Here is a 57,164-nt window from a genome sequence, read left to right on the forward strand (position 1 = left end):
TGGCCTGCCGGCAAGCACCCCACCTGGATGGCGGGCCAGCGGATCGACGCTGACATCGACGATACCGCCATTATCACTGAGCTCTTGTATCGATTCCATCGGCGCTCGTTGGCGCAAGCCAGGCAAACGCTGGCGCAGATGCAGGCTTATCAGGTACAGCGCGTCGAACGGCGGCTGAAGACGACGCCCTATCCCTGGGCCGAGTGTTACGCCTTTCACACCTGGATGAAAGACGACGGTGATATCACGCAGTTGGACTGCTGCGTGAATACCAACGCGCTGATTTTAATCCATGCGTTGACCGCCGCTCACGGCAGCCCGCCGCCGGCCTATCCGCGCATTATCCAAATGCTGAATCAGGCGGTGAGCTGGAGCGACGACGATTACAACCGTCTCAACGCGTTAACGCCCTATTATGCCCACCCGCATGAGTGGCTGAGTACGCTGGAATACGCCAGGCGGCAAGGGGTGCCGCATCTTTCACCGGCGATCGATGCGCTGGCCGCCTGGCGCTTGCCGGCGACCAATGACGAAAGCCCGCTCTATCGCCGTCACGACGGTCATTTTCTTTGGACTTCCGCCTGCCTGAACCAGTTCAGACATCTGGCACGCCTTTCTTCCCTGGAGGATCGCTATGAACATCTTTCTCAATGATCTGGTGACGCTGAACAAGGTCATTTTGGACAACGCGCGCGAACAGTTTCCCGACGCCGAAGCCCCCCGTCTGCGCTACCGCGCCGCGCCCGCGCCGGTGGCCGACGAACTGCAGGCCGATGTTTGTACCGAAGTCGTCTCGGGAGAGACGCGCTATCGCATCGCTACCACCAGTGACGGTACGCGCTGGCATATGACGGTGGATTTCGCGCTCAGCCGCGCCGTTCAGCAGGTGCCCTACGTGGTGCTGACCTTCAGCACTTTCGGCAAGGTCGAAGAAATGATCTTCGAACAGGTTTTGCTGGACGCCCCGCCGACCCGCTACCGCGCCCAGCTCGACCTGGACCGCCTGGAACAGCGTGACGCGCTGCTGCGAGCGCTGTCGGATTATGACTCGCAAACCACGCTGGTGGTCGCCATCGTCACCGATAACGGGCTCCTCAACACTATCACCTCGCCGAAAGTCTTCTACTTCGCCGAGAACTACTATCCCTATATCTATCAGGGCATCCTGCCGCCGCCGCCGCGCCTGCAGCTGATCCTCACGCCGCTGGCCTTCGGGCATCTGTGGTACAACTACTATCAGGACTATGTACGAAAAAACTATCTTTATTACCTGCCGGATACTTTCCTGCTGGCGACCAACGCCGCCGAGGACGACAAACCGATGCTGTCTATCTCGTTTTCTGCAGCGCCGCACGCGACCTCGCTCAACGATGTCGAAGTGACGTTCGACTATTTCCTGTCGCCCAAGGTCAATCAGGCGCGCATCGGCGACGCCACCGCACAGTTCACGCAGATGCAACCGGACGGCAAGCTGGCACCGTTCGCCAACGCGGACACCCTGACGCTGCAGCTGGGGCTGCCGGACGGAAAAACGGAGGAAAAAAACGCGCTGATCAATCTGCAGAGCGGCATCGTGGATTCATTCACGCTGCCCGCCAGCCAATTTGGATTGATTTGGGATGCCTTCTTCGATCGGTCGCCGCAAAACCTGCTGCTCAAGGGATATCTGGCGGTGCAGTTCACCGGCTTCAACCCGGATAATCTGCCCGTGGCGCTGGCGCTGGACGCCAAATACCAGAACAGGCTGCCGGATTTCATCAAGCAATCCGCCCCGGCGGACATCAATAAGACCGTGGAATTCCGCAGCGACGCAGGCGCCTACGATCCTGCCGGACCGCGACCAATCAAGCGCATGTTGGTCAGCATCGACAACCAAACCATTGAGCTGGACAAGGAACACCCCGTTCAATCGGTTAACGTGAAGATTTCCGTGCTGGAACTGATCCTGCATCCGGACAAGAAGCTGGTGTATCACTACGATTTGCAGATTATCTATGTCGACGGCGGCAAAAAGTCCTCCTACGACAATACGTCCAGCTTCGAGATTATTTACGTCCCCTGAACGGGGAAAGAATGGCGGCGCGGCCGGGCGGCATCCAGCCCGGTGCGCCGGAACAGAGGATCAGCGTTTTTTCTTTTTGTTGAAATCCAGCTCGAAGGCGAACACGGCGCTCTGAATTTTGCGCTCCATCGCCAGCCCGAGCTTAAGAAAGCGGCATGACAGGCGCGAGAAGTGCACCACCTGATCGTTATCGTCGGTTTCCTGATCGTCGTTGACCACCACCAGCTCCATGTTGACCTTGAAGCTGCCGTAGCTGCCCAGATCCAGCTCCGCTTTCTTGAACTGCAAGCCTGGCTGGAAGAAATCCGGCAGCGGGCCGTCGAAGCGTAAACCGACGCCGCCGGCGGAGAGATCGTGGATCCGCAGCTCGTACGGCGTGCCGTCCGGGTATTCGCCGGTACAAAAGAATTGGCGCCAGTGCGGCGTAGTGATGCGGAATTGACGACGGCGCTGGATATAGACCAGCTCCTGCGGCAGCCGGGTCGAACAGGCCTGTACGCCCTGATGTTCGGTCAGCTCCGCCTGGGGGACGGAAAACTCGATTTTGGCGTCGTTGCTTTCAATCACGATGGTGCAAGCGCCGTCGATGGCGCTCGAGGCTTCCTCACCGCTGAACACGATATTGTCCGGCCCGACGCTCAATAACAGACTTTGAAACCGGTGCTGCTGATTTTCTACGCGCAGCGGCGTGCGTTGTTTGCAAATTTCTCGCAGAATCGCCAGAACTTCAAAACGCTCCCGTTTGATAAACAGTCCGTTATCGCTGTGCTCCACACGTGTCTCCTGACTTTTTTTCTAATGACGTCTTACGTATTCCTTACGGTTATCATCTCTGGGAATATTCCTAAAGTCAAATTTGCCAGCGTTGCCAGGCCTGCGGCAGCAGGCGCGCGAAACGTTTCGCCCATGCCTGTTGCCCGCGTTCGTCAGCGACCAAATCCTGGCGAATTTCGATGCCGACGTAAGGCAAACCGCGGCGCTCCGCGTGCACCGGCAACGTGTAATCGGTGGCGTCCGTCATCGCATAAGGTTCGTTAATACCCACCTGCAGATCCCCCTCTTCACGCAGCAGTTCAGCCAACAGCAGCGCAAATTCCGGGTAGCGGTTAAACAACAGCCCCACCTGCCAGGGGCGCGGTTGCCCCTTGAACACCGGCGTGAAGCTGTGCATGGCGATCACCGCCGTCGGCAGTTCGCGCAGTTGGCGTTGCCCCAGATGCTCGTCGATGGCGTGGTGATACGGCAAAAATACCTCGCGCTCACGCGCCAGCGCGTGTTCGGCGTCGATGCCGATATTGCCGGGGATGGGCGTCAGTTCAGACAAATGCGGGATCGAGCTGGCGATGCCGGGCGCCCGGTTGCAGTCGATCACCAACCGTGAGTAACGCTGATGAATCAGCGTGGCGTCCAGTTGGCGGCTCAGATGGCGCGATACGCCCAGCGCGCCGATATCCCAGCCGATGTGGCGCTCGATCTCCCCCGGCGGTAAGCCGAGATCCCCGAGGGATTGCGGTATCGCCTTGCCGGCGTGATCGCACAGCAGCAAAAATGGCGCTTTGCCGCGCTGGTTTTCAACGGCGGCGGCGGGCGGTTCATCGGCGGACAATAACGGCGGGATAAACGAATGAGGCATGAAAGGCTCCGGCGGTGGAAAGCAAAACGTTTATCGTAGCGCTATCCCGTCGCCGGCCCCAAGGTCGTGCTTAGATCAAAAAGGCATGAGTCAGACGCCGATCATGCCGTCTCGGCTTCCTGCGGCTGATGCACCGCAATATAACGTTGATAACGCGACGGCTTGAGCCGCGAGGTATCCACCAGCACCAGGCCGTCGATACAGTTGTTGAAGGCCGGATCGGTGCCAAAGTCGATAAACTGCACCCCGCCCGGTTCGCACAGCTCGGTGTACTGTTTGTACAGCGTCGGGATCGAGCAGCCGATGTTGCTGAGCAGGCTCTTCAGCCGCACCAGATCTTCCTGGTAGTTATCCCCGGCAAACTGCGCCAGCACCTGCGGCAACGACGCCGGATAAGGACGACGCGACTGCGCGAAGGCATGGTCCGGCGAGAAATAGAGCCGATAGAAGGCGATCAACAGATCCCGCGCCGCCAGCGGCATGCCGCCGGAAATGGATACCGGGCCGAACAGATAGCGGTACTGCGGGTATTTCGACAGATAGGCGCCGATGCCCAGCCACAAATAGTCCAGCCCGCGCTTGCCCCAATAGGCCGGCTGAATGAAGCTGCGCCCCAGTTCGATGCCCTGCGCCAGGATCGGTTCCATATCGCGGTCATAGTGGAACAGGCTGTTGCTGTAGATGCTCTCCAGGCCCTTACGCGCGATTTGTTCGGCGGTGGGGATAAAACGATAGGCGCCGACGATCTCCAGCTCCTCTTCATCCCACAGCACCAGGTGATAATAATCGTCGTCGTAGCTGTCCAGATCGCGGCGGCGGCCGGATCCTTCCCCCACCGCGCGGAAAGCGATCTCGCGCAGGCGCCCCAGCTCGCGCAGGATCGGCGTGCGCGCTTCATCGTGACGGCGATAGAGGTAGATGGTTTTGCCGTCCGGCGTCACCCCCAGTCGTTCGCAGTTCGCCAGCGCCTTTTTCAGCTCCAGACGCTCTTCCGGCAACGCGATCGGCGATTCGCTGGCGAACAGCCCCGGTTTGCCCTGGCCCAGGCGATACACGTGGCGGCGAAAGCGCTCCGCCAGATCCTTGGCGCTGGTGTGGCCATCGTGCCAGTTGGCGAACGGCACGCGGCCGCCGATGCGGATCCTGATGCGCCCGCCCCGCTGCTGGAACATTTCACGCACCAGCAGCAGCGTCGACAGCGGACGGTAGACCAGCGACGTAAAGTAGAACAGGTTGCTGTTGCGCGCGCTGATATGAATCGGCACGATCGGCGCGCGCGCCTTGGCGGCCAGACGCAGAAAACCGGTATGCCAGTGGCCGTCGCGGATGCCTTTCGGGCTCATGCGCGACACTTCGCCGGCCGGGAACAGGATCAGCGCGCCCTGATTGTCCAGCTGCTGCTGCATGCCTTCTATCTGTTTGCGGCTGGTTTTATAAGCGACGTTATCCACCGGCACGAACAGGTTGCGCAGCGGTTCGATGTAAGTCAGCAGTTGGCTGGCCACCACTTTCACATCCGGACGCACCGCCGCGACGGCGCGCAACAGCACCAGTCCGTCGAGCGAGCCGATCGGGTGATTGGCCACGAGCACCACCGGCCCCTGGCTGGGGATGTTTTCCAGATCGCCGTCCACCAGCTCGCAGCTGAGGTTAAAGTAGTCCACCACCTGCTCGATCAGATCGAGCCCTTTCAGGTGGGGATAGTCGGCGGCGAACTGTTTGAATTCTTTTTCGAAGAGAAGGGTTCTTAGCAGGCTGCGCTGCCAGGCAGGGGTATTGCGGTGTGGAAATGCATCTTGCAACAGAGAATCCAGGCTGAACATCGCGTTATCTCCTGACGTAGTCGCTGCAAACTTAAGCCAGAGCCATGACTCTGACATGTCAGTCACATGACAATAAAATGAATCCATCGACTATCAGGTATAGCAAAGTAATGGCGATTTGGGAGCGAAAGACGCATTTTCGCCCCCACTTCCCCTCACATCGGCGCCAGCAACGCTTCAATGCGGCGGTTCACCGCCTCACGCAGGCGCTATCGGCTGCAGATCCTCGCCGGGATGGGCCACGAACGGATCGCCGGAGGGAAACGCATGGCCGCTGTCGTTCACCCTCACCCGCTGCAATGCGGCGCTATTACACGCGCCGGCATAAAAAAACAGTGAAAGCCCGGCGGCTGCCGAATTATCGCTGCGGCTTTCGGCCTCGACGGACTGAATAATTAAATGCCGGGAATTGTCGACTGAAAAATAACGAATTTGCCGTTTTCACTTTGCGTTGACGCTGCTTTCGGTTGGCGCTCAAACGAAAGCAAAAACAAATATAAGCAACTGATAGATATGGATATTTTAAAATTAATCGATTGCATTTCAGTGTTTCGTTTGCTGTAATTCGCCACGAACAACTGAAAGCGCTCCGGTCGGTATTGCTGCGGCTTATTAAGCCGCGGCCGGGCACGGCTACAGGTAAATCAGGAGTCTGCGTTAATGATCACTACCGCAAAACGCCGGGAATTAATTATCGACCCGCTGTGCCGCGAAGGCGCGTCGCGCGTGGAACCGCTCAGCCAGCTGCTTTCGGTCTCCAGCGTCACCATCCGCATCAATCGCGACGTCAAACACACCCTCGCCGACGCCAGCAAATTCGGCCGCACAAGTTTTTGCACGATCGCGACATCGGCCAGATCCACCGCCTGGTCACCGACAGCCGCATTCCGGAACACTGTCTGCAGGCGCTGCACCATTTAGGGATCGACGTGATTATCGCCGACCGTTAACCGAGGCTTTTTAAGGAGCTGTCATCATGAACGCGTATTTCTCTTATGAGGCGAATTGGCTGAAGCAGCACAACGCCTGGCACACCGCCGCAGAAATTTGGCAACAGCCGGATCTGTGGGCGGCGCTGCACCGGCAGCTGCAGGATCAACAGGCGCAATGGCAGCCGTTTCTGGCGCCGCTGCTGGCCAATCCGCGCCTGCAGATCGTGCTGTGCGGCGCCGGCAGCTCGGCGTTCGCCGGCCGCGCCCTGGCCCCCTGGCTGCGCGAACGCACCGGCCGCAACGTGGTGGCCTACGGCACTACCGATATCGTCGCCAACCCGCTGCAGTATCTCGACCCTGAGCGGCCGACGCTGCTGGTCTCCTTCGCCCGCTCGGGCAACAGCCCGGAGAGCGTGGCGACGGTGGAGCTGGCCGACCAACTGCTGCCGGAAAGCTACCACCTGATGCTGGTGTGCAACCCGGACAGCAAGCTGGCGCAGTATGCACATCAGCGCGACAACGTCTGTTCGCTGGTGATGCCGCAAGGTTCCAACGATCAGAGCTTCGCCATGACCTCCAGCTTCAGCTGCATGATGCTGAGCGCCGCGCTGCTGCTCGGCCCCCTGTCGCTCGAGGCCGCCCAGGCGCCGCTGCACGCCATGGTGCAGCGCTGCCGCGCACTGCGAGAAACGCTGCAGCCGCAGGTGAAGGCGCTGGCCGCCGGCGGCTTCCGCCGCTACATCACCCTTGGCGGCAGCTGCTTTACCGGCCTTGCCGAAGAGGCCTCGCTCAAGATGCTGGAGCTGACCGCCGGGCGCATCGTTACGCGCTACGACTCGCCGCTCGGCCTGCGTCATGGTCCGAAATTCATGGTCGACGGCCAGACGCTGGTGGTGTTGATGTTCTCGCGCGACGACTACGCCCGCCAGTATGACCGCGATCTGTGGAACGAGCTGCAGCGCGATGGGCAGGCGATGCAGCTGGTCGGATTGACCGGCGAGCGCCAACCCCTCGCCGATACCCTGCTGCATATGCACGATGCGGCAGACAATATCTGGCTGCTGTTCCCGTATCTGCTGTTCACCCAGATGCTGGCCTTCGAGAGTTCGCTGGCGCTGGGGCTGACCCCGGATAACCCCTGCCCGACCGGCGAGGTTAACCGGGTGGTGAAAGGCGTGACGATTTACCGTTTTCCTTCCCCCGTGCAGTAAGGAGATCCCATGTATCTGATAGCCAACCGAGACATGCTGCTCAAGGCGCAGCGCCAGGGTTACGCCGTTCCGGCGTTTAACGTTCACAATCTGGAAACCGTGCAGGTGGTGGCGGAGACCGCCGCCGAACTGCGCTCGCCGGTGATCATGGCCGGCACGCCCGGCACCTTCAGCTATGCCGGCACCGACTACCTGATCGGTATCTGTCAGGTGGCCGCGCACCGCTACGATCTGCCGCTGGCGCTGCATCTGGATCATCACGAAGAGCTCGATGACATCGAGCACAAGGTGAAAAGCGGCATCCGCTCGGTCATGATCGACGGCTCCCATTTGCCGTTCGAGCAGAATATCGCCAAGGTGGCCGCCGCAGTGGCCCTGTGCCATCGCTACGGCGCCAGCGTGGAAGCGGAGCTGGGCCGCCTGGGCGGGCAAGAGGACGATCTGATCGTCGATACGGCAGACAGCTTCTATACCGACCCGGTGGCGGCACGCGAGTTTGTCGCCGCCACCGGCATCGATTCGCTGGCGGTGGCGATCGGTTCCGCCCACGGCCTGTATCACGGCGAACCGAAGCTGGACTTCGAACGCCTGGCGCTGATCCGCGAACAGGTGGACGTGCCGTTGGTGCTGCACGGCGCCTCCGGCATTCCGGAAGCGATGGTCAAGCGCGCGATCTCGCTCGGCGTTTGCAAGGTCAACGTCGCCACCGAATTGAAAATCGCCTTCGCCGATGCGGTAAAAAGCTACTTTTCACAGCACCCGGATGCCAACGATCCGCGCAAATACATCGTCCCCGGCAAGCTGGCGATGAAAGAAGTGGTGGCGGAAAAGATCCGCATCTGCGGCAGCAGCGGCATGCTGTAACCCCACGCCCGCCCCCGGTTTCAGTGGCTGCACCACGGGGGCGAAAACATCCCGCCATTTTCCGCTTTCCTGAGAGAACGATCACAGCCTGTTATCCCGCCCGCGCCTGAAACCATTAACCGGTCTTCACTATGATCCAAATCATGGTTTTACTCATCCTACCTCTCTATTATCAAATTCATTGAATGCAGGCAGTAGGATTTTTGCCCATTCGTTTTTATTTCGCCAAGCGAAATAGCTTATTTTATGAAAACAAGCGCGCTTGTTTTTTAATTGGCAGTGTTTTTACTCTGAAAGGAACAGCGTATGAACCATTACTTAGCCGTATTAAGCGCATTGGTCATTCTGCCCTTCGCTCTGCAAGCAAAACCGCTTTCCGGCAGCCAGGTCGCCTCTGGCGTCGTCCGCTTCACCGGCGCCATCACCACGCCTGCATGCACCGTCAAACATCAGGATGAAAAGCTTATCTCCAGCTGCTTCGGTAAAGTGACGGAATATCAAAACGGGTATATATCCTCTTCGTTAAAAGCGATGCCAAAAGAATTAGTTTCTGCCGTCAGCAGTGAGATGGTGAATAACGACCCCCATTTAAAACGCGTGACCATCAGCTATAAGTAACCACAAAGCGTTACTGCCTGCGGAAATAATAAACAAGACACAACTTGTCTTGATGACTTATAAATTTATTTTATAAATTTATCGCACAATAACTCCCCGCCTTACCGTAAGCCGGCTATTCGGGCGACCCTGCGGTCGCCCATCAGCATGTCCGAAATCCGCCATCGCTCCCTTGCGTTTCATGCGATAATCGCCCTACCAAACCGAGGAGTGATCCAGATGCAGACTTTTTTGATTGATCGTACCGCCACGCCGGTGGGAGAACTGGTGCTGATTGCCGATGAACAGGGGCGCCTGCGGGCGATTGACTGGACCGATCATGAAGCGCGCCTGATGAAGCTGCTGAATACCCACTACCGCGCCGATCGGTTCACCCTGCGCGAACAGCGCGATCCCAGCGGGCTGACCGACGCCATGCAGCGCTATTTCGCCGGTGAACTGAGCATTATCGATCGGTTGCCGGTGATGACCGCCGGCACCGAGTTCCAACGCACCGTCTGGCAACAGCTGCGCCAAATCCCCTGCGGCGAGATCCTGACCTACGGCCAGCTCGCGCAACGCATCGGCCGTCCGACCGCCTCGCGCGCAGTCGGCATGGCCAACGGTTCAAATCCGATCAGCATCGTCGTGCCCTGCCACCGAGTGATCGGTTCGCAAGGCGCACTGACCGGCTATGCCGGCGGCGTACAGCGCAAACAATGGCTGCTGCAGCACGAAGGCTACCTGCCTAAAAGCCTGCTGTAGCCGCGCCAGGCGATTATCCGGCGCCATTGTTTGGCGACGCTTAATAAAGCCCATTGCTCAACGCCACGCTCGCAGGCCGCTGGGACCTATGAATAACTGGTGTGAATAAAACGCATAAGTCACAAATAATACTCATAACTTCAGTCCCCTACAGAATAATCGGCGGCATGTGTGCGTAAAATTCGCACACAATGCCCCTATTCAGACTAATGCTACCCTTATCAGCTGCGGCAAAAGATGTTAAAATTGACTCATATCAATTATTGAATGAGCGTAATCTATGATCCCGGAAAAACGCGTGATTCGTCGTATCCAGTCTGGTGGTTGTGCGATCCATTGCCAGGACTGCAGCATCAGCCAGCTGTGCATTCCTTTCACCCTCAATGCTCACGAGCTGGATCAGCTCGACAACATTATCGAGAGGAAAAAGCCTATTCAGAAAGGCCAGACCCTGTTCAAGGCCGGCGACGAGTTGAAATCGCTGTACGCGATCCGTTCCGGGACCATCAAGAGCTACACCATCACCGAGCAAGGCGACGAGCAGATCACCGGCTTCCACCTGGCGGGTGACCTGGTGGGCTTTGACGCCATCGGTGGCCTGAAGCACCCAAGCTTCGCCCAGGCGCTGGAAACCTCGATGGTGTGCGAAATTCCGTTCGAGACCCTCGACGATCTGTCCGGCAAAATGCCGAACCTGCGTCAGCAGATCATGCGGTTGATGAGCGGCGAGATCAAAGGCGACCAGGACATGATCCTGCTGTTGTCGAAGAAAAACGCCGAAGAGCGCCTGGCGGCGTTCGTTTACAACCTGTCGCGCCGCTTTGCGGAGCGCGGTTTCTCTCCGCGCGAGTTCCGTTTGACCATGACCCGTGGCGATATCGGCAACTATCTCGGCCTGACGGTGGAAACCATCAGCCGGCTGCTGGGTCGCTTCCAGAAAAGCGAAATCCTCAGCGTGAAAGGCAAATACATCACCATCGAAAACGCCGACGCCCTGTCGGTGCTGGCCGGTACGCCGCGTATCAACGTGACCGTCAACGCCTGATTCTCCTGCCGGATCACCATTTCCCCGAAATTGTTGATCCGGCACGCTTCTGTTGTTGTTCTGTTTTTCAATGTTGGGTTACTCTGTAAATTAACAGACTGTTGATTTCAGCTGTAAGGAGGCCCTATGGCGAAGTATCAGAATCTTCTGGTGGCTATTGACCCCAATCAGGACGATCAGCCGGCATTGCGCCGCGCCGTGTACCTGGTAAAACGGAACGGCGGGCGCATCAAGGCCTTCCTGCCCATCTATGACTTCTCTTACGAAATGACGACCCTGCTCTCCCCGGATGAAAGAACGGCGATGCGGCAAGGTGTGATCAGCCAACGCGCCGCCTGGATCAACGAGCAGTGCCGCTTCTATCTCAACGACGGCGTGCCGATCGAAATCAAAGTGGTCTGGCATAACCGCCCCTTCGAAGCCATCATTCAGGAAGTGCTTTCCGGCCAACATGACCTGCTGCTGAAAATGGCGCACCAACACGACCGGTTGGAGTCGGTGATCTTTACCCCCACCGACTGGCACCTGCTGCGCAAATGCCCTTGCCCGGTGTGGATGGTGAAAGACCAGCCCTGGCCGGAAGGCGGCAAGGCGCTGGTGGCGGTCAATCTGGCCAGCGAAGAACCCTATCACGACCCGCTCAATATCAAACTGGTGCAAGAAACCGTCGAACTGGCGCAAAACGTCAACCAGACCGAGGTTCACCTGGTCGGCGCCTATCCCGTTACCCCGATCAACATCGCCATCGAATTGCCCGACTTCGACCCAAGCGTCTACAACGACGCCATTCGCGGCCAGCATCTGATCGCCATGAAGGCGCTACGGCAAAAATTCTGCATTAAGGAAGAGTTCACCCACGTGGAAAAAGGCCTGCCGGAAGAGGTGATCCCCGCTCTGGCCGAACACCTGCAGGCCGGCGTGGTGGTGCTGGGCACCCTGGGCCGCACCGGCATTTCAGCCGCCTTTATCGGCAACACGGCGGAACATGTGATCGATCATCTGAAATGCGACCTGCTGGTGATTAAACCGGAAAACTTCAACTGCCCGATCGAGGCGGATGAAGACGATGAACACGACGACGAAGATTAAGCTTCGCGCATAAAGAAACGGGCCGCTGAAAAGCGGCCCGTTTTTCTTTGGTTGCCCAATTTTACTTCTGCAACGCCCGCAAAATCGCTTCCACGCTGTCTTTGGCGTCGCCAAACAGCATTTGGGTGTTCTCCTTGAAGAACAGCGGGTTCTGCACGCCGGCGTAGCCGGTGTTCATCGACCGTTTGAACGCGATCACGTTCTGCGCTTTCCACACTTCCAATACCGGCATGCCGGCGATCGGGCTGCGCGGATCTTCCAGCGCCGCCGGGTTCACCGTATCGTTGGCGCCGATCACCAGCACGGTGTCGGTATCCGGGAAATCGTCGTTGATTTCATCCATCTCCAGCACCACGTCGTACGGCACCTTCGCCTCTGCCAGCAGCACGTTCATGTGGCCCGGCAAGCGCCCCGCGACCGGGTGAATGCCGAAGCGCACCTTCACGCCGCGCGCCCGCAGTTTTTCGGTGATTTCCGCCACCGGATACTGCGCCTGCGCCACCGCCATGCCGTAGCCCGGGGTGATGATCACCGAGGTGGAGTTTTTCAACTGCTCGGCCACCTCTTCCGCCGTGGTTTCACGGTATTCGCCCATCTCTTCGGCATCGCCGGTGGATGAACCGTCGCTGCCGAAACCGCCGGCGATCACGCTGATAAACGAGCGGTTCATCGCCTTGCACATGATGTAAGACAGGATCGCCCCCGAAGAGCCCACCAGCGCGCCGGTGACGATCAGCAGATCGTTGCTCAGCATGAAGCCCGCCGCGGCCGCCGCCCACCCCGAGTAGGAGTTGAGCATCGACACCACCACCGGCATGTCGGCGCCGCCGATCGAGGCGACCAGATGCCAGCCGAACGCCAGCGCGATCGCCGTCATCAGCAGCAGCGTCACCACCTGCCAGCCCACGCTGTCGGTGCGCACGAACGCCACCAGCAACAGGAACGAGATCACCAGCGCCGCCAGGTTCAGCTTGTGACGATTCGGCAGCATCAACGGCTTGGAAGAAATGATGCCGCGCAGCTTGCCGAAGGCGACGATCGACCCGGTGAAGGTCACCGCACCGATAAAGATGCCGAGGAACACTTCGGTCAGATGGATATTCGCCATCACCGGTTCCATCGGCGCACCGTGATCCAGATAACTGTTGAAACCGACCAGCACCGCGGCCAGGCCAACGAAGCTGTGCAGCACCGCCACCAGCTCCGGCATTTCGGTCATCTCGACCTTCTTCGCCAGATAGACGCCGATCGAGCCGCCGATGATCATAGCGATGATGATCCAGCCGACGTTGCCGGAATCCGGCCCCAGAATGGTCGCGATCAGCGCGATCGCCATGCCGGCGACGCCGAACAGGTTGCCCTGCTTCGACGTTTCATGACGCGACAGGCCCGCCAGGCTGAAAATAAACAAAATAGCGGCAACAATGTATGCAGCTGTAACCAATCCTCCAGACATTTGTTACCCCTTAGTTCTTGCGGAACATCTTCAGCATGCGCTGAGTGACGGTGAACCCACCGAAAATATTGATGCTGGCGATCAGCACGGCGATAAAGGAGAGAAAACTCACCCAGCCGCCGTGGCCAATTTGCAGCAGCGCACCGACCACGATAATCCCTGAGATCGCGTTGGTGACCGACATCAACGGGGTATGCAGCGCATGGCTGACGTTCCAGACCACGTAGTACCCGACCACGCAGGCCAGCGCGAACACGGTAAAGTGCGACAGGAACTCTTTCGGGGCTGCGTCCGCCAGCCAGCCGAACAGCAGGATCGCCAGAGCCATCAGGCCGTACTTCAGCCACGGCGAGGTCGGCTTGGCTTCAGGTTTGGCGACCGGTGCGGCGGCGGGCGCCGCTTTCGGCTGGGCGGAAACCTGGATCGGCGGCGCCGGCCAGGTGATTTCACCGCTGCGCACCACGGTAACGCCGCGGATCACCGTATCGTCGAAATCGATATCGATCTCGCCGTTCTTCTCTTTCGACAGCAGCTTCAGCAGGTTGACCAGGTTGGTGCCGTACAGCTGCGAAGATTGTGTCGGCAAGCGGCTCGGCAGATCGGTATAGCCGATGATTTTCACGCCGTTGTCGGTCACGGTAATGGTGTCGGCCACGGTCAGTTCGCAGTTGCCGCCGGTTTGCGCCGCCAGATCGACGATCACGCTGCCCGGCTTCATCGACGCCACCATCTCTTTGGTGATCAGCTTCGGCGCCGGTTTACCCGGGATCAGCGCGGTGGTGACGATGATGTCAACCTCCGCCGCCTGTGCGGCGAACAGCGCCATCTCGGCCTTGATAAAGGCTTCGGACATCACTTTGGCGTAACCGTCGCCGCTGCCCGCTTCCTCTTCAAAATCCAGCTCGAGGAATTCCGCGCCCATGCTCTGCACCTGCTCTTTCACTTCCGGGCGGGTGTCGAAGGCGCGCACGATGGCGCCGAGGCTGCCCGCAGCGCCGATCGCCGCCAGGCCGGCCACGCCGGCGCCGATGATCATCACCTTGGCCGGCGGCACTTTGCCGGCGGCGGTGATCTGGCCGGTGAAGAAGCGGCCGAACTCATGCGCCGCCTCGACGATGGCGCGGTAGCCGGCGATGTTGGCCATCGAGCTCAGCGCATCCATCGACTGGGCGCGCGAGATGCGCGGCACCGAGTCCATCGCCAGCGCGGTGACGTTGCGCGCCGCCAGCTTGGCCATCAGCTCGGGGTTTTGCGCCGGCCAGATAAAGCTGACCAGCGTGCTGCCTTCGCGCATCAAGGCGATCTCGTCGTCTTGCGGCGCGTTGACTTTCAGGATCAGATCCGACTGCCACACTTCGTTTTCGTCGACCAGCGCCGCGCCGGCGGCTTCGTAGGCGACGTCGTCAAAACTGGCCAGTTTGCCCGCCCCGCGTTCAATCGCGACGGTAAAACCCAGCTTCAGCAGTTGTTCCACCGTTTTCGGCGTGGCTGCGACCCGGGCTTCATTGGCCAACCGCTCTCTTGGTACACCAATACGCATAATGTTCCCTTCTCACCTGTCTTGGATGATGTTTATTATTTTCCTGCCCATAGAACGGCGCCATCGGCGAGCGAGGCGTCATCTTGCCCGCACTGATTTCAGACGCCAACTATAACCTACTGAAAATAAGGTCGATGATCCATAATTGCTTACGCATTCAGCCCTGTTTTTACATAAAAACGCCGGGCGCGATATGACAAATCGCAATTTACAGTGAAAAAATGCATACAGAACAGCACATTCTGCATGATTAGAGGTTTGCGCCCGGCGTAACGATTTATCGCCATGCGGGGCGGACAAGCATAAAAGTTATCATTTTGTGAATAATTAACACTAATGACACCAAAGCCTTTATTATGGAAACTTATGGCGGCGGCGCCATCCGTGCGACCCGCGTCACCGTCAAGGATTTGTCGCACGGGATAACATAAAATGCTGAGACAGTTTTCAGAATTACATGTAATAATCGACGGCTGAATTACACTTAAACAGTTCAGTACGTTATAAACGTTAATGCGCTAGGCGAAAGGATTTTTTATGAAGCTGAAGACCACGATCATCGCGTCAGCCTTGTTATCACTCACCGCGCTGTCCGCTCATGCGGCGCAAGAGTTAACTCCTGAGAAAGCAGCGGCGCTGAAGCCGTTTGATCGCATCACGATTACCGGCCGCTTCAATGCGATCAATGAAGCCGTCGACGCCGTATCCCGCCGTGCAGACAAACTGGGTGCCGATTCCTTCTATATCCAGGACAGCAACAACAGCAATAACGGCGGCAACTGGCGCGTCACCGCAGACCTTTATCATAAAGATGCGCCAGAAGTGAGCAAAACACCAAAATACCGCGTATTTAACGGCGTGAATGAACTGCCTAAAGAGGAAGCCTACCTGCTGGAGCCTTACGATACCGTGAGCGTCAGCGGTTTCTACCGCAGCCAGCCGGACATTAACGACGCCATCTCCAAAGAAGCGCAGAAAAAAGGCGCCGCCTCGTTCTTCATCGTGCGCCAGGTTGACGCCAACTCCGGCGGCAACCAGTTCGTCACCGCCTACATCTATAAGGCCGATGCGCCGAAACGCCGCGTGCAGAGCCCGGACGCCATCCCGGCCGATTCTGACGCCGGCCGCGCCGCGCTGGCCGCCGGCGGCGCCGCAGCCGCGAAAGTCGAAATTCCTGGCGTCGCGTCTTCCGGTTCACCAAGCCGCGAAGTGGGCCGTTTCTTCGAAACCCAGTCCTCTACCGGCCAACGCTATACCGTCACGCTGCCTAACGGCACCAAGATTCAGGAAGTGAACAACGTGACCGCCGCGCAGATGGTGCCGTTCGATTCCGTCACCTTCACCGGCCACTTCAACAGCATGACTGACGTGTCCACCGAAGTAGCGAAACGCGCGGCCGAGAAAGGCGCCAAGTACTACCACGTCACTCGCCAGTGGCAGAACAAGAGCGGCGGCAACCTGACCGTCAGCGCCGATCTGTTCAAATAAAACCCGCTTTTCGGTTTACCATCGGGCAGCCCTTGAGCTGCCCGTTTTTATTGCCGCTCTTTTCGCCGCTCGTTGAATAGTTTTTTGTAAATTCCGCATATTCAATCATTGCATCTCTAATCATCCCTCCGTAGAATTTGCGCCAATTTTTAGGGCTATTGTCTATTAGCGCAATGGTTGTTAACACATTGTTGCCGCCAAGCAGTTCCCTTCCAGTTGTTTATTCTGCGTTCAGGATCCGTCATTGGAAAAAAAACTCGGTCTTACCGCGCTAACCGCTTTGGTGCTCAGCTCGATGCTGGGCGCCGGCGTGTTCAGTCTGCCGCAAAACATGGCGCAGGTCGCCAGCCCCGCCGCGCTGCTGCTGGGTTGGGGGATCACCGGCGTCGGCATTCTGTTTTTGGCGTTCGCCATGCTGTTGCTTACGCGTCTGCGCCCGGATCTGGACGGCGGCATCTTCACCTACGCCAAAGAGGGATTCGGCGAGCTGATGGGCTTCTGCTCCGCCTGGGGTTACTGGCTGTGCGCCGTGATCGCCAACGTCTCGTATCTGGTGATCGTGTTCGCGGCGTTGAGCATTTTCACCGATCGCGGCGGCAACGTTATTCTCGGTGACGGCAATACCTGGCAGGCGCTGGTCGCCGAATCCGCCCTGCTGTGGATCGTGCACGCGCTGGTGCTGCGCGGCGTGCAAACCGCCGCCAGCATCAATCTTGCGGCCACCCTCGCCAAGCTGCTGCCGCTGGGGATGTTCGCCGTTCTGGCGGCGATCGCCTTTAAAATGGACGTGTTCACGCTGGACTTCCAGGGGATCGCCCTCGGCAAGCCGGTATGGGAACAGGTCAAGGACACCATGCTGATCACCCTGTGGGTGTTTATCGGCGTGGAAGGCGCCGTGGTGGTTTCCGCGCGCGCGCGCAATAAGAAGGACGTGGGCCGCGCGACCATGTTGGCGGTGCTGTCGGCGCTGGCGGTGTATCTGATGGTCACCTTGCTGTCGCTGGGCGTGGTGCCGCGCAGCGAACTGGCCGACATGCGCAACCCGTCGATGGCAGTGCTGATGGTGGAACTGATTGGCCCGTGGGGAGACGTGATCATCGCCGCCGGTCTTATCATTTCCGTGTGCGGCGCCTACCTCAGCTGGACCATCATGGCGGCGGAAGTCCCCCTGCTGGCCGCACAGCACGGCGCATTTCCACGCGTGTTCGGCAAACAGAACCGCCATCACGCCCCATCGTCTTCGCTGTGGCTGACCAACATCGCGGTGCAGCTGGCGTTGGTGCTGATCTGGTTGACCGGCAGCAACTACAACTCGCTGTTGACCATCGCGTCGGAAATGATCCTGGTGCCTTACTTCCTGGTCGGCGCATTTCTGTTCAAGGTGGCTTACCGTCGCCGCGACAAGCGCCTGATCTTCGCCGCGACCGGCGCCTGCGTCTATGGTTTATGGCTGCTGTACGCTTCCGGGCTGATGCACCTGCTGATGTCGGTGCTGCTGTATGCGCCGGGCCTGTTGGTGTTCATGTACGCCCGCCGCGGCCATCAGGATATCAATCTGCTGAATCGCCTGGAAAAAGGCAGCATCTTACTGCTGCTGGTGGCCACGCTGCCCGCCGGCTGGTTTATGCTGCACTAAAGTGTCCCGTCAATGCGGCTGCCCGTCAGCCGCATTTTGCTTCCTCTTTTTCCCCTGCTACCGCGTTCCCCGCCTTTGCACAGTCAGCCATTCGCCACGCTTGCGATCTTAAATGCAATTAATTATCATTATCATTTAATGGTTAATGGTAGACGCGAGTGCCCCTGGCGAGAGGCGTCAGGCGGCGGATGAAGACAGGCTGAAAATGGAAGGCATTTCATGGCTGAGAAACTGCTGCACGCATTACCTTTGTTTACCGCTTGGGAGGCGCTGATCGCCGAGGGCAACATGGCGTTTAATCAGCGGCACGATCGCCAGGCGATGGCGCGCTATCAACAGGCGCTGGAGGGGGCTCAGGCGATCATCGCCGAGAAGCCCTGGCTGAATGCGGAATATACCGCCAGATTTGAAGCGCTGAATATTTTCGAGTCTGCCCTTGCCGCGCTGATCGTCACGTTCAACAACATTACCCATCTGCGTCTGCGGCAGAAGCCTCTGCGCGGCGTCGAGCTGCATGTTCATCAGGCCCGAGTCGCTATCGAGCAACTCTTGGCCGATTCGTCGCTGTGCGAACAGATGCAGCAGATCGCCGAACGGCACCTGCTGCGTTTCAGGATTGAAACCCTGCACTTGCTGCGCGAACACCGGTTGCCGGAAACCAGCGTCTGCGCGCCGGCCGCCAACGCTTCCGCTACCTTGCATTAAAAGTGATACACCAATCTGAGGGTCATCTGTAATGAATGAATTGAATGACGAGATGAAGAAGATGCTGGCTAAACAGCTGCCTGTGCAGGCGACCAGCAGCCCGAACGGCGTTCCCGATATAGGCCCCAAGCGCTCTTTGCGCCTCTATGATGACCGTACGCTGATTTACAACGAAAATACCGGTGGCCAAACGCTGAAAAACATCAAGGCCGGCTCGAAAATGGCCGTTGTGGTCATCGATCGCGAGGCGCTGGACGGTTACCGCTTCGTTGGCACGCCCGAACTGTTTCTGGCGGGTAAGCCGTTTGACGATGCGTTGACGTTTGCGGAAAAAAACGGAATGAAGCCGCCGAAGTACGCGGTGTTAATTCATATAGACAGTATTTATACCCTGCGCTCCGGCCCGAATGCCGGGACCCAGCTCTAGACGCCGGCCGTCATGCGGCGTGAGACATCACGTTCATGGTTAGGCCATCGCGACGAGTCAATTGCCTAACCATGAACGGGCGGCCGGGTTGATGCCCGGTCAGCTTTTGGGAGGGATCGCGACGGTCATGCGTTCACCCACCAGAGTAATCGCAATGCCTTCCGCACACTCTTTCTGAATGGCCGCCAGTTGTTGAGCCTCCAGCGCATAAGGCAACTGAATATCAAACACCGCCAGGCCCTGCTGCTGCGCCAGGTCAATCAGGCGCACGATGTTGGTTTCATCGCTGACCTGCGTCGACACCACCTGCAGCGCCAACTCTTTTAACTGCTCTTTGCGCGTTTGCGAGGTGGTCACGCGCGATTTCAACACCATGCCGAAGATCGGCATCACACCATAAATAGCATCAACAAAGCGCCAGTGCTTCCTGCACGATGCGGACAGAAAATCCATATAGTCGAAACAGATTTTCTCACTGCGCGCGATGGATGCAAGGTGATTGCTGTTCATCCCCTCATTCCTCTCATGGCCAGTGTTAACCCGTGGTCTTTCAAGCCGCCGCCGGGGGCAACCTGAAATGCATTGGGGATCTTATATCCAGAAATGGATAATCATGCGAAGCTTTAACGACTTTCCGCCGTATGATGGCATAATTCCCCTATTGTTTGCCAGTCTGTCCAGGAGCTTTAATCAATGGAACACCACAACTCCGCCCCGGTGCTGATTACCGGCGGCGCACGGCGCATAGGGCTGGCGCTCGCCAGAGCGTTTCTCCAGCGCGGCGTTCCGGTCATCATCGCCTACCGCAGCGAATATCCGGCGATGGCCGAGTTGAAAGCCTTGGGCGCCTGCTGCATTCAGGGCGATTTTTCCACCCATGAAGGCATTTATCGTTTCGCCGATCAGGTGCGGCAGGCCGCGCCCAAGCTGCGCGCGGTGATCCACAACGCCAGCGCCTGGCAGGCGGAGTCACCGGAGGTGCCGCCGGAACAGGTCATGGCGGCGATGCTGCAAATTCACGTCTACACGCCCTATTTGCTCAATCAACTGCTCGAGTCCTGCCTGACCGGCCAGGGCCAGGCAGGCGCCGACATTATCCATCTGACCGACTATGTGGTGGAAAAAGGCAGTGACAAGCATATCGCCTACGCCGCCAGCAAAGCCGCGCTGGACAACATGACCCGGTCGTTCGCCCGCAAATTGGCGCCTGAAGTCAAAGTCAACGCCATCGCGCCGGCGCTGATCATCTTCAATCCGGGCGACGACGAAGCTTATCGTCGGCAGGCGCTGGCGAAGTCGCTGATGAAGGTCGCGCCGGGCGAGAGCGAAGTGGTCAATCTGGTGAACTACCTGCTGGAGAGCCGCTACGTCACCGGCCGCACCCACGGCGTCGACGGCGGGCGGCCGCTGCGCTGACGCAAAGATCCGCTTGGCGCAACCTCGCGGGCCGCGCTATGCTGAAATCCGCTTTTCTTATTAAAACACGGGCATATGCATAAAATTGTTTTTGTGGAAGACGATCCTGAAGTCGGCAAACTGATCGCCGCCTATCTGGGCAAACACGATATCGAGGTGCTGATCGAACCGCGCGGCGACAGCGCGCAAGCGCGGATCGAGCGCGAGCAACCCGATCTGGTGCTGCTGGACATCATGTTGCCCGGCAAAGACGGCATGACGCTGTGCCGCGATCTGCGCCCCACCTTCCCCGGCCCGATCGTGCTGCTGACCTCGCTCGACAGCGACATGAACCATATCCTGTCGCTGGAGATGGGCGCCAACGACTATATCCTGAAAACCACGCCGCCGGCGGTGTTGCTGGCGCGCCTGCGTTTGCATCTGCGTCAACACAGCCAGCAGCCGAAAGAAGAGTCGGTTCAGCCGCTTACCCAGCATAACGCGCTGCATTTCGGGCTGCTGTGCATCGATCCGGTCAACCGTCAGGTTACGCTGGGCGAGGAAACCATCACCCTGTCCACCTCGGATTTCGATCTGCTGTGGGAGCTGGCGACCCACGCCGGGCAGATCATGGATCGCGAGGCGCTGCTGCAAAACCTGCGCGGCGTGAGCTACGACGGCATGGACCGCAGCATCGACGTGGCGATCTCCCGCCTGCGCCGCAAACTGTACGACAACGCGCTGGAGCCTTTCCGTATCAAGACGGTGCGCAACAAGGGCTATCTGTTCGCCCCTAACGCCTGGGCATCGGTGCAACAATGAGAAAACTTTTCGTCCAGTTCTTCCTGTTGCTGTTCGTCTGTTTTCTGGTGATGGCGATGCTGGTCGGCCTGGTGTACAAGGTGACCGCGGAGCGCGCCGGCCGCCAGTCGATGGACGATTTGATGAAAAGCTCGCTGTACCTGATGCGCAGCGAGCTGCGCGAAATCCCGCTGAAGGACTGGAACAAGACTATCGCCACGCTGGATCTCAATCTGTCGTTCAAGCTTCATATCGAACCGCTCGGCAAACAGGAACTGAGCGAGGATCTGAAAAAACGGCTGCGGCTGGGTGAAATCATCGCCCTCGACGATCAGTACACCTTTATGCAACGCATTCCGCGCAGCCACTATGTGTTGGTGGTCGGCCCCATTCCTTATCTGTTCTATCTGCACCAGATGCGTCTGCTGGATCTGGTGTTGCTGGTGTTTATCGGCATGTCGCTGGCGCTGCCGGTATTTCTGTGGATGCGGCCGCACTGGCAAGACCTGCTCAAACTGGAAAACGCCGCCCAGCGGCTCGGCGCCGGGCATCTGGATGAACGCACCCACTTCGATCCCACTTCCAGCCTGAGCCGGCTCGGCGTGGCGTTCAACCAGATGGCCGACAACGTCAACACCCTGATCGCCAGCAAGAAACAGCTGATCGACGGCATTGCCCACGAGCTGCGCACGCCGCTGGTGCGCCTGCGCTATCGGCTCGAGATGAGCGATAACCTGTCCGAAGGCGAGCAGCAGGCGCTGAACCGCGATATCGGCCAACTGGAGTCGCTGATCGACGAGCTGCTGACCTATGCCCGCCTGGATCGGCCGCAGGTTGCGTTAAACATTGAACCCATCGATCTGCCAAAGTGGCTGGAGGACAAGGTCGATGATATCCGCCTTATCCATCAGGAACGCGACATCCAGCTCGACATCCCGCACGTCGGCGACTTCGGCGGCGTCGATCTGCGCCTGATGGAGCGCGTACTCGATAACCTGGTCAACAACGCGCTGCGCTATTCCGAGCAGCGCCTGCGCGTTGGGCTGTGGTTCGACGGCGATCTCGCCTGTTTGCAGGTCGAAGATGACGGGCCGGGTATCCCGCCGGAAGAGCGCGAGCGGGTGTTCGAGCCTTTCGTTCGCCTCGATCCCAGCCGCGATCGCGCCACCGGCGGCTGCGGGCTGGGGCTGGCCATCGTCCATTCCATCGCCGTCGCCTACCAGGGACAGGTGTTCGTCGAAGGCAGTTCGCTCGGCGGCGCCAGCTTCCGTTTCTGCTGGCCGGTGAAGCCGACATTCAGTTTAAAAGCCGATCTGGCGTAATACCGCCGGACCCTTCTCATTGGAGCCGAATAATAATGACATCTGCACCTTCCAACACGTCTGCTTACGATCACCTGCGCGCGCTTTTTAGCCGGCTGTCGCGTTTCGGCCACCTGTCCGCCATCGCCGGTTGGGACATGCAAACCATGATGCCGCCGGGCGGCAGCAAGGCGCGCTCCGAAGCCCTGGCCGAATTGAGCGTGCTGCAGCACCAGATTTTAACGGCACAAAGCACCGGCGCGCTGTTGGATAGCGCGCAGCAAGAGACGCTGGACGAGATCGACCGCGCCAACCTGCGCGAAATGCGCCGCCAGTATGAAAACGCGGTGCTGCTGCCGGCGTCGCTGGTCGAAGCCAAATCGCTGGCCGGCGCCCGCTGTGAACACGCCTGGCGCGCCCAGCGCCCGGCCAACGACTGGGATGGCTTCGCGGAGAATCTGCGCGACGTGGTCAAACTCAGCCGGGAAGAGGCGCAGATCCGCGCGCAGGCGGCCGGCACCAGCCGTTACGATGCCCTGCTCAACCTGTATGAGCCGGGCATGCGCAGCAGCGATCTCGATCGCATCTTCGGCGATTTGAAAACCTGGCTGCCGGATTTGCTGCAGCGCGTGGTGGCCAAACAGGCCAATGAACCCTGCCTGGCGCCGCAGGGCCCGTTCAATGTGGACACCCAGCGCCAGCTGAGCCTGAGCGTGATGAAGCTGCTCGGTTTCAACTTCGACAACGGCCGCGTCGACGTCAGCGCCCACCCGTTCTGCGGCGGCGTGCCGGAAGATGTGCGCATCACCACGCGTTACAACGAGAAAGAGTTCCTGACCGCGCTGCTCGGGATCGTACACGAGACTGGCCACGCCCGTTACGAACAGAACCTGCCGCGCGATCTGCTTGGCCAACCGGTCGCCCTGGCCCGCTCCACCGCCATCCACGAATCGCAGAGCCTGCTGTTCGAAATGCAGCTGGCGCGCGGCAATGAATTCCTGAAAATCTTGCGTCCGCTGGTTACCGCGCAGTTTGGCGAACAGCCGGCGCTGGAAGAAGCCAACTTCATTCGCCTCAACCAGCGGGTGAAACCGGGCCTGATCCGCGTCGACGCCGACGAGGTGAGCTATCCTGCCCACGTCATCCTGCGCTACGAAATTGAAAAAGCGCTGATCGAAGGCGAGATCGAAGTGGAAGACATTCCGGCGCTGTGGAATGAAAAAATGCACGCTTACCTGGGCCTCGATACCATCGGCAACTACCGCAACGGTTGCATGCAGGATATCCACTGGACCGACGGCGCCTTCGGCTACTTCCCGACTTATACCCTCGGCGCGATGTACGCCGCGCAGCTGTTCCACAGCGTGCGTCAGGCCCTGCCTTCGCTGAACGAGGACATCGCCGCCGGCAACCTGCAGCCGTTGTTCCACTGGTTGCAGCATAACATCTGGCGCCACGGCAGCCGTTTCCCGACCGACACGCTGATCGCCAATGCAACCGGTGAAGCGCTCAATCCGCGCTACTTCCGCCAGCATTTGGAAAACCGCTACCTGTAATCTCTCCCCGTGCGCGGCCACGGCCGCGCCCTTTTTCCCCTGCTTGACCTAATAATGCTACATAGCGCGCTTTCCTTGCCGGCAACGCCTTGGCTGCCGGGTGGCGGGTTGCTACTCACCAACAGTATGTTGTAACTAAAACCATAAACAGCAACGCCCCTATCTGCCTCTCATCCCAGCGCATGACGGGCGATCATCGTCACCAATTGTGGTCTCAACGCGGCGGGCAGATCATGCCCCATGCCCGGCATAATCTGCAATCTGGCGTTGGCGACGGCCCGAGCGATCGCCACCCCGCCGGCCTTGCGCACCAGCCGATCGCGATCGCCGTGAATCACCAGCGTCGGCGCGGCGATGCGCCGACTGTAACGCCGCAGATCGCCGCTGCCGAGCAGCGCGGAAAGTTGCCGCTGCATGCCCTCCGGATCCACGCCCCGCTTCAGCAACCGCTTCACCAGGGCATCCAGCTCCGCCTCCTCCGGCGGATAAGTCGCGGTGCCAAGCGCGCGCAGAAAGGCCTTCATCCCTTCCTGGCGCTGCTGAAGCGTCATATCGGCGGCAGGCCGGCGCACCAGCAACCACAGCAGCGAAGGCGCCGGCGGCGGTAACAGCGGTTGATTGGTGCTGGAAAACAAGATGCATAACGAGGCGACGCGCTGCGGGTATTCGGCGGCCAACACCTGGGCGATCATCCCCCCCATCGAGGCGCCAAGGACATGAGCCTGAGGAATGCGTAAATGATCGAGCAGATGCGCTGCGTCCGTCGCCATATCCGCCAGGGTATAAGGCACCGGCGTTTGCCAGCCGATCTGGGCACGCAACATCAACAGCCACAGCGGCGTCTTGCGCTGCGCCCGCGTTTTACCGGAAAGGCCGACGTCGCGGTTGTCGTAGCGGATCACCCGAAATCCCTTGGCAACCAGAGCGCGGCAGAAATCGTCAGGCCACAGCAAAAGCTGCGCGCCGATGCCCATGATTAACAACAGCGGCGGATGCGCCTCATCGCCCCAGTCTTCATAGGCCAGCGGCACCTCACCCTGTTCCGTCACGCCACAACGAACCGTTATCTCGTTCATTTTAAATCCCTTTTATCGAGCCTGACGGTCATTATAGCAGCAATCCCTCCTGCCGCCGCCGCCCTGTACATTAGGTTACAAGCCGAAACCAATCACTCACGGAAAGCCGGACGCCGTTTGCCTACTATCATCTCAACGGCCCCGCAGTGGGGTTGATACCCAAAAGTCATGTTGAGGATTCTGCGATGAAAAAAGTATTAGCTCTGGTTGTTGCCGCTGCAATGGGTCTGTCTTCCGTGGCTTTCGCTGCCGAGGCTGCCACCACTACCGCACCTGCGGCTACCGCAACCACCGCCACCGCTGCGCCGGCTAAAGCTCAGGTGAAACACCACGGCAAGAAAGCCCCGGTACAGAAAGCTCAGGCGGCCAAAAAGCATCACAAGAAAGCCGGCAAAAAAGCCCCGGCGCAAAAAGCCCAAGCGGCTAAAAAGCACCACAAGAAAACCAGCCACAAAAAAGCGTAATGTCGTGAGGTTCCCCTCACCGCTTCAGGCTTGACGTGCACGACACCCGGTTCACCGGGTGTTTTTTCATCCGGGGGGTTCTCATTGATGCTGCGCCGCTACCTGTTCGAGATCATTCTGACCGCCCTGATCCTCTGTGGACTGATCGCCGTCTTTTTTTATCTGTAGCCTGTCGCCTCGCCGGCGGGAAATTATTGAAAAATCAGTTATTGCCCATCCACATGGCTGCTAAATCAGTCTATAGTTAGCATTCAGTGTGTTTATGGATGATCCGTATTTGTCAGGCAAGAGATCTATGCGCATATCCGTTTTACTGTTGCTGTGCTCACTCCCGCTCATCGCCTCCCAGGCGGCACGCGCCGACGGCCCGTCCAAGGCCGAGCAAACGCGTCTGTTTTTCGGCAAAGATGAACGAATCAAGGTCACGGATACCGCCGCCCAGCCGTGGCAAGCCATCGGCCAGGTCGAAACCGCCAGCGGCAATCTGTGTACCGCCACGCTGATCTCCCCACACCTGGCGCTGACCGCCGGCCATTGCGTGCTGGCGCCGCCGGGACAATTGGATAAAGCCGTCGCCCTGCGCTTCGTGGCGGGCGATAAATCATGGCAGTATCAAACCGACAATATTGAAACCCTGGTCGACAGCAAACTGGGCAAAAAGCTGAAACCGGACGGCGACGGCTGGATCGTGCCGCCCGCCGCCGCCGCTTATGACTTTGCGCTGATCCGGCTGAAAGACAAAACGCCGCTGCCGATCGCCCCGCTGCCGCTGTGGCAAGGCGACAGCAAGGCGTTGACTCAGGCCCTGAAACAGGCCAAACGGCTGATCACCCAGGCGGGCTACCCGGAGGACCATCTTGATGACCTCTACAGCCACCAAAACTGCAAGGTGACCGGCTGGGCCCAGCAAGGGGTGCTGTCGCACCAGTGTGATACCCTTCCCGGCGACAGCGGCTCACCGCTGCTGTTGAAAACCGCCGACGGCTGGCAGCTGATCGCCATCCAGAGTTCGGCGCCGGCGGCGAAAGATCGTTACCGCGCCGATAACCGCGCTCTGGCGGTGCCCGGCATCCGCGAGGCGCTGGACGCCCTGGCGGCAGGCAAGTAGCTCTCGCAACGGCGCATCAAGCGCCGTTGCTGTTTCTCTGTTCCCTGAATTTCAACTTACGCTGCGCCGGCCGTTTGCCGGCCGGCGCGCCTGAGCTTAGCCCGAAAGCTGTTCGATGGTTTGCAGAATGCGCTTGTCGGAGATCGGGTAAGGTGTGCCCAGCTGCTGCGCGAACAGGCTGACGCGCAGTTCTTCAATCATCCAGCGCACCGCTTTCACCTCTTCCTCCTGCTGTCGCTTCGGCGGCAGCTTGTTCAGCCACTGCTGCCACGCCTGCTGCACCTGCTCCACCCGCAGCATCTGCGCGCGATCGCGGTGCGGATCGATAGCCAGTTTCTCCAATCGGCGTTCGATCGCCTGCAGGTAGCGCAGCGTGTCCGGCAGCCGTTTCCATCCATTGCCGGTGACGAAGCCGCGGTAGACCAGCCCGCCGAGCTGGGTCTTGATGTCCGACAGCGCCAGCGCCAACGACATGTCCACCCGGCCTTTCAGCCGTTTGTTGATGTTGAAGACCGCCGTCAGGATCTGTTCAACCTGCTTAGCCACCTCAACGACCGTGTCGTTCAGCTCGGCGCGGATCTGCTCCTGCAACCGTGCAAAGTCTTCCTCCTGCCAAACCGGGCCGCCGTGTTCGGCGATCAGTTTGTCGATGCCGCACGAAATGCAGTCGTCGATCAGCTCCAGCACCTTGCCGTACGGGTTGAAATAAAGCCCCAGCTTGGCCTTGTTCGGCAGCTTTTCATGCAGATATTTGATCGGCGAAGGAATATTCAACAACAGCAGGCGGCGCGTGCCCTGCCACATCGCCTGTTGCTGTTCGCTTTCGCTGTCGAACAGGCGGATCGCCACGCTGTCCTTTTCATCCACCAGCGCCGGATAGGCTTTCATCGAATAGCCGCCGCGCTTCTGCTCGTAGAACGCCGGCAATTGGCCAAAGCTCCAGACATGCAGGTTGCTCTGCTCCAGTCCGTCATCGGCCACCGCCGACAGCGTCTCCTGCACCTTCTCTTTCAACTGCAGGCGCAGGGCGGCCAGATCTTTGCCTTCGCGCAGCGTCTGGTTTTTCTCGCCCACCACGCGGAAAGTCATTTTCAGGTGATCGGGCACCTGATCCCACTGCCAGTCATCACGTGACACGGTCACGCCAGTCATGCGCCGCAGCTCGCGCTCCAGCGCGTCAAGCAGCGGCAATTCCAGCGCCGTTACGCGGCCAAGGAACGCTTCGGCGTAGTTCGGCGCCGGCACGAAGTTGCGACGCACCGGTTTCGGCAACGATTTGATCAGCGCGATCACCAGCTCACGGCGGATGCCGGGGATCTGCCATTCGAACCCCTGCTCCTCCACCTGATTGAGGATCGGCAGCGGGATGTGCACCGTCACGCCGTCGGCGTCAGTGCCTGGTTCGAACTGATAGCTCAGCCGCAGTTTGAGGTTGCCCTGATGCCAGAAGTTCGGGTAGTCGAGCGCGCTGATCTTGTTGGCGCCATCCTTGATCAGCATCTCTTTTTCGAAGTTCAGCAGGTCGGGCTGCTGTTTGGCGGCGGTCTTCCACCAGCTGTCGAAATGACGGCCGGAAACCACGTCGTTGGGGATGCGGCGATCGTAGAAGCCGAACAGCGTTTCGTCGTCCACCAGAATGTCGCGGCGGCGCGATTTATGCTCCAGCTCTTCCACTTCGGCGCGCAGCTTTTGGTTATCGCGGAAGAAAGCATGGCGCGTCTGCCAGTCGCCCTCCACCAGCGCATGGCGGATAAACAGCTCGCGGCACAGCAGCGGATCGATGGCGCCGTAATTGACCTGGCGCGCCGCGACGATCGGCAGACCGAACAACGTGACCTTTTCGCTGGCCATCACCGCCCCCTGCGACTTCGACCAGTGCGGTTCGCTGTAGCTGTGTTTCACCAGGTGCTGAGCCAGCGGCTCGATCCATTCCGGTTCGATGCGCGCGGCGATGCGCCCCCACAGGCGGCTGGTTTCCACCAGTTCGGCCACCATGGTCCACTTCGGCGGCTTCTTGAACAGGCCGGAGCCGGGGAAGATCGAGAAGCGAGCGTTGCGCGCGCCGGTGTATTCCTGCTTGTCCGCATCCTTCTGGCCGATGTGCGACAACAGGCCGGTCAGCAGCGCGGTATGGACGCTGCGGTAGTCGGAAGGCGTGCTGTTGATCGGCAGCCCCAGCTCTTTCACCACCTGGCGCAGCTGGGTATAGATATCCTGCCACTCGCGCACCCGCAGGTAGTTGAGAAAATCGTTGCGGCACAGCCGGCGGAACTGGCTGGAGGAGTTCGCCTTTTGCTGCTCCTGCAGATAATCCCACAGGTTGACGAACGCCAGGAAGTCCGAGTCTTTGTCGGCGAAGCGGCGGTGTTTTTCATCCGAGGCCTGCTGCTTGTCCATCGGGCGCTCACGCGGATCCTGAATCGACAGCGCGGCGGTGATGATCATCACCTCGCGCACGCTGCCGCTCTTCTGCGCTTCCAGCACCATGCGCGCCAGACGCGGGTCGATCGGCAACTGCGCCAGCTGCCGGCCCTGCGGCGTCAGCTGATAGTGGCCGTTATCGGCGGTGGTGATCGCCCCCAGCTCTTCCAGCAGGCGCACGCCATCTTGAATGTTGCGTTTGTCCGGCGCCTCGACGAACGGAAACGCGGCGATGTCGCCCAGCCCCAGCGAGGTCATCTGCAGAATGACCGACGCCAGGTTGGTGCGCAGAATTTCCGGATCGGTAAATGCCGGCCGCGAGAGGAAATCCTGTTCGGAGTACAGACGGATGCACACCCCCTCCGACACGCGGCCGCAGCGCCCTTTACGCTGATTGGCGGAGGCCTGTGACACCGGCTCGATCGGCAGGCGCTGCACCTTGGTGCGGAAGCTGTAACGGCTGATGCGCGCGGTGCCCGGATCGATGACGTATTTGATGCCCGGCACCGTCAGCGAGGTTTCCGCCACGTTGGTGGCCAGCACGATGCGGCGGCCGTGGTGCGACTGGAACACCCGGTTCTGCTCGCTGTTCGACAGGCGCGCATACAGCGGCAGCACCTCGGTGTGCGGCAAATTGAGGCGGTTCAAAGCGTCGGCGGTATCGCGGATCTCGCGCTCGCCGCTCATGAAGATCAGAATGTCGCCCGGCCCTTCGCGCCCAAGCTCATCTACCGCATCGAAAATCGCCTGCAGCTGGTCGCGGTCGGTATCGTCGCCGTCGTCGACCACCGGGCGGTAGCGCACCTCCACCGGGTAGGTGCGGCCGGAAACCTCGATGATCGGCGCATTGTTGAAGTGGCGCGAGAAACGCTGCGGATCGATGGTCGCCGAGGTGATGATCACCTTGAGATCCGGGCGCTTCGGCAGCAGTTCGCGCAGGTAACCAAGAATAAAGTCGATATTCAGGCTGCGCTCGTGCGCTTCATCGATGATCAGCGTGTCGTACTGCATCAGCAGGCGATCCTGCTGAATCTCCGCCAGCAAAATGCCGTCGGTCATCAGCTTGACCAGGGTGTTTTCCCCTACCTGATCGTTGAAGCGCACCTTGTAGCCCACGCTGCCGCCGAGCGGGGTTTCCAGCTCGTCGGCGATGCGGTTGGCGACGGTGCGCGCCGCCAGGCGGCGCGGCTGGGTATGGCCGATCAGCCCTTTCACCCCACGCCCCAGCTCCAGACAGATCTTCGGCAACTGGGTGGTTTTCCCCGAGCCGGTCTCCCCGGCGACGATCACCACCTGGTGGTCGCGGACAGCGTTTAAGATGTCCTGCTTTTTCTGGCTGACCGGCAGGCTTTCCGGATAGGTAATGCGCGGGCAAGACGCGGCGCGCGCCTGCACTTTTTGCCGCGCCGTCGCGATGTCGCTTTCCACTTCGGCGGCGACCGCCAGCTGGGCATCGGGATTTTTGATTTTTCGTGCGCCCTGCAGGCGACGACGCAGGCGTTGTTGATCGCGGAGCATCAGCTCGCCCAGTTGGGCCGGCAGTGCCTCGAGCGGAGATTTCACGTTCGGTGTTCCTTGTTTCATCGTGGCCAAGACCAGGCTTAGCAACGGTTTAATGTTTTTTTAGCGATTTTTTTGCTTTAGCCGCACAGCCTATCACAAACGGCTTTTTCCCCCTACTTTCGCGAGTAAAGCCTCGGCATGTTATTCAATAAAATCGAACGAAGATCTCGAAATATTGCGCTATCACTGTTGGGGGAATGTGAATAGCATGTAGTTCATGCAAGGGACGCTGAGTCCTGATGTCACTGTCACAACGTAAGGAATTATCGATGAGCAACGTATTGGTTCTGAAATCAAGCATCCTGGCGACCTACTCTCAGTCTAACCAACTGGCCGATTTCTTCGTAGAGCAATGGAGCAACGCCCACAGCGGCGACACCATCACCGTGCGCGATCTGGCCGCACAGCCAATCCCGGTGCTGGACGGCGAGCTGGTTGGCGCGCTGCGTCCTTCCGATGCTCCGTTGACTCCGCGTCAACAAGAAGCGCTGGCCCTGTCGGACGAACTGATCGCCGAGCTGCAGGCCAATGACGTTATCGTGATTGCCGCACCGATGTACAACTTCAACATCCCGACCCAGCTGAAAAACTATTTCGATCTGGTCGCCCGCGCCGGCGTGACTTTCCGTTACACCGAAAACGGTCCGGAAGGCCTGGTGAAAAACAAACGCGCCGTGATCCTGACCAGCCGCGGCGGCATTCATAAAGGCACCCCAACCGACCTGGTGGAACCTTACCTGCGTCTGTTCCTGGGCTTCATCGGCATCACCGACGTGGAGTTCGTCTTCGCGGAAGGCATCGCCTACGGTCCGGAAGTGGCGACCAAAGCACAGGAAGACGCCAAAGCGGCCCTGTCTCAGGTGGTTGCCGCGTAAGAGACTGCGCAGGGGCATCATGCCCCTGCCGGACAAGAGGCAAGCCTTGTCAAACCTGCACTACCCTCATAATAATCATCTATCCGTATCATTCAGCGCGCCAGACGGCGCGCTTTTTTTTACTTCTTCAGCCACTGGCCGTTGATGCCGCGCACATACTCGCCGCTCTGCGCCCGCGTCACCAGCTTCTGGCCGGCCATGCGCGCCACTTCATCGACGGCGATATGGTTGCCGTCCGCCACTTCCTGATACTTCTCGGCGCGGCCGGCGTTGATGCGCTTCACCAGCGCCAAAGTTTCGGCGTCCTGCTGCACCGGCGCGATGTAGCCGCTCAGGGTTTCCCCCACCCGCCCTTGCTGCTTCGCCTCATCCAGCGTCAGCGCCATCGCCAGGCCGCTGAACAGCCAGGCGGCGCCGGCCAGCCACAAATAACGTTTTTTCATGTCGGCTCCTAGAACAGACCGCTTTGGGTTTTCAGCAGGTTTTCGACGTCCTTATCCACCTTGATATGAATTTCATGTTCGATCTTGACGTTCATATTGATAGTGATCGGATCCTTAGGCGTCGCCACCTCGATGCGCGGCACGCAGCCGCTCAGCAGCGAAACGCACAGCACCGCTGCCAGCGTCGACACACTCATGATTTTCATTGTTGCTCCCCAGGTTGTGAGAGGGCCTGCTCCAGCCACTCCTGTAAATTGTCGCCGAAGCGCAAACTGCGCCACAGCTGAAACACGTTTTCCTGATGACGATAGTTCAGGATCACCTCGCGCTTGGCGCTTTTCTGCGGGTTGATGCCGTCGATGCGTGCGCTCAGCGTCAGCTCGCCCAGGTTGTCGAGATCGACCCGGGCATGCGAACGGTTGATTTCCATGTAGCGCAGCCAGTCGATCGCCGCGCCGGTCGCCAGGTTGTTGCTGCCGATGGCGTCGGCCATGTCTTTGTCCAGGCGCAGCGTCAACGTGCCGGCGTTGGCGATCCAGCCGTTTTGCACCAGCCACTTCGGATGGTTCAGGAACAGCGGCAACTCGCCGTCGACGCGGCCGGACATGGCGAACTGCTTCGGTTTCAGGGCGGTAAACAGCGCGCTGAGATCGACCTTGTCCAGCTTCAGCACTGCGGCGTCATGCTGCGGCAACCGCAGCGCCGACAGGCTGATATGCCCGTTGAGCATGTCCACGCCGACGTTGCTCAACGTCAGCGGCTGCCCTTCGCTATAAGGATAGGTGCCCTGCAAATCGGCGGAAATGTTCTGCATCTCGAACAGGTTGGTGAAAGACTTGATGCGCAGCGATACCGGCTGTTTAGCTCCCAATTGCCAGTGATGCTGCTTGAACCGGTACGACAGGATGAAATCCAGGCCGCTCATCTCCCCGTCCTTCAGCCACATGCCGCCGTTTTTCACCACCCAGTGGCCACCGGCCTCGAACCCTTGTTCGCGGGCGGCGGAAAACGCCGACTGCGCGTAAAACTCGCCGTCGCGCAGCGTGAGATTGAGATCCGGCGCCAGCAGCGGTTGGAAGACCTTCAGCGACTGTTTCGGCCACCAGCCTTCGCCGCGCAGACGTTCGCCGTCCCAACGGCCGCGCAGCGCGATCGGACCGATCTGTTGCGCCTGCAGCTTGCCCTGCATCTGGAAACTGTCCGGCGAACGGCCGTTCACCTGCAGCGCCAGCACCGGCGCCGGCAGATAACCGCCATCGCTGAAGCTGACCTTATCCGCCGCCAGCTGCAGCTCACCGTTGAACTGCGGGCTTTGTTCATCACGCCGCCAGCGCAGCGGCTGGTTGAGGCTCAAGCGCGGCGCGGCGACCGTCACCAGGCCGTACTTCAACTTATCGAAGCCGGTGGAGAGTTTATCGAGCACCAACTCGCTGTCGCGCCAGCTGCCGCTGCCGGCCACGTCCCAGGCGGCCTGCAGCGGCGGCAAGCGGCCATTGCCCCAGTAGCGCCATTGCCAGTGGCCCTTGTCCGGCCAGAAATCCTGCGCCTGGCCGTCCAGATGCAGCTTGAAGCGGCCCCAGTAACTGTCGCTGGCGCTCAAAATCGCCTGCAGGCGGCCGGTAATACCGGCAGCGGTCACCTTCACGCCCGCCAGCGGCAAACGCGCCTCTTCCAGCGTCATTTCCGGCGTCACCTTGCCCCACAGGCGCAGCAACGAACCCGGATGCAGAACCAGCGTCGGGTTGAGAATGCTGCCGCCGAGCACGCCCGGGATCGACGCGGTAGCGGAGAAGTCGGCCAGATTGGCCTGGCCGGTCAGTTGGAACCGCAGATCGCTGTCTGTCAGCCCCACCTTGCCCGGCCCAAGCGTCAGCACCGCATTGCCCTTGCCGTTGTGGCCGGCCGTGATCACGTTCAGCCGCGCGCTGATCTCCGTTTCATCCAGTCCCTTGCTCCAGTCGTGCAGCGCGATGCTGAGGCCGCCGTTCAACGGCTGTCCGCTGTAGGGCCAACGCCACTCGCCCTGCTTGATGCTGACCCGCTGCGGGGTCACTTCCCACGGCAGCACCGCCAGCGGCCGATCGTCGCCTTTCTCGCTCACCGTCAACACGCCCTGCTGCTGTTGCCAGCGCATATCCAGCAAAACCGGTTTTTCCAGATAGGCCGTCTGCATTTCACCCTGCAGCGCGCCCTGCGTCGGCAGGCTGGCCAGATCCAGCGGGAGGGTTATCTTGCCGGCGAGGCGCAGCGGTTGCGCGCTGTTGGGCGGAATGACGGTCAGGCTGTGCAACGTCAGCTGTTGTTTTTCATCCAGCTGCGCCTCGGCGCTGATATTCGGCCCCCGATAATGCAGATGTTGCCCGTCAGAGCCGGAGGAAAGCTGCAGCTTCCCGGCATAACGCTGCCAGGGAATGAGCGTGAGGTCATGAATGGTGAGATCCAGCGGCGGCAGCTGCCGCTGCAGTTGATCGAGCGCAAGCGGCGCGCTGTTGGCGTCGCCGCCCGGCAGTTTTGACAAACAGGCGCTATCGACGCTGACCTTATCGCTCGACAGCTGCCAGCGGCCTTGCCGATAAGCCAGCCGCGTCGGCCCGACGCTGGCCAGCAGACAATCTTGCGCGGTGAAACGCGCCCCCGCCAACGTCAGGCCGCCCTGGCGCCAATGCAATTTGCCCTGCAACTCCAGTCGGCTTCCCGCCGGCAACCAATGCGATAACACCCCCGGCAGCCAGCGCGGCAAGGTTTGCCACAACGCCAGCACCAGGATTGCGCAGCCCGCCACCGTCCCTATGAATACTTTCAATCGCCTGGTCATTAAATGATTGCTTCGTTCCTGTGTTAGGCATTGGTTAAGTCTATGCCTGAATTGACAATAATGATGGCACGAATTTGACATAGGGTGAAGCTGAGCGCGGTCGCAGAGGCGATTTGCACCCTTTTGGCGCAAGCGCGCGCGGAGTTGTAGATTTTCGTTACATATACATCACATAAATAGGACAGTTTTCAGACTTTTGTTATTGTTGTTACCGTTGATGATTAATAGTCTTGCAAGCATTCTAATAAAAGTTTAGCTGCTAGCTAACTGTGTACTAGAGAAGCCATTCCCCACACCCCCGTGGGGATTTTTTTGTCGCCCGCCTCACCGTCGCCTTCCCTTCACCGCCGCCAGCCCACAGCAGCCCTGCAGCGTGGCTAACCAATTGTCGAATTTACTAAAATCTGTTAAATTGATCACAAAATCACGGTGGAGAAACCACGATGAAATTGGCGATATACAGCACCAAACAGTATGACCGTAAATATCTCGAACTGGTGAATCAGCAGTTTGGCTATGAGCTGGAATTCTTCGACTTTTTACTCAGTAAAAAAACCGCCAAAACGGCCGCCGGTTGCAAGGCGGTGTGTATCTTCGTCAACGACGACGGTAGCCGTGAAGTGCTCGAAGAACTGGCGGCGCTGGGCGTCGAAATTCTCGCCCTGCGCTGCGCCGGTTTTAATAACGTCGATCTGGACGCCGCCAAAGCGCTGGGCATCAAGGTAGTGCGCGTGCCGGCCTACTCGCCGGAAGCCGTGGCGGAACACGCGGTAGGCATGATGATGTGCCTGAACCGCCGTATTCACCGCGCATATCAACGCACCCGCGACGCCAATTTCTCTCTCGAAGGGCTGATCGGCTTTAACATGCACAATCGCACCGCCGGCGTGATCGGCACCGGTAAAATCGGCGTGGCGACGATGCGCATTCTCAAAGGCTTCGGCATGAAGCTGCTGGCTTACGATCCGTTCCCCAGCGAACAGGCGCTGGAACTGGGCGCAGAGTATGTCGACCTGAAAACGCTGTACGCGCAATCCGACGTAATCACCCTGCACTGCCCGCTGACGCCGGAAAACCACCATCTGCTGAATGCCGACGCCTTCGCGATGATGAAAAACGGCGTAATGGTGATCAACACCAGCCGCGGCGCGCTGATCGACTCTACCGCCGCCATCGACGCGTTGAAGCAGCAAAAAATCGGCGCGCTCGGGATGGACGTCTACGAGAACGAACGCGATCTGTTCTTTGAAGACAAGTCTAACGACGTGATTCAGGATGACGTGTTCCGCCGCCTGTCGGCCTGCCACAACGTGCTGTTCACCGGCCATCAGGCTTTCCTGACCGAAGAGGCGCTGACCAGCATTTCGCAAACCACGCTGCAGAACATCAGCCAATTGGATCGCGGCGAAGCCTGCCCGAACCAGTTGAACGCGTAAATGGCATCTCGGGGCGCCCCTTGCGGCGCCCTGTTTATTTGAGAGCGCGACGATGAGAACAACGATGGCCGCCCTTGCGGCGCTGGTCTTGGGGGGATGCAGCATGAAACCACCCGCGACCGTTACGCCCGGCGATCTGATGCATCATAATTTCGTGTTGCAGAGCGTCGATGGCGAAGCGGCAAAATCCCCAACGGGCGGCGTCCTGCTCAATCTGGAGTTCGGCGAGAACCTGCATGTGTCCGGCGCGATGTGCAACCGCTTTTTCGGCCAGGGGCAATTACGCGACGGCGTACTGACGGTAAAACCGTTGGCCTCGACGCGCAGGCTGTGCCCTGATGAGCAGCGCAATCGCTGGGATCGGGTGATCGGCACCGTGCTGGAAAACGGCGCCGAAGTGACGCTGAGCGCGCAGCAGCTGACGCTCAACGGCAGCGGCCACACGCTGGTTTATGCCCTGCGCGACTGGGTATATTGATTCTGGACGCCAGGCCTGGCGCCGTGGGCTTACCCGGCGCAGCTGCCCAGGCCCAGCGTGCGTTCCTCACACTGTTTGCCGTTCGGCATCTGGCACATGCGCAACGCTTCACCGTTCAAGTTGTGCGCGATGGTGGTGACGCCGCCGACCGCCGCGCAACCGGCGCTGGTCTGCAACGTATTGATTCTGGCACTGTTGCCCTGCTGTACTGGCTCTTCGTTGTTGCTGCTGCAGGCGGCTAAAAGCAGCACGGCGCTGGCAAGCAGCCATTTTGATGTCGTCATTATCCCACTCCTGAACCCGGAACTGCGCTGTGTAAAATCGCCATTGCCGATAACGCGCGTCACTTGGCGGACACGTTTCGCTATCTTTGATGCAAACTTGTTTAATCTAGCTCGATATATAAATAATGAAAATATATTCCGGCCATTATTTGTGGTTTTTTTGCGCCGGCCGGACATTGATTTTGTTTGCAGAATATTTCCGCCCCCATTGCGGGAGGTTAAACGTGACAGCGGCCCCCACCGCCTGCCCCGGCCACAGAGAGAAAGTGATAACGTCACCGTTGCCGGCGACGGGGTTTCTTCGCATGATATCGGTATTAATTAACCCCGCGTGCTTTCGGCGTGACGGCGCATTTTTTGCTACCGGAGAGGATGATATTTGCGTCTATGCTGACGGCGCTAACTAATTAGCATTCCACTATTTTCAGTGAATGATGGCTGAATTCTTCAACCGGCGCGACTTGCTGTCACGCCGGCTTTTTTTACATCAAAATAACATTCAGTGCACAGAGGCTTTCGACAGTAAATTAATTACCAGCACGCCGGCAATAATTAATCCCATGCCGACAATCGCCGGCCAATCCAATTTTTGCTGATAAACGAATACCGCCGCGACCGACACCAGCACGATCCCCATGCCCGACCAAATCGCATACACAATGCCCAGCGGCATGCTCTTGACCACCATCGACAGCCCCCAAAACGCCACGCCGTAGCCCAGCACCACCAGCAGCGACGGCCACAGACGGGTAAAGCCCTCAGAGGCTTTCAACATGGTGGTGGCGATCACTTCCGCGACTATCGCCATCGTCAAATACATAAATCCGCTCATGGTTTTCTTCTGTCAGGTTACCGATGCGCAATTATGACGCGCCGGAAATAAATTGTCTTTAAACGGCGAAAACAATTTATTGAAGGACCTCAACCGGCGATGCAAATAGCGATGCCGGATACGCTTGCCGATTTATCGCCCGCCACACAAACGCGATAAAGCCGCGTTCAAACCCTCTGTTAGACTTTTTTCCATTACTGCGAAAGTGCGCTTTCGCGGCTTTGTGAGCAATGAAAAGGTAATGTCGATGATAACTACAGATGGTAATAATGCAGTCGCTTCCGTGGCCTATCGCACCAACGAAGTGATTGCCATCTACCCTATCACGCCAAGTTCCACCATGGCGGAGCAGGCGGACGCCTGGTCCGGCGATGGCCGGCAAAACATCTGGGGTGATATCCCGCGAGTGGTGGAAATGCAGTCGGAGGGCGGCGCGATCGCCACCGTGCACGGCGCCTTGCAGACCGGCGCGCTGTCCACCTCGTTCACCTCATCGCAGGGTCTGCTGCTGATGATCCCGACGCTGTACAAACTGGCCGGCGAGCTGACGCCGTTTGTGTTGCACGTCGCCGCACGCACCGTGGCCACGCACGCGCTGTCAATCTTCGGCGATCACTCTGACGTGATGGCGGTGCGCCAGACCGGCTGCGCCATGCTGTGCGCCGGCAGCGTGCAGGAAGCGCAGGATTTCGCGCTGATCTCGCAGACCGCCAGCCTCAACGCGCGCCTGCCGTTCATCCACTTTTTCGACGGGTTCCGCACCTCGCACGAGATCAATAAAATCGTACCGCTCAGCGACGATACGTTGCGGCACATGCTGCCGCAGGCGGCGATCGACGCCCACCGCCGCCGGGCGCTGTCGCCGGATCATCCGGTGGTGCGCGGCACTTCCGCCAACCCTGACACCTATTTCCAGTCGCGCGAGGCCACCAACCCTTGGTATGACGCCGCCGACCAGCACGTGATCGACGCCATGGAGGCCTTCGCCGCCCTCACCGGCCGCCACTACCGGCCGTTCGACTATTATGGCCACCCGCAGGCCGAACGCGTGGTGGTGGTGATGGGCTCCGCCGCCGGCACCTGCGAAGAAGTGATCGACACCCTGCTGACCCGCGGCGAAAAAGTCGGCGTGCTGAAAGTGCGGCTGTTCCGGCCGTTCTCCGCCAAACACCTGCTCGGCGCGCTGCCGGACAGCGTGCGCAGCGTCGCGGTGCTCGATCGCACCAAAGAACCGGGCGCGCTGGCCGAGCCGCTGTATCTGGACGTGATGACCGCGCTGGCGGAAGCCTACAGCCGGGGCGAGCGCGCCACGCTGCCGCGAGTGATCGGCGGCCGTTACGGCCTGTCGTCGAAGGAGTTCGGCCCGGACTGCGCGCTGGCGGTGTTTCGCGAGCTGGCCCAGCCGCAGCCGCGCCCGCGCTTCACCGTCGGCATCTTCGATGACGTCACCGGCCTTTCGCTGCCGCTGAGCGACGAAATCCTGCCGCAGCGCGCCTCGCTGGAAGCGCTATTCTACGGTTTGGGCAGCGACGGCTCGGTCTCGGCCACCAAGAACAACATCAAAATCATCGGCAACGCCACGCCGCTGTATGCGCAGGGCTATTTCGTCTACGACTCCAAAAAGGCCGGCGGCCTGACGGTCTCGCACCTGCGCGTCAGCGAGCAGCCGATCAATTCGGCCTATCTGGTCAGCCAGGCGGATTTCGTCGGCTGCCACCAGCTGCAGTTTATCGATAAGTACCAGATGGTTGAGCGCCTCAAACCCGGCGGCACCTTCCTGCTCAATACCCCTTACGGCGCCGACGAAGTCTGGTCGCGCCTGCCGCAGGAGGTACAGGCGCTGTTGCATCAACGCCAGGCGCGTTTCTACATCATCAACGCCGCCAAGCTGGCGCGTGAATGCCGGCTCGGCGCGCGCATCAACACCGTCATGCAGATGGCGTTTTTCCATCTGACGCAGATCCTGCCGAGCGACGTGGCGCTGCAACAGCTGCAGGACGCCATCGCCCGCAGCTACAGCAGCAAAGGCCAGGAGATCGTCGAGCGCAACTGGCAGGCGCTGGGCGCCACCCGCGGCGCGCTGATTGAAATCCCGCTGCAGCCGGTCGACGACAGCAGCCCGATGCGCCCGCCGGTGGTCTCGGACGCCGCGCCTGACTTCGTCAAAACCGTTACCGCCGCGATGCTGGCCGGACTGGGCGATGCGCTGCCGGTTTCCGCCTTCCCGCCGGACGGCACCTGGCCGGTGGGCACCACCCAGTGGGAAAAGCGCAACATCGCCGAAGCGATCCCGGTCTGGCAGCCCGACCTGTGCACCCAGTGCAACCATTGCGTCGCCGCCTGTCCGCACTCCGCCATTCGCGCCAAGGTCGTGCAGCCGGCGGAGATGGAACACGCCCCCGCCTCCCTGCAGTCGCTGGATGTCAAAGCGCGCGATATGCGCGGGCAAAAATACGTGCTGCAAGTGGCGCCGGAGGATTGCACCGGCTGTAACCTGTGCGTCGAGGTCTGCCCGGCGAAAGATCGCCAGAACCCGGAGATCAAGGCCATCAATATGGCTTCACGCCTCGATAATCTGACGGCGGAAAAAGACAACTACGATTTCTTCCTGCAGCTGCCGGAAATCGATACGGCGCAGCTGGAACGCATCGACATTCGCACCTCGCAGCTGATCACGCCGCTGTTCGAGTACTCCGGCGCCTGCTCCGGCTGCGGCGAAACGCCGTACATCAAGCTGTTGACCCAGCTCTATGGCGACCGATTGCTGATCGCCAACGCCACCGGCTGTTCGTCGATCTACGGCGGCAACCTGCCGACCACGCCGTACACCACCAACGCCGAAGGGCGCGGGCCGGCATGGGCCAACTCGCTGTTCGAAGACAACGCCGAATTCGGCCTGGGCTTCCGTTTGACGGTCGATCAACATCGCGCGCGGGTGCTGCGCCTGCTGAATTCGCTGGCGCCGCAGCTGCCGGAGCAGTTGGTCAATGCCCTGCAGATGGAAGACGTGGCGCCGGAGCCGCGCCGCAAGCAAATCGCCGAACTGCGCGCGCTGCTGGCGAGTATTGAAGGCGAAGATGCGCGCCAGCTGGCGACCGACGCCGACTATCTGGTGGATAAATCCATCTGGCTGATCGGCGGTGACGGCTGGGCCTACGACATCGGCTTCGGCGGTTTGGATCACGTCCTCAGCCTGACGGAGAACGTCAACGTGCTGGTGCTCGACACCCAGTGCTACTCCAACACCGGCGGCCAGCAGTCGAAGGCCACGCCGCTCGGCGCGGTGACCAAATTCGGCGAGCACGGCAAGCGCAAGGCGCGCAAAGATCTGGGCGTCAGCATGATGATGTACGGCCATGTTTACGTTGCGCAGATCTCGCTGGGGGCGCAGCTCAACCAGACGGTGAAAGCGATTCAGGAGGCCGAGGCCTATCCGGGGCCGTCGCTGATCATCGCCTACAGCCCGTGCGAAGAGCACGGCTACGATCTGGCGCTCAGCCACGATCAGATGAAACAGCTGACCGCCACCGGCTTCTGGCCGCTGTACCGCTTCGATCCGCGCCGCAGCGCCGAGGGCAAGGCCGCATTGGCGTTGGATTCGCGGCCGCCGAACAGCAACCTGTCGGAAACGCTGCTGAAAGAACAGCGTTTCCGCCGCCTGAACGCGCAGCAGCCGGAGGTGGCCAGCGCGCTGTATCAGGCCGCCGAGAAAGAGCTGAAGGAGAAATACGATTTCCTCAGCCTGCTGGCCGGCAAGGCGGAAAAGTCCGCCGCTGAGTAACCTCCCTTAGGGCGCGAGCGATTCGCGCCCTGATCTTTTACCGTTGACGTAAGGCGTAGCAATAAAACCTGCTGGCATTCCTGCGCGCAATCCGTACCATACAGGCCTCGCGTCGGGCGCGTGGAAGCTGGATGATGAATAATGATCAAAATCGGCCGGTTGAATGGTAAACTCGCGGTCTACAACGCCATGCCCCTAGTGCCCCCCATTGAGAATGAGCACGATTTAAATGTCAGAAAAGCAATCCGTTAGCCAAAAAGAGCAGTACAACCTGAACAAATTGCAAAAGCGCCTGCGCCGCAACGTGGGCGAAGCGATCGCCGATTTCAATATGATTGAAGAAGGCGACCGCATCATGGTCTGTCTGTCCGGCGGCAAAGACAGCTACACCATGCTGGAGATCCTGCGCAATCTGCAGCAGAGCGCGCCGATCAATTTCTCGCTGGTGGCGGTGAATCTCGACCAGAAACAGCCCGGCTTCCCTGAGCATATTCTGCCTGCTTACCTGGAAGGCTTGGGGGTGGAGTACAAGATCGTCGAAGAAAACACCTACAGCATCGTTAAAGACAAGATCCCGGAAGGCAAAACCACCTGTTCACTGTGCTCGCGCCTGCGCCGCGGCATTCTGTATCGCACCGCCACCGAACTGGGCGCCACCAAGATCGCGCTGGGCCACCACCGCGACGATATTCTGCAGACGCTGTTCCTCAACATGTTCTACGGCGGCAAGATGAAAGGCATGCCGCCCAAACTGATGAGCGACGACGGCAAGCACGTGGTCATTCGCCCGCTGGCCTATTGCCGCGAGAAAGACATCGAGCGTTTCTCGATCGCCAAAGCGTTCCCGATCATTCCATGCAATCTGTGCGGCTCTCAGCCTAATTTGCAGCGCCAGGTGATCGGTGACATGCTGCGCGACTGGGACAAACGTTACCCAGGCCGGCTGGAAACCATGTTCAGCGCCATGCAAAACGTGGTGCCTTCGCATCTGAGCGATATCAATCTGTTTGATTTCAAAGGCATTCACCACGGCAGCGCGGTGGTGGACGGCGGCGATTTGGCCTTCGATCGCGAAGACATTCCGATGCAGCCGGTCGGCTGGCAGCCGGAAGATTCGGACGACGCGGCGCCTGCGCCAGCGCGTTTGGACGTGCTGGAAATCAAATAAGTCCCCTCGCCGCTCGCCACCCTGCGAGCGGCGACCTTTTCCCTCTCTCGACGATCTCGATCCTGTTCACAGTTTGCGCATAATTTGCTGGGCGATGCCGTTTTTACCCTATACTGTGCATTTATACAGTCATATGGAGATCGCGCAATGAATATCACCCCCTGCCTGTCCCACGTCTCGCTGGGCTCGAACGATTTCGTCGCCGCCGCGGCCTTTTACGATCGCACGCTGGCCGCCTTGGGTTGCCGACGGGTGCTGGAGCATCCCGGCGCGATCGGTTATGGCCGCGACTACCCGGAGTTCTGGCTGCAGGTGCCGATCGACGGCCAGCCCGCTTCACCCGGCAACGGCACGCACGTCGGTTTTTTCGCGACCAGCAAGCAGCAGGTGGATGAATTCCATCGCCAGGCGCTGTTGGCCGGCGCCGTCGATGAAGGCGCGCCCGGTTCGCGGCCGCACTACGGTGAGGCTTACTACGGCTGCTTTGTCCGCGATTTGGATGGGCACAAGATTGAAGCCAGCTTCTGGGATGAAAGCGCGGCCTGAGGAAGAGAGAAATCGAATAAAAAAATGCCGGTGATTAAACCGGCATTGTACGAATCAAATGTGCTATGCAGTAATTCAAAAATAAGAAAGTAAGACAATTATGGAGCGCAACGCCCATCGCTTGACGTTGCATTCACCTGCGAGAGAGATCATGCCCCATTTCCCCCGGCTAAATGTTGATTTTGCTCAATGTTAACCGGGTTTTCGCCATTTTCGCCTACAGCCAGCGGCTGCGCTTCAGCCACCAGGCGACGCCAAGCACCAACCCGACCAGCATCAGGCAAAATGCCGCGAAACCGAAGGGGTTGCCGCCGCCCGGTATACCGCCAAGGTTGACGCCAAACAGCCCGGTCAGGAAGGTGGTCGGCAGAAATACCATCGCCAACAGCGACATGGTGTAAGTGCGGCGGTTCATCGCGTCGGCCATCACCGTGGTAATTTCGTCGGACAAGATAGCGGTGCGTGCGATGCTGCCGTCCAGATCGTCCAACCCGCGCCCCAGGCGATCCGCGATGTCCTGCATGCGGCGGCGATCGTCGTCGCTCATCCACGGCAGGCGGTCGCTGGCCAGCCGTGCGAAAACGTCACGCTGCGGCGCCATGTAACGGCGCAGCACGATAAGCTGTTTACGGATCAACGCCAGCTGGCCACGCTCCGGCACCTGCTGTTCCAGCAAGGCGTCCTCCAGATCGATAATCTTGTCGTGCAGATCCTCAATGAATTCGCTGGTGTGATCGGTCAACGCATCGGAAATCTCCACCAGCCAGTTGCCGCTGTTGGTCGGCCCGGCGCCGCTTTGCAAATCGTTCACCACCTGATCGATGGAATACACCTTGCGGTGCCGCGTGGAGATAATCAGTTTATCGGTGATGTACACGCGAATGGTGACCAACTGGTCCGGCCGTGAGTTGGCGTTAAAGTTGATGCTGCGCAGCGTGATCATGGTGCCTTCGCCCTGGCGGCTGACACGCGGCCGTGAGCTTTCGCCGGAGAGCGCTTCGCGCACCGAGTCCGGCAGCAGCGGCGTGGTGCTCAGCCATTCGGCGCTGGCCGGGTGCGCGTAATCAAGATGCAGCCAGCAAGGCGCGTCACAGGTGATCTTGTCATCCCGCTCGATCGGCGTGACGCCGCCCTTGCCATCCAGCTGGTAGGCGTAGACCGCGTCGGCGACCTGCAGCTCGCTCCCCTCAATCACATCCATTCATTTATCCCCTCAGTCTTGCTTATGTTGCTGAGTCTAGCGTTAACGCCTTGGAGATCAAAGACCAAGCTGTAACGCCAGTTTTCATGTTGTCCCATAAGCGTGGTCTATACTTCTGCTGCCAGGAACGCAAGACAGCCCGAGAGGAAACTCGCATGTTACAAATCAGCACCGCAGATATCTTGAAAATCGTCCTACCGACCGTCATTACGCTGTTTATCGCCGTGGTCAAAACGCCTTTTCGCATTCGGCGGGAAAACCACGATAAGCTGTTAAACCTGCTCGAATCCGTCGAGAAGCCCCAAAGCGCCCCCATACGTCTGTTGCGGTTTCGCGACTATATCGGCAACCGCAGCGCCGGCCTTGTTGCGCTGCAGCTGCTGCTGGCATTGCCGGATAGCGTAGCGGCGCTGGAACGCTATCGTTTCACCGGTGGCCGTCAGCAAATCTTGCGCGCCACGCCCGCAGGCTTCGTTTTGCGGCCAAGCGCCAATAACGCGTTCAAGCGTTTCTTGCTTTCCTGTCGCTATTTCTTGCTGTATTTGGTGTTCGTTACGTTGCTGGTGCTGTTCCCTGCGTTGACTCAATGGGGGCTGCAGCAGTTAGGGGTATTGATTACGCCCTATTCACTCCGCTATCTGCCTAATGCGCGCATCACCGACGGCTGGCAGCTGCTGTTCCCCGGTTTATTATTTATTATCATTATGTTCAGCCTGGCATACCTGACCTTCAGGCAGTTGGCACGCGCGGGTAACCTCAGTTCGGAACGCGCCTTTTATCGCTACTATCAACGAGCGCGTGAGGAACAACGATGCCGGGAAGTCCTGAGACAACTGCGCGCTGCGCTGCGCCGAACCTGACGAGAATGCGCCGCCTGCGCTGCATCGCAATGGCCGCCCTGCTGCTGTTCGGCCAATCGGCTCGTGCAGAGCCGGTGTTAGAACGCCTCGCCACACCCTATCACGCGCCGACGGCGGCGGGTTCACTGCCTTATTTTGTCGCGCACGCTCACTCCCCCCAGCCGCGCACCGCGCTGGTGGTGATGCACGGCCACCCGCGCGATGTCGCCAAGACATTGCAAGCGGCGATCGACGCCGCGCAGGGAGCGGGAGACAACAGCTTGCTGGTCGCCCCGCTGTTCCAGGTACCGGAGACGCTTGCCGCCCGCTGCCGTTCCGCCGGGCTGCCGGCGCCGCAAGAGGGGGACGCCCTGTGGCGCTGCGGCTCCTGGATCGAAGGCGGTTTGGATAATGGCGGGAAAACCGGCTCGTTCAACGCCATGGATAACCTGCTGGCCGATCTGAAACGGCGCTGGCCGTCGTTGCAGTCGATCACCGTCGCCGGTTTCTCCGCCGGCGCCCAATTCGTGCAGCATTATGTCGGCTTCGCCGACCCGCCGGACGGAGTGCGTCTGCGCTATGTCGTCGCCGATCCGGGCAGCTGGCTCTATTTTGACAACCTGCGTCCCCAGCCCCTTCATCCGGAGCGCTGCGGCAGTGAAAAAACCTGTCGCTTCCGCTGGCAAACGCTGGACGCCGGCCAGTGCCCGCAGGCTAACCAGTGGAAATATGGTCCGGAAGCGCTTCCCGCTCACCTGCAGCGCACCGCCGACGCAGCACGCCGGCGCTATGCGGCGGCGGATATCACCTACCTGGCCGCAGACGGTGATACCGGCACCGCGCCGGGGGCCTACTATCGGATACTCGACAAATCCTGCGCCGCCCAGCTGCAGGGCCCCTACCGGTTGCAGCGCGCCCTGGCCTATGCCGACTATGACCGGCGCTATCTGGCGCCGGAGAAGCCGCATCGGTTAACCCTCGTTCCCGGCTGCGGACACAACGTCGCCTGCGTCTTTCCCGCGCCGGCGGCCAGGCAAGCGCTGTTCTCCATTAATGCAGACTAATAATAACGGCATTGAAATAAACCATTGCCGATAAATCAGACAATATCGCCGATAAAGCGCTGGTAATGCCGTTATTATTATGACTTAACATATTGCTATCAATTTTAATTCAAAATGATAATAATAAATCAACACAAAGCTGTTTCAGCGCAAATTTTAGGGGCATATACTTTTCTCACTACGAGGAGGTAGTTATGTTACGCGACCATTTAAAAATAAACGCCAGCGATACGCTGGAAAAAATCAGCAATATCCATTTGCAAAACCAGGGCCAGGAAGAGATCAGTGAGTTTGTGGTGAAAAACGCCGCCGGCCTGCAGATTGGCAAGGTCTCCGTCCACGATCGTTTCAGTACCCGTCGTTCTTATCCCACCAGCTACCGCATTACTCAGACCGATATGAGCGGCCGCGTAGTGGTGGACGCCATGCGGGACTGTCTGTAAGCGTAACCGCTCTCTGAAATAGACAATATTAATGTGATGATGGCAACCCTGTTTATTATTAAACGGGGTTTATCGCGTGGAAAAATTAATTAGCCTCGTGGTTTCGCCGTCGAGAAAATAACGCCCCCGCATTGCGCGGGGGCGATAAATAAGCCCACTCAGTGTTTGATGATATACATCGTTTGGCTATAGGCCACGTCTTCCGGATTGGTGATCGGGTAGCCTTTTACCCACGGTTTGATCAGGCGGCCGTTGGTGTATTGGTATATCGGCGCGATTGGCGCCTGATCGGCAATGATCTGTTCCATCTTGTTGTAATCGGCAGTCACCGCCGCCGGGTTGGTTTCCCGCCCCGCCTGCGCCAGCAGCTTATCGTAGTCCGCGTTCTTGAACTTGGCGATATTGCCGCTGTGGGTGGAGGTCAGCAGCGACAGGAAGGTCGACGCCTCGTTATAGTCACCCACCCAGGAGGCGCGGATCACATCGAAATTGCCGGTATTGCGGCTGTCGATGTAAGTTTTCCACTCTTGGTTTTGCAACTTGACGTCAATCCCCAGCTTTTTCTTCCACATCGAGGCCACGGCGATGGCGATTTTCTGGTGGCTCTCGGAAGTGTTATACAGCAGCGTCAGCTTCAGCGGGTTGTTCGGGCCGTAACCGGCCGCCTGCAGCAATGCCTTGGCCTGTGCGTCCAGCTCCGCCTGCGGCTGCTGTTGCAGCAAACTCGCCTCGGGTTTGAACCCGGCGGTGACGTCCGGCGTGAAGTGATAAGCCGGTTTTTCACCGGTGCCCAACACTTTCTCCGCGATAATCTTGCGATCGATGGCGTAGGACAAGGCCTGACGCACCCGCACGTCGTTGGTCGGCGCACGCTGGGTGTTGAACGCGTAATAATAGGTGCCGAGCTGATCCGGGGTGTACACCTGCCCCGGGATGTCTTTCAGCAGCTTCTGATACATGTTTTTCGGGAAGGATTCGGTGATGTCGATGTCACCCGCCAGGTAACGCTTGGTGGCGTTGGATTCCTGGTTGATCGGCACGAAGGTCACTTTGGTCAGCACGGTGCGCGCATGATCCCAGTAATGGTCATTAGGCGTCAGAACCAGCTTCTCGTTCACCACCCGCTCCTGCAGTTTGAACGCGCCGTTGCCCACCAGATTGCCGACCTTGGTCCAGTCATTGCCGTATTTTTCCACCACCGCCTTGTTCACCGGGAACAGGCTGAAGTTGGCCGTCAGGCTGACGAAGTACGGCACCGGCTTGTCCAACTGCACCTTGAGCGTGTAGTCATCCGGCGCCGATACACCCAAGCGATCGGCCGGCAGTTTGCCGCTGATGATCTGCTCGGCGTTCTGGATCCCCGCCAGTTGCGCGAACCAGGCGAACGGCGACAGATTTTTCGGTTCTACCAGCCGCTGCCAGCTGTAAACGAAGTCTTTTGCCGTGACAGGGTCACCGTTTGACCAACGCGCGTCTTTACGCAGATGGAAAATATAAGTCTGATTGTCGCTGGTCTGCCAGCGGGTGGCGACGCCGGGGATCACTTTGCCGTTGGCGTCCTGATTGACCAGCCCTTCGAACAGATCGCGCGCCAGCTGAGCCTCCGGCAAGCCAACCGCTTTGATCGGATCGAGCGAGGCCGGTTCGTCTTTAATGTGGCGCACGATTTCCTGTTTGTCCGCCAGCGCGGTGCCCGGGGGAACCTGCGCCGCCATGGCGCTGCTCATACAGGCGCCGATCGCCGCCGCGCAGAGCGCCAAACGAAAACCCCGTTGCATTTTTTTTCCCGTCATTATGATTTGTCCCCCGTTAACCATCTGAATTTTTTATCATATAGCACAAGATCCATCCGGCCTAGAGCCCGCGGGCGAGAAGTTGCAAAAAGTGCGATTCAGGCGATAAAAAACCCGTGCGGCGCAGGGCGGCACGGGTGGGATTACGGCAGCGACCGTCAGTCGTACAGGTGGATGCTGTTGATGCGGTAGCTGAACTCTTCACCCTCTTCTTCATCGAACACGGTGAAAAAGCCTTTCTCAGCCAGCGGACGGGCCGAGATATCGGTTTTTTGCAGCTGACGCGCATCCGCGTCGTCGTAGCCGTAGTCGAGATAGAAGACATCTTTCTGGTAATCGATATGCAGGGTGAACGGATAGTTCGATTCGTCCCCGCGCCCGTCGTCATTTTTCACCACGCCGAACCATTCCCCCTGACGGATCTGGTTTTCAGCGTCTACGCCGCACAGCAGCGTGATGGTGTCATTTTCATTTTCGCTATAGCTGGCGATGATTCTGGCTACTGGCATGTTAAATCCTCTTGCGGGTGATTGGCTTAGCTCTGCCGTTAGTATAACAACAGCCTCAGGCCAGGTGCGGTTTAATTGGCGTTTTCACCGCTACCGCATCACAGATCGCGCAAACGCCGCACAATTGCGATGGGAAAGATGTCTCAAAGCGTAATACACTGAATAAAATGACAATGACTCTCGGCCTTTAACTCAGGGACAACACCATGACCGAACATCGACCGCGCAGTGAACGTGGCCAGTTGGCCGTCGCAGGAGAGAACTACGGCAGCTCGCTGCTGGGCGCGCCGCTGCTCTATTTCCCGGCGGCGGTCAGCGGCCCGGAAACCGGGCTGATCATCGCCGGCACCCACGGCGATGAGAGCGCCGCCATCGTAACCCTGTCCTGCGCGCTGCGCAGCATCGCCCCCGAACAGTTGCGCCACCACGTGGTGCTGGCGGTCAACCCCGACGGCTGTCAGCTGGGGCTGCGCGCCAATGCCAACGGCGTCGATCTGAACCGCAACTTCCCGGCCGCCAACTGGCGCTCCGGGGACACCGTCTATCGCTGGAACAGCGCGGCGCCGGTGCGCGACGTCAGGCTCTCCACCGGCGGGCGCCCCGGCTCCGAACCGGAAACCCAGGCGCTGTGTCATCTGATCCATCGCCTGAAGCCGCATTGGGTGGTGTCGTTCCATGAGCCGCTGGCCTGCATCGAAGATCCCGCCAGCTCGCGGCTCGGCGTTTGGCTGTCGCACAAGTTCGAACTCCCGCTGGTGACCAGCGTCGGCTATGAAACGCCCGGTTCGTTCGGCAGCTGGTGCGCGGATCTGTCGCTGCCGTGCATCACCGCCGAATTCCCGCCGATCTCCGCCGATGCCGCCAGCGAGCGCTACATCGACGCCATGACCGAACTGCTGACCTACCCGAATTAATCCCTACGGGGCGAGATCGACGATCGCCCCGCATTCGAACGCCAGACCCGGTTCGACGTCCCGCGCCAGCCAGGTCGGGCCGTCCAGATCGACGAAACGCGCCGCCGGCGCCAGCGGCAAGGCGGCGGATATCGCCCGCGACGTGCACAACATGCAGCCGAGCATGATGGCGAATCCCTGTTCGCGCGCGGCCTGCGCCAGCGCCAGCGCCTCGGTCAAGCCGCCGGTTTTGTCCAGTTTGATGTTGACCATCTGATAGCGTTGCGCCAGCCGCGGCAGATCGGCGCGGGTATGGCAGCTCTCATCGGCGCAGATCGGCAGCGGATGAATAAAGTGTTCCAATGCGGCGTCGTCACCGGCCGGCAGCGGCTGCTCCAGCATCGCTACGCCGAGATCGGCCAACAGCTGGCAGCGCGCCGCCAGCCCTTCCGCCTGCCAGGATTCATTGGCGTCGACAATCAGCGTCGCCTGCGGCACCGCGGCGCGGATCGCCACCAGCCGCTCGCTGATATAGTGATCGTCGAGTTTGATCTTCAGCAGCGTGGCGCCCTGCCGCTCCAGCTCACGCGCGGCGAAGGCCATCGCTTCCGGCGTACCGATGCTGACGGTCTGCGCCATACGGATCTGCGCCGGCGCCGTCACGCCGCTGCGCTGCCACAGGCTCTGCCCGTGCAGACGACACTCCAGATCCCACAGCGCCGAGTCCAGCGCGTTGCGGGCCGCGCCCGCCGGCATCTGCATCAGTAGCTGCTCGCGTGTGATGCCTTGCGCGATCGCCGGCGCCATCTCAGCCAGCTGCGTCATCACCGATTCCTCGCTCTCGCCATAGCGCGGATACGGCGTGCATTCGCCGACGCCGCGCACGCCCTGCTGTTCGATTTCGACCACCACCACCCTGGCTTCGGTGCGGCTGCCGCGCGCGATCACGAAGGCGGTGTGCAGCGGCCAGGCTTCCGGGTAAAAACGCATGTCTCTCATAACGGCTCCTGAGCGAAAACTGCGCATCCAGGCAGGCTGATGCGCCGGTGATGTTTTATAGAACAGCCTAATATATACAACTATTTAGCAAACTTTGATATCCAATCCGCCCCGCTTGTCATAAACTGGCGTCAGGGTGTGAACCTGATGTTAACAGCCGTCGCCGGCGCGCCGTTTCATCAGGTTCATACCCTTTGTATAAACACCTGTAAAAGGAATCTAGCAATGACTCAGACAGTACATTTTCAAGGCAATCCGGTCAGCGTAGCGGGCAAACTGCCACAGCAGGGCGAACAGGCCAAGGCCTTCTCGCTGGTTGCCAAAGACCTGTCAGACGTAGCGCTGAGCAGCTTCGCGGGTAAACGCAAAGTCCTGAACATCTTCCCAAGCATCGATACCGGCGTCTGCGCGACGTCGGTGCGTAAATTCAACCAGCTGGCCAGCGGCCTGGATAACACCGTGGTGCTGTGCATCTCCGCCGATCTGCCGTTCGCCCAGTCTCGTTTCTGCGGCGCGGAAGGCCTGAGCAACGTGGTCACGCTGTCCACCCTGCGCGGCGCCGAGTTCAAACAGGCGTACGGCGTTGAAATCGCCGAAGGTCCATTGGCGGGCCTGACCGCGCGTGCGGTCGTAGTGCTGGATGGCCAGGACAACGTGCTGTACAGCGAGCTGGTGAACGAAATCACCACCGAGCCGGATTACGACGCGGCGCTGGCAGCGCTGAAATAATAAAGCCGGCGAACGCCGGCTTTGGATACACGGGAAGGCGCCGCAAGGCGCCTTTTTTATTCTTCGCCCTCAGCGCCGCCTTTGCGACTGCTCAGGCCATACTCGCGCAGCTTGTTGGCGATGGCGGTATGGGAAACGCCCAACCGCTTCGCCAGCTTGCGGGTGCTGGGATAGGTGCGATACAGGCGCGTCAGCACCGAGCGCTCGAAACGCTTGCTGATGTCGTCCAGTGAACCGTCCAGCACCTCGTCGCCCAGCGACATCTCCACCTCGAACTCCGGCAACACGATATCCTGCGGCCGCAGTTCGTAGCCTTCGGTTTGCGTCAGCGCGCGGTAGATGGCGTTTTTCAGCTGGCGCACGTTGCCCGGCCAGCCGTATTTGCTGAGGAAGCTGCCCAGATCGTTCGCCAGCTTGGGCCGCGCCACGCCCTGCTCATCGGCGAAGCGCGCCACGAACAGCTCGGTCAGCGGCATGATGTCCTGCGGGCGTTCGCGCAGCGGCGGAATGGTGATGGTCAGCACGTTGAGGCGATAATAGAGGTCTTCGCGGAATTCGCCGCGCTGCACCAGCTCGGTCAGGTTCTTCTGGGTGGCGCAGATCACGCGCACGTCGACGTGCACCTCATGCTCTTCGCCGACCCGGCGGAACGTGCCGTCATTGAGAAAACGCAACAGTTTGGTCTGCATACGCGGCGACATTTCGCCAATCTCATCCAGCAGCACCGAACCGCCGTTGGCCTGCTCGAAGAAGCCCTTTTTGCCTTCCAGCGCGTTGGGATAAGCGCCCGGCGCATGGCCGAACAGCTCGCTCTCCACCACGTCATCCGGCAGCGCGGCGCAGTTCAGCGCCAGGAACGGCTGTTTGCCGCGCGGGCTGCGCAGGTGGCAGGCGCGAGCCAGAATATCCTTGCCGGTGCCGGTATCGCCCACGATCAGCAGCGGCGCATCGAGCATCGCCAGTTTGCGCGCCTGCTCCAGCACGTGACGCATCTTGGCGCTCACCGCGACGATGTGATCGAATTCGGTATCGTCGTTCACCGACAGATTTTGCAGTTGGCGGCCCATGCGCGCGGTGGACTTCAACATCACCACCGCGCCGACCGCAGCCGGCTGTTGCTGTTCGTCTTCCAGATAGATAGGCGTAATGTCCATCAGGAAGTCCTGGCTGCGGATCACCACCCGTTCTGAGTGCGGCGCCGTATGCTCACTCTCCAGCCAGCGGCTGAAGTTATAGCCGCCGATCAACGCCCCGGCGGTCTGGTTGCGGATCTTGTCTTCGTTCAGGCTGAACAACGCCAGCGCCGCCGGATTGGCCAGCTCGACCTTGCCCTTCATGTCGATAGAGAACACCGGCTCCGGCATCGACTCCAGCAGCGCACGCAGCGCGCGATGCTCGCGTTCGGAAGGCATAAAGCTGACGGTGCGCACGTCGGTCACGCCGGCGATGCGGCGGATCTCCGCCATCAGCGCGCGGAAAGTATCGAAGTCCAGCTGGGAGAAATTGAGGTAAATGCGGCCGATGGGATCGATCTCGATGCCACGTAAATCAATGCTGCGCGATACCAAAAGATCGAGTAATTCTCGAGTGAGACCGAGGCGGTCTTCGCAAAATACTTCCAAACGCATCAGTGTTGGCCTTATCTCTGCAGGTGCGGGGATCGTTAGCGATGATGATACTCCCTCGCACCGGGCGGTAGAAGCGATCTGTCAGCAAAAGTTGACAGAACTCTGATTTATTGCCGTGGTTGCTGATTTTAAACGCAAGCGAATAACAGCATCGGCGTCATTTTAGCCCACGAACAGAGAGTTATCACAGATAGATTTAATTTTGCAGATATTTATCACGCAATCACAGGGGGATCGACTATCGTCAAGTCTCGATTACGTCCGGCGTTGGCGCCGGTGAAATAACGGCGCTGCCAGGAGCGCCGTCGCGGGGTTATTTGGCCTTGCCGTCGCTCTTTTTCAGCGTGTCTTTCAATTGGCCGATCAGCTGGCTGCGGAAATCGCCAAGCTTCGGTTTTTCCCCTTCCAGCCACGGCAGCGGGCGACACAGTTCCATCGCCTTGATGCCCAGCCGCGCGGTCAACAACCCGGCGCCGATGCCCTGCGCCGCGCGCGCCGACAGCCGCGCCGCCAGATCCTGCGACATCCAGTCCATGCCCACTTCGCGCACCAGTTCGGAAGCGCCGGCGAAGGCGATGTTGAGCAGCACCAGCCGGAACAAACGAATGCGGCTGAAGTAGCCCAGTTCGATGCCGTACAGCGCGGCGATGCGGTTAATCAAACGGATGTTGCGCCAGGCGATAAACGCCATATCCACCAGCGCCAACGGGCTGACGGCAATCATCAGCGTCGATTCGGCGGCGGAGCGGCTGATTTCGCGCCGCGCTTGGTTGTCGAGCACCGGCTGCACCAGTTTGGCGTACAGCTCCACCACTTCACGGTCATTTTGGGTTTCATGCAGCGAGGCCTGCCAACGCTGCAGCGCCGGATGCCCCTGATCCAGCCCGGCCTGGCGCGCCAGCTTCTCGCAGAATTCTCGCCCTTGCCCCAGTCCGTGGCTGTGCAACAGCTCGCGCGCCACGTCGCGCTCTTCCGCGCGCTGGCGCAGCCGATACAAACGCCGCCATTCGGTGACCACCGAACCGACGCCGGCGAACACGATCAGGCCGCCGGCCACGCCGCCGCCCATGGCGATCCAGTCCTGCTGCACCCAGGCGGTATGCACCCACTGCACGCCCTGCGCCACCACGCTGACGCCGAACAGCGCCAGCCCGGCGGTGACCATTTTGCGCCACAGGCTGCGTTTCGGCTTCAGCGCAGCGTTGATGATGCCCTCGGCGCGCCCTTCTTCCTCCTCCTGCTGCAGCTCCGGCGCCGCCGGAAAGAAGCTCTCCGCCTGCTCGGCGTCGAAAGCGACGCCGGCGCGCAACGTCGGTTCCTGCGGCGGCTGCAACGGCTCGTCAAAATCGATACGCGGTTTGATCGGCTCGCTCATCGCAATTTGTCTCCCAGTAAAAATTCCATCACCGCATCCAGACGGATATGCGGCAACGGGCTGTCCACGCTCATGGCACGCGGGCGAAACTCATCGAAGTGAAATCCCTGGCTCTGCCAGAACGCCGGCCCCGGCAAACGGGCCGGCACTTCGCCGGGGAACACCGTCAGCGGCGCGCCGTCGCTGAGGCGATTGCCCTTCAGCGCCGGAATACGCTGCCCCTGATGATCGACAATGCCGCTCTCGGTCGCCTGCACCGAGGCCAGGCCGACGCAATCCATGCTGATGCCTTCGAACGCCGCGTTCTGCCACGCCTCTTGCACCAGCTGCTGCAGCAACGACACCAGATTGGCGTGCTGATCGGCGGTGATGTGGTCCGCCTTGGTGGCGGCGAACATCAGTTTGTCGATGGTCGGCGAGAACAAGCGGCGAAACAGCGTGCGTTTGCCGTAATGGAAACTCTGCATCAGTTGGGTCAGCGCCAGGCGCATGTCGTTGAACGCCTGCGGGCCGCTGTTGAGCGGCTGCAGGCAGTCAACCAGCACGATTTGCCGATCGAAACGGACAAAATGCTCTTTATAGAAGTTTTTGACGATCGACTGACAGTAATAATTGAACCGAGCGCGCAGCATGCCGATATTGGTGTGTTTGTCGGCCTGCGCCAGTTTCGACTCGCCCGCCGCGGCAACATCGGGCCACGGGAAAAACTGCAGCGCCGGCGCGCCGGCCATGTCGCCCGGCAGCACGAAACGGCCCGGCTGAATGAAGTGCAGACCTTCGCTTTTGCAGCGCAACAGATAATCGGTGTAGGCCTGGGCGATCGCCGCTAGGCGATTTTCGTCGGCCGGGGCCAGCGGATCGCAGGTTTTACACAGGTCAAGCCAGGGCTTGGCCCATTCGGCGCGTTCCCCCTGCAGCAGCCCGGTCATCTGCCGCGACCAGGCCAGGTAATCCTGCTCGAGCATCGGCAGATCCAGCAACCATTCGCCCGGATAATCGACGATCTCCAGGTACAGCGTCGAGGTGTCTTTGAAATGGCGCAGCAACGAGTCGTTGGAGCGGTAGCGCAGCGCCAGCCGGATTTCGCTGACGCCGCGCGTCGGCGTCGGCCAGGCCGGCGGCGTGCCGTACAGCTGCGCCAGCCCTTCGTCATAGGTGAAACGCTGGATGCCGAGATCGCGCTGCGGGATGCGCTTGACGCCCAGCAGGCGTTCTTCGCGCACAGGTGAAAACAGCGGCATGCGCGCGCCGCTGTGCACATGCAGCAGTTGATTGACGAAGGCGGTGATAAAGGCGGTTTTGCCGCTGCGGCTCAGGCCGGTCACCGCCAGGCGCAGATGGCGATCCATTCCGCGGTTGACCAGCGAGGTTAACTCATTTTGCAGTCGTTTCATTTTGCCTGGAGTCGCATCCTTTTATTCACTAAAACATGCAGTTACACGGTAACACTTCGCTAACCACATGGCCTATGCTCACTATTATAGCCACAAGCAGAGTGAGATTTGCCACAGATGAAAATTGCCACCTTCTCAACTTAACCGACAACGCTTTGTGTAAGACATAGCCGAGCAACCTAATATCGCCCCCTATACAAAGACGAGATAGTATTACCCCCACAGGAATAATCACAATCACTCGTACTAACGATACAACCCCTTCATCAAAACGTTTATGTCAATACGAATACTAACCGGAGAATCCGATGAGCACAATTAATTTCGAGCGCGGCCTGACCATTATAAATTCGATGGCAACACTTAAAAACACCCAACCAGAATATGACGGTCAACGCATAATCTTAACCGAGTATTATCAAGGAAAGGGTAAAGGTGGCGGTGTATTTACAGGACATACCAACGCGGTAAATGCCATTGACGACGGTGGCTATTCGACGCTTAAAGTCAATCAATCCCCAGCAGCGTGGTATCGTAATGACTTAACCCAGCTTTCTTTATACGACGGGGGATGTGATCTTACTCTTGACGATAATGGCCCCCTGATTCAAAACATTGCACTGATCAGAGGTGAACGCTCCGTAAAGATTCCAAGCGGCTATTGGAATATTAAAACACCGG

General features: G+C 59.6%; 51 protein-coding genes and 1 pseudogene (2 of these 52 running past the window's edge). 31 read left to right on the top strand and 21 right to left on the bottom strand.

Translation table 11 applies throughout. The features are described 5' to 3' along the window. Nucleotides 1-654, top strand: the 3' end of a protein-coding gene (locus tag ACSBQS_RS08860; protein WP_434990301.1) for a hypothetical protein. 1,257 nt of this gene lie to the left of the window's left edge; only the last 654 of its 1,911 coding nucleotides appear in the window; its start codon lies off the left edge, out of view; it ends in the stop codon at nt 652-654. Further along, complete coding sequence (locus ACSBQS_RS08865) at nt 635-2,062, top strand: hypothetical protein (RefSeq protein ID WP_047026038.1); 1,428 nt, start codon at nt 635-637, stop codon at nt 2,060-2,062. The genes ACSBQS_RS08860 and ACSBQS_RS08865 overlap by 20 nt, the downstream gene beginning before the upstream one ends. A 60-nt stretch (nt 2,063-2,122) precedes the next feature. Here the strand turns inward: ACSBQS_RS08865 and ACSBQS_RS08870 are convergent, their stop codons facing one another. The 3 genes from ACSBQS_RS08870 to ACSBQS_RS08880 form a co-directional block, all read right to left on the bottom strand. Next, the gene (locus tag ACSBQS_RS08870; protein WP_033643201.1) at nt 2,123-2,836 is read right to left on the bottom strand and encodes a flagellar brake protein; all 714 of its coding nucleotides are present in this window, start codon (nt 2,834-2,836) and stop codon (nt 2,123-2,125) included. 76 nt (nt 2,837-2,912) lie between these two features. Continuing rightward, entirely contained in the window at nt 2,913-3,695 is a 783-nt protein-coding gene (locus ACSBQS_RS08875) for an N-formylglutamate amidohydrolase (protein WP_197666439.1), read from the bottom strand. Between the two features lie 101 nt (nt 3,696-3,796). Beyond that, nucleotides 3,797-5,518 carry a lysophospholipid acyltransferase family protein gene (locus ACSBQS_RS08880; RefSeq protein WP_033643203.1) on the bottom strand — a complete coding sequence of 574 codons (1,722 nt, stop codon included), beginning with the start codon at nt 5,516-5,518 and terminating at the stop codon, nt 3,797-3,799. A gap of 798 nt (nt 5,519-6,316) precedes the next feature. On the opposite strand from ACSBQS_RS08880, the pseudogene ACSBQS_RS08885 reads away from it, so the two are divergent. The 7 genes and pseudogenes from ACSBQS_RS08885 to uspE form a co-directional block, all read left to right on the top strand. Continuing rightward, nucleotides 6,317-6,468: pseudogene (locus ACSBQS_RS08885) on the top strand (transcriptional repressor AgaR); the annotation flags it as partial. 26 nt (nt 6,469-6,494) lie between these two features. After that, nucleotides 6,495-7,661 carry an SIS domain-containing protein gene (locus ACSBQS_RS08890; RefSeq protein WP_434990304.1) on the top strand — a complete coding sequence of 389 codons (1,167 nt, stop codon included), beginning with the start codon at nt 6,495-6,497 and terminating at the stop codon, nt 7,659-7,661. A gap of 9 nt (nt 7,662-7,670) precedes the next feature. Further along, the gene (locus ACSBQS_RS08895) at nt 7,671-8,525 is read left to right on the top strand and encodes a tagatose bisphosphate family class II aldolase (protein ID WP_197666436.1); all 855 of its coding nucleotides are present in this window, start codon (nt 7,671-7,673) and stop codon (nt 8,523-8,525) included. Between the two features lie 306 nt (nt 8,526-8,831). Beyond that, nucleotides 8,832-9,143, top strand: coding sequence for a hypothetical protein (locus tag ACSBQS_RS08900; protein WP_033643206.1), 312 nt, complete (start codon nt 8,832-8,834; stop codon nt 9,141-9,143). Nucleotides 9,144-9,362: 219 nt separating this feature from the next. Beyond that, the gene (gene ogt / locus ACSBQS_RS08905) at nt 9,363-9,887 is read left to right on the top strand and encodes a methylated-DNA--[protein]-cysteine S-methyltransferase (RefSeq protein WP_004938274.1); all 525 of its coding nucleotides are present in this window, start codon (nt 9,363-9,365) and stop codon (nt 9,885-9,887) included. A 280-nt stretch (nt 9,888-10,167) separates the two neighbouring features. Next, complete coding sequence (locus ACSBQS_RS08910; protein ID WP_004938278.1) at nt 10,168-10,932, top strand: FNR family transcription factor; 765 nt, start codon at nt 10,168-10,170, stop codon at nt 10,930-10,932. Between the two features lie 126 nt (nt 10,933-11,058). Beyond that, entirely contained in the window at nt 11,059-12,021 is a 963-nt protein-coding gene (gene uspE, locus ACSBQS_RS08915; RefSeq protein WP_434990308.1) for a universal stress protein UspE, read from the top strand. A 61-nt stretch (nt 12,022-12,082) separates the two neighbouring features. Here the strand turns inward: uspE and pntB are convergent, their stop codons facing one another. Then, nucleotides 12,083-13,477: a Re/Si-specific NAD(P)(+) transhydrogenase subunit beta gene (pntB, locus tag ACSBQS_RS08920; RefSeq protein WP_025159771.1), complete on the bottom strand. Its 1,395-nt coding sequence runs from the start codon at nt 13,475-13,477 to the stop codon at nt 12,083-12,085. A gap of 10 nt (nt 13,478-13,487) precedes the next feature. Further along, nucleotides 13,488-15,017: a Re/Si-specific NAD(P)(+) transhydrogenase subunit alpha gene (gene pntA / locus ACSBQS_RS08925; protein WP_042784620.1), complete on the bottom strand. Its 1,530-nt coding sequence runs from the start codon at nt 15,015-15,017 to the stop codon at nt 13,488-13,490. 537 nt (nt 15,018-15,554) lie between these two features. Between pntA and ydgH the strand changes: the two genes are divergently transcribed. Then, nucleotides 15,555-16,505 carry a DUF1471 family protein YdgH gene (gene ydgH / locus ACSBQS_RS08930; RefSeq protein WP_025302966.1) on the top strand — a complete coding sequence of 317 codons (951 nt, stop codon included), beginning with the start codon at nt 15,555-15,557 and terminating at the stop codon, nt 16,503-16,505. On the opposite strand, the gene ACSBQS_RS08935 is transcribed toward ydgH, so the two are convergent. Continuing rightward, entirely contained in the window at nt 16,498-16,692 is a 195-nt protein-coding gene (locus ACSBQS_RS08935; protein WP_127897184.1) for a hypothetical protein, read from the bottom strand. The genes ydgH and ACSBQS_RS08935 overlap by 8 nt on opposite strands. Nucleotides 16,693-16,749: 57 nt before the next feature. Here ACSBQS_RS08935 and ACSBQS_RS08940 point away from each other — a divergent pair, with 57 nt between their 5' ends. From ACSBQS_RS08940 to ACSBQS_RS08950, 3 genes are all read left to right on the top strand, one after another. Beyond that, the gene (locus ACSBQS_RS08940) at nt 16,750-18,141 is read left to right on the top strand and encodes an amino acid permease (RefSeq protein WP_342164559.1); all 1,392 of its coding nucleotides are present in this window, start codon (nt 16,750-16,752) and stop codon (nt 18,139-18,141) included. Nucleotides 18,142-18,360: 219 nt separating this feature from the next. Beyond that, complete coding sequence (locus ACSBQS_RS08945; RefSeq protein ID WP_069100966.1) at nt 18,361-18,846, top strand: hypothetical protein; 486 nt, start codon at nt 18,361-18,363, stop codon at nt 18,844-18,846. Nucleotides 18,847-18,877: 31 nt separating this feature from the next. Continuing rightward, nucleotides 18,878-19,273, top strand: a complete 396-nt coding sequence (locus ACSBQS_RS08950; RefSeq protein ID WP_033643210.1) for a pyridoxamine 5'-phosphate oxidase family protein — start codon at nt 18,878-18,880, stop codon at nt 19,271-19,273. 99 nt (nt 19,274-19,372) lie between these two features. Here ACSBQS_RS08950 and ACSBQS_RS08955 read toward each other — a convergent pair whose 3' ends face one another. After that, nucleotides 19,373-19,783, bottom strand: a complete 411-nt coding sequence (locus ACSBQS_RS08955; RefSeq protein WP_033643211.1) for a hypothetical protein — start codon at nt 19,781-19,783, stop codon at nt 19,373-19,375. A 183-nt stretch (nt 19,784-19,966) separates the two neighbouring features. Between ACSBQS_RS08955 and folM the strand changes: the two genes are divergently transcribed. From folM to ACSBQS_RS08975, 4 genes are all read left to right on the top strand, one after another. Next, complete coding sequence (gene folM, locus ACSBQS_RS08960; RefSeq protein WP_033643212.1) at nt 19,967-20,689, top strand: dihydromonapterin reductase; 723 nt, start codon at nt 19,967-19,969, stop codon at nt 20,687-20,689. 75 nt (nt 20,690-20,764) lie between these two features. Next, nucleotides 20,765-21,490, top strand: a complete 726-nt coding sequence (gene rstA / locus ACSBQS_RS08965; RefSeq protein WP_004938307.1) for a two-component system response regulator RstA — start codon at nt 20,765-20,767, stop codon at nt 21,488-21,490. Continuing rightward, nucleotides 21,487-22,791, top strand: coding sequence for a two-component system sensor histidine kinase RstB (rstB, locus tag ACSBQS_RS08970; RefSeq protein ID WP_033643213.1), 1,305 nt, complete (start codon nt 21,487-21,489; stop codon nt 22,789-22,791). The genes rstA and rstB overlap by 4 nt, the downstream gene beginning before the upstream one ends. A 35-nt stretch (nt 22,792-22,826) precedes the next feature. Beyond that, entirely contained in the window at nt 22,827-24,326 is a 1,500-nt protein-coding gene (locus ACSBQS_RS08975; RefSeq protein ID WP_434990313.1) for a carboxypeptidase M32, read from the top strand. 170 nt (nt 24,327-24,496) lie between these two features. On the opposite strand, the gene ACSBQS_RS08980 is transcribed toward ACSBQS_RS08975, so the two are convergent. After that, nucleotides 24,497-25,402 (bottom strand): alpha/beta fold hydrolase, encoded by a 906-nt coding sequence (locus ACSBQS_RS08980; RefSeq protein WP_172755686.1) that lies wholly within the window; start codon nt 25,400-25,402, stop codon nt 24,497-24,499. Between the two features lie 185 nt (nt 25,403-25,587). Between ACSBQS_RS08980 and asr the strand changes: the two genes are divergently transcribed. Beyond that, nucleotides 25,588-25,866, top strand: a complete 279-nt coding sequence (gene asr / locus ACSBQS_RS08985; protein WP_047026031.1) for an acid resistance repetitive basic protein Asr — start codon at nt 25,588-25,590, stop codon at nt 25,864-25,866. Nucleotides 25,867-26,161: 295 nt separating this feature from the next. Further along, nucleotides 26,162-26,974, top strand: a complete 813-nt coding sequence (locus ACSBQS_RS08990; protein WP_033650290.1) for a trypsin-like serine peptidase — start codon at nt 26,162-26,164, stop codon at nt 26,972-26,974. 96 nt (nt 26,975-27,070) lie between these two features. Here ACSBQS_RS08990 and hrpA read toward each other — a convergent pair whose 3' ends face one another. After that, complete coding sequence (gene hrpA, locus ACSBQS_RS08995) at nt 27,071-30,958, bottom strand: ATP-dependent RNA helicase HrpA (protein ID WP_117187741.1); 3,888 nt, start codon at nt 30,956-30,958, stop codon at nt 27,071-27,073. Nucleotides 30,959-31,227: 269 nt separating this feature from the next. On the opposite strand from hrpA, the gene azoR reads away from it, so the two are divergent. Next, entirely contained in the window at nt 31,228-31,833 is a 606-nt protein-coding gene (gene azoR, locus ACSBQS_RS09000; protein ID WP_015377994.1) for an FMN-dependent NADH-azoreductase, read from the top strand. A gap of 119 nt (nt 31,834-31,952) precedes the next feature. Here azoR and ACSBQS_RS09005 read toward each other — a convergent pair whose 3' ends face one another. From ACSBQS_RS09005 to ACSBQS_RS09015, 3 genes are read right to left on the bottom strand one after another with little or no spacing between them, the layout of a single operon-like run. After that, nucleotides 31,953-32,276, bottom strand: coding sequence for a YdbL family protein (locus ACSBQS_RS09005; protein ID WP_033643218.1), 324 nt, complete (start codon nt 32,274-32,276; stop codon nt 31,953-31,955). Between the two features lie 8 nt (nt 32,277-32,284). After that, a complete protein-coding gene (locus ACSBQS_RS09010; protein WP_025302979.1) occupies nt 32,285-32,482 on the bottom strand; it encodes a YnbE family lipoprotein in 198 nt (65 codons plus the stop codon). Further along, nucleotides 32,479-35,091, bottom strand: coding sequence for a YdbH family protein (locus ACSBQS_RS09015; RefSeq protein WP_353440410.1), 2,613 nt, complete (start codon nt 35,089-35,091; stop codon nt 32,479-32,481). Before ACSBQS_RS09015 ends, ACSBQS_RS09010 begins: the two co-directional genes overlap by 4 nt. Nucleotides 35,092-35,534: 443 nt before the next feature. On the opposite strand from ACSBQS_RS09015, the gene ACSBQS_RS09020 reads away from it, so the two are divergent. Both ACSBQS_RS09020 and hslJ read left to right on the top strand, forming a co-directional pair. After that, nucleotides 35,535-36,527: a 2-hydroxyacid dehydrogenase gene (locus ACSBQS_RS09020; RefSeq protein ID WP_033650287.1), complete on the top strand. Its 993-nt coding sequence runs from the start codon at nt 35,535-35,537 to the stop codon at nt 36,525-36,527. A 52-nt stretch (nt 36,528-36,579) separates the two neighbouring features. Continuing rightward, nucleotides 36,580-37,005 carry a heat shock protein HslJ gene (gene hslJ, locus ACSBQS_RS09025; RefSeq protein WP_033643221.1) on the top strand — a complete coding sequence of 142 codons (426 nt, stop codon included), beginning with the start codon at nt 36,580-36,582 and terminating at the stop codon, nt 37,003-37,005. Nucleotides 37,006-37,034: 29 nt separating this feature from the next. Here the strand turns inward: hslJ and ACSBQS_RS09030 are convergent, their stop codons facing one another. Further along, nucleotides 37,035-37,289 carry a DUF333 domain-containing protein gene (locus ACSBQS_RS09030; protein WP_015377999.1) on the bottom strand — a complete coding sequence of 85 codons (255 nt, stop codon included), beginning with the start codon at nt 37,287-37,289 and terminating at the stop codon, nt 37,035-37,037. A 499-nt stretch (nt 37,290-37,788) separates the two neighbouring features. Beyond that, complete coding sequence (ssmE, locus tag ACSBQS_RS09035; protein WP_033632935.1) at nt 37,789-38,121, bottom strand: multidrug efflux SMR transporter SsmE; 333 nt, start codon at nt 38,119-38,121, stop codon at nt 37,789-37,791. 247 nt (nt 38,122-38,368) lie between these two features. On the opposite strand from ssmE, the gene nifJ reads away from it, so the two are divergent. The 3 genes from nifJ to ACSBQS_RS09050 all read left to right on the top strand — a co-directional run bounded on the left by nifJ (nt 38,369) and on the right by ACSBQS_RS09050 (nt 43,616). Continuing rightward, nucleotides 38,369-41,902 carry a pyruvate:ferredoxin (flavodoxin) oxidoreductase gene (gene nifJ, locus ACSBQS_RS09040; RefSeq protein WP_103681817.1) on the top strand — a complete coding sequence of 1,178 codons (3,534 nt, stop codon included), beginning with the start codon at nt 38,369-38,371 and terminating at the stop codon, nt 41,900-41,902. Nucleotides 41,903-42,131: 229 nt separating this feature from the next. Further along, the gene (gene ttcA, locus ACSBQS_RS09045) at nt 42,132-43,070 is read left to right on the top strand and encodes a tRNA 2-thiocytidine(32) synthetase TtcA (protein ID WP_033643222.1); all 939 of its coding nucleotides are present in this window, start codon (nt 42,132-42,134) and stop codon (nt 43,068-43,070) included. Nucleotides 43,071-43,217: 147 nt separating this feature from the next. Further along, complete coding sequence (locus ACSBQS_RS09050; protein WP_033643223.1) at nt 43,218-43,616, top strand: VOC family protein; 399 nt, start codon at nt 43,218-43,220, stop codon at nt 43,614-43,616. A gap of 217 nt (nt 43,617-43,833) precedes the next feature. On the opposite strand, the gene zntB is transcribed toward ACSBQS_RS09050, so the two are convergent. Further along, entirely contained in the window at nt 43,834-44,817 is a 984-nt protein-coding gene (gene zntB, locus ACSBQS_RS09055) for a zinc transporter ZntB (protein ID WP_033643224.1), read from the bottom strand. A 50-nt stretch (nt 44,818-44,867) separates the two neighbouring features. Between zntB and ACSBQS_RS09060 the strand changes: the two genes are divergently transcribed. From ACSBQS_RS09060 to ACSBQS_RS09070, 3 genes are all read left to right on the top strand, one after another. Further along, a complete protein-coding gene (locus ACSBQS_RS09060) occupies nt 44,868-45,677 on the top strand; it encodes a hypothetical protein (RefSeq protein WP_223524914.1) in 810 nt (269 codons plus the stop codon). Next, on the top strand, nt 45,629-46,720 hold the full coding sequence (locus tag ACSBQS_RS09065) for a hypothetical protein (protein WP_147837998.1): 1,092 nt from the start codon (nt 45,629-45,631) through the stop codon (nt 46,718-46,720). The genes ACSBQS_RS09060 and ACSBQS_RS09065 overlap by 49 nt, the downstream gene beginning before the upstream one ends. 194 nt (nt 46,721-46,914) lie before the next feature. After that, the gene (locus ACSBQS_RS09070; protein ID WP_004930507.1) at nt 46,915-47,163 is read left to right on the top strand and encodes a hypothetical protein; all 249 of its coding nucleotides are present in this window, start codon (nt 46,915-46,917) and stop codon (nt 47,161-47,163) included. A 158-nt stretch (nt 47,164-47,321) separates the two neighbouring features. On the opposite strand, the gene ACSBQS_RS09075 is transcribed toward ACSBQS_RS09070, so the two are convergent. Further along, nucleotides 47,322-48,956, bottom strand: coding sequence for a peptide ABC transporter substrate-binding protein (locus tag ACSBQS_RS09075; RefSeq protein WP_033650282.1), 1,635 nt, complete (start codon nt 48,954-48,956; stop codon nt 47,322-47,324). A gap of 158 nt (nt 48,957-49,114) precedes the next feature. Further along, nucleotides 49,115-49,465 carry a hypothetical protein gene (locus ACSBQS_RS09080; RefSeq protein WP_025302994.1) on the bottom strand — a complete coding sequence of 117 codons (351 nt, stop codon included), beginning with the start codon at nt 49,463-49,465 and terminating at the stop codon, nt 49,115-49,117. A 206-nt stretch (nt 49,466-49,671) separates the two neighbouring features. On the opposite strand from ACSBQS_RS09080, the gene mpaA reads away from it, so the two are divergent. After that, complete coding sequence (mpaA, locus tag ACSBQS_RS09085; RefSeq protein WP_033643228.1) at nt 49,672-50,379, top strand: murein tripeptide amidase MpaA; 708 nt, start codon at nt 49,672-49,674, stop codon at nt 50,377-50,379. A 3-nt stretch (nt 50,380-50,382) separates the two neighbouring features. On the opposite strand, the gene ycjG is transcribed toward mpaA, so the two are convergent. Next, nucleotides 50,383-51,357, bottom strand: coding sequence for an L-Ala-D/L-Glu epimerase (gene ycjG, locus ACSBQS_RS09090; protein WP_033643229.1), 975 nt, complete (start codon nt 51,355-51,357; stop codon nt 50,383-50,385). A gap of 225 nt (nt 51,358-51,582) precedes the next feature. On the opposite strand from ycjG, the gene tpx reads away from it, so the two are divergent. Next, entirely contained in the window at nt 51,583-52,086 is a 504-nt protein-coding gene (tpx, locus tag ACSBQS_RS09095) for a thiol peroxidase (RefSeq protein WP_004930536.1), read from the top strand. 56 nt (nt 52,087-52,142) lie between these two features. On the opposite strand, the gene tyrR is transcribed toward tpx, so the two are convergent. The 3 genes from tyrR to ACSBQS_RS09110 all read right to left on the bottom strand — a co-directional run bounded on the left by tyrR (nt 52,143) and on the right by ACSBQS_RS09110 (nt 56,483). Next, nucleotides 52,143-53,714 (bottom strand): transcriptional regulator TyrR, encoded by a 1,572-nt coding sequence (gene tyrR / locus ACSBQS_RS09100; protein ID WP_033643230.1) that lies wholly within the window; start codon nt 53,712-53,714, stop codon nt 52,143-52,145. Nucleotides 53,715-54,027: 313 nt separating this feature from the next. Then, nucleotides 54,028-55,089 carry a YcjF family protein gene (locus tag ACSBQS_RS09105; RefSeq protein ID WP_033650280.1) on the bottom strand — a complete coding sequence of 354 codons (1,062 nt, stop codon included), beginning with the start codon at nt 55,087-55,089 and terminating at the stop codon, nt 54,028-54,030. Further along, the gene (locus ACSBQS_RS09110) at nt 55,086-56,483 is read right to left on the bottom strand and encodes a YcjX family protein (RefSeq protein WP_047026026.1); all 1,398 of its coding nucleotides are present in this window, start codon (nt 56,481-56,483) and stop codon (nt 55,086-55,088) included. Before ACSBQS_RS09110 ends, ACSBQS_RS09105 begins: the two co-directional genes overlap by 4 nt. A gap of 308 nt (nt 56,484-56,791) precedes the next feature. On the opposite strand from ACSBQS_RS09110, the gene ACSBQS_RS09115 reads away from it, so the two are divergent. Further along, nucleotides 56,792-57,164, top strand: partial view of a hypothetical protein gene (locus tag ACSBQS_RS09115; protein WP_353440413.1) — the 5' portion only. 1,475 nt of this gene lie beyond the right edge of the window; only the first 373 of its 1,848 coding nucleotides appear in the window; its start codon is at nt 56,792-56,794; the stop codon falls past the right edge of the window.

The sequence above is a fragment of the Serratia sp. H402Y genome (assembly GCF_051172415.1).
Lineage (GTDB): Bacteria > Pseudomonadota > Gammaproteobacteria > Enterobacterales > Enterobacteriaceae > Serratia > Serratia ureilytica.

Excerpts from the sequence above, each read along its gene's own strand:
- ACSBQS_RS08865 (WP_047026038.1), top strand. The coding sequence starts at position 635 with ATGAACATCTTTCTCAATGATCTGGTGACGCTGAACAAGGTCATTTTG.
- ACSBQS_RS08875 (WP_197666439.1), bottom strand. The coding sequence starts at position 3,695 with ATGCCTCATTCGTTTATCCCGCCGTTATTGTCCGCCGATGAACCGCCC.
- ACSBQS_RS08880 (WP_033643203.1), bottom strand. The coding sequence starts at position 5,518 with ATGTTCAGCCTGGATTCTCTGTTGCAAGATGCATTTCCACACCGCAAT.
- ACSBQS_RS08890 (WP_434990304.1), top strand. The coding sequence starts at position 6,495 with ATGAACGCGTATTTCTCTTATGAGGCGAATTGGCTGAAGCAGCACAAC.
- ACSBQS_RS08895 (WP_197666436.1), top strand. The coding sequence starts at position 7,671 with ATGTATCTGATAGCCAACCGAGACATGCTGCTCAAGGCGCAGCGCCAG.
- ACSBQS_RS08900 (WP_033643206.1), top strand. The coding sequence starts at position 8,832 with ATGAACCATTACTTAGCCGTATTAAGCGCATTGGTCATTCTGCCCTTC.
- ogt (WP_004938274.1), top strand. The coding sequence starts at position 9,363 with ATGCAGACTTTTTTGATTGATCGTACCGCCACGCCGGTGGGAGAACTG.
- ACSBQS_RS08910 (WP_004938278.1), top strand. The coding sequence starts at position 10,168 with ATGATCCCGGAAAAACGCGTGATTCGTCGTATCCAGTCTGGTGGTTGT.
- uspE (WP_434990308.1), top strand. The coding sequence starts at position 11,059 with ATGGCGAAGTATCAGAATCTTCTGGTGGCTATTGACCCCAATCAGGAC.
- pntB (WP_025159771.1), bottom strand. The coding sequence starts at position 13,477 with ATGTCTGGAGGATTGGTTACAGCTGCATACATTGTTGCCGCTATTTTG.
- pntA (WP_042784620.1), bottom strand. The coding sequence starts at position 15,017 with ATGCGTATTGGTGTACCAAGAGAGCGGTTGGCCAATGAAGCCCGGGTC.
- ydgH (WP_025302966.1), top strand. The coding sequence starts at position 15,555 with ATGAAGCTGAAGACCACGATCATCGCGTCAGCCTTGTTATCACTCACC.
- ACSBQS_RS08945 (WP_069100966.1), top strand. The coding sequence starts at position 18,361 with ATGGCTGAGAAACTGCTGCACGCATTACCTTTGTTTACCGCTTGGGAG.
- ACSBQS_RS08950 (WP_033643210.1), top strand. The coding sequence starts at position 18,878 with ATGAATGAATTGAATGACGAGATGAAGAAGATGCTGGCTAAACAGCTG.
- ACSBQS_RS08955 (WP_033643211.1), bottom strand. The coding sequence starts at position 19,783 with ATGAACAGCAATCACCTTGCATCCATCGCGCGCAGTGAGAAAATCTGT.
- folM (WP_033643212.1), top strand. The coding sequence starts at position 19,967 with ATGGAACACCACAACTCCGCCCCGGTGCTGATTACCGGCGGCGCACGG.
- rstA (WP_004938307.1), top strand. The coding sequence starts at position 20,765 with ATGCATAAAATTGTTTTTGTGGAAGACGATCCTGAAGTCGGCAAACTG.
- rstB (WP_033643213.1), top strand. The coding sequence starts at position 21,487 with ATGAGAAAACTTTTCGTCCAGTTCTTCCTGTTGCTGTTCGTCTGTTTT.
- ACSBQS_RS08975 (WP_434990313.1), top strand. The coding sequence starts at position 22,827 with ATGACATCTGCACCTTCCAACACGTCTGCTTACGATCACCTGCGCGCG.
- ACSBQS_RS08980 (WP_172755686.1), bottom strand. The coding sequence starts at position 25,402 with ATGAACGAGATAACGGTTCGTTGTGGCGTGACGGAACAGGGTGAGGTG.
- asr (WP_047026031.1), top strand. The coding sequence starts at position 25,588 with ATGAAAAAAGTATTAGCTCTGGTTGTTGCCGCTGCAATGGGTCTGTCT.
- ACSBQS_RS08990 (WP_033650290.1), top strand. The coding sequence starts at position 26,162 with ATGCGCATATCCGTTTTACTGTTGCTGTGCTCACTCCCGCTCATCGCC.
- azoR (WP_015377994.1), top strand. The coding sequence starts at position 31,228 with ATGAGCAACGTATTGGTTCTGAAATCAAGCATCCTGGCGACCTACTCT.
- ACSBQS_RS09005 (WP_033643218.1), bottom strand. The coding sequence starts at position 32,276 with ATGAAAAAACGTTATTTGTGGCTGGCCGGCGCCGCCTGGCTGTTCAGC.
- ACSBQS_RS09010 (WP_025302979.1), bottom strand. The coding sequence starts at position 32,482 with ATGAAAATCATGAGTGTGTCGACGCTGGCAGCGGTGCTGTGCGTTTCG.
- ACSBQS_RS09015 (WP_353440410.1), bottom strand. The coding sequence starts at position 35,091 with ATGACCAGGCGATTGAAAGTATTCATAGGGACGGTGGCGGGCTGCGCA.
- ACSBQS_RS09020 (WP_033650287.1), top strand. The coding sequence starts at position 35,535 with ATGAAATTGGCGATATACAGCACCAAACAGTATGACCGTAAATATCTC.
- hslJ (WP_033643221.1), top strand. The coding sequence starts at position 36,580 with ATGAGAACAACGATGGCCGCCCTTGCGGCGCTGGTCTTGGGGGGATGC.
- ACSBQS_RS09030 (WP_015377999.1), bottom strand. The coding sequence starts at position 37,289 with ATGACGACATCAAAATGGCTGCTTGCCAGCGCCGTGCTGCTTTTAGCC.
- ssmE (WP_033632935.1), bottom strand. The coding sequence starts at position 38,121 with ATGAGCGGATTTATGTATTTGACGATGGCGATAGTCGCGGAAGTGATC.
- nifJ (WP_103681817.1), top strand. The coding sequence starts at position 38,369 with ATGATAACTACAGATGGTAATAATGCAGTCGCTTCCGTGGCCTATCGC.
- ttcA (WP_033643222.1), top strand. The coding sequence starts at position 42,132 with ATGTCAGAAAAGCAATCCGTTAGCCAAAAAGAGCAGTACAACCTGAAC.
- ACSBQS_RS09050 (WP_033643223.1), top strand. The coding sequence starts at position 43,218 with ATGAATATCACCCCCTGCCTGTCCCACGTCTCGCTGGGCTCGAACGAT.
- zntB (WP_033643224.1), bottom strand. The coding sequence starts at position 44,817 with ATGGATGTGATTGAGGGGAGCGAGCTGCAGGTCGCCGACGCGGTCTAC.
- ACSBQS_RS09065 (WP_147837998.1), top strand. The coding sequence starts at position 45,629 with ATGCCGGGAAGTCCTGAGACAACTGCGCGCTGCGCTGCGCCGAACCTG.
- ACSBQS_RS09070 (WP_004930507.1), top strand. The coding sequence starts at position 46,915 with ATGTTACGCGACCATTTAAAAATAAACGCCAGCGATACGCTGGAAAAA.
- ACSBQS_RS09075 (WP_033650282.1), bottom strand. The coding sequence starts at position 48,956 with ATGACGGGAAAAAAAATGCAACGGGGTTTTCGTTTGGCGCTCTGCGCG.
- ACSBQS_RS09080 (WP_025302994.1), bottom strand. The coding sequence starts at position 49,465 with ATGCCAGTAGCCAGAATCATCGCCAGCTATAGCGAAAATGAAAATGAC.
- mpaA (WP_033643228.1), top strand. The coding sequence starts at position 49,672 with ATGACCGAACATCGACCGCGCAGTGAACGTGGCCAGTTGGCCGTCGCA.
- ycjG (WP_033643229.1), bottom strand. The coding sequence starts at position 51,357 with ATGAGAGACATGCGTTTTTACCCGGAAGCCTGGCCGCTGCACACCGCC.
- tpx (WP_004930536.1), top strand. The coding sequence starts at position 51,583 with ATGACTCAGACAGTACATTTTCAAGGCAATCCGGTCAGCGTAGCGGGC.
- tyrR (WP_033643230.1), bottom strand. The coding sequence starts at position 53,714 with ATGCGTTTGGAAGTATTTTGCGAAGACCGCCTCGGTCTCACTCGAGAA.
- ACSBQS_RS09105 (WP_033650280.1), bottom strand. The coding sequence starts at position 55,089 with ATGAGCGAGCCGATCAAACCGCGTATCGATTTTGACGAGCCGTTGCAG.
- ACSBQS_RS09110 (WP_047026026.1), bottom strand. The coding sequence starts at position 56,483 with ATGAAACGACTGCAAAATGAGTTAACCTCGCTGGTCAACCGCGGAATG.